The following is a 57671-nucleotide window of genomic DNA, read 5'->3' on the forward strand; positions in this document are numbered from 1 at the left end:
CATAAAAGCATCACACTCAATGACAGATAATTAATCTAGTTACGCAGCGTCTCATCAGTTTTCGGAGTGTCTTTTCAAGAGGTTTTGTCGCAGTTTCCTGCATTCCTTTCCGGTTGACGGGGGCCAGTAAAATGGCTTCTCCCGGAGTGACGTGCGGATGCAGTCGGGGCTGGGCTTGAAAAGAGCTGCAAAAAGAAAGGTCGCTATCGTGTTCGCAAAACGCACGCGGATGACATTGTCCGCAATGTTGTGCCTGTCAGTCTTCACGCCGAACCTCGGATTTGCTTCGGCTTCCACGAGTGGTCTGTTTTCCAGCTCATCAAAGAGCAGCGCCACAACGAAGACGCCGATCAAGCATCTTGTGGTGATCTATCAGGAAAACGTCTCCTTCGATCATTATTTCGCTACCTATCCCAAGGCGCTGAACCCGACAGGCGAGCCAGCTTTCAAAGCTAAATCAGGCACGCCGAGCGTCAACAATCTGCGCAACAATGACCTGTTGAGCAGCAACCCCAATACCAACTCGGCTAACGGTGCAGGTGCGGCGCTTCCGTTCCGTCTCGACCGTACGCAGGCCAGCACGGCGGATCAGAATCACGCTTACACCGCCGAGCAGATGGCTTACGACAATGGCAAGGCCGATCTGTTCCCGCTTTATACCGGTTCAGGTACGGCTGGTGGCGTTGGCGCATTCGGCACGACGGCTCAGGTTCTGGGTTACTATGACGGCAACACCGTCACGTCCTATTGGCGCTATGCCCAGCGTTTCGCGATGAGCGACAACGCTTACACCGATACATACGGTCCTTCGACGCCGGGTGCGCTGGAAGTGGTCTCCGGTCAGACCAATGGCATGAAGATCATCGCCACCACGAAAAAGCCGAGCACGAAAGAAACGTCGTCTGCTTTTGTCGAGGACGGGCAGGGCGGTTACACAATGGTCAATGACATTGACCCCGCCTACGACACCTGTTCTTCAGCGACCAATCAGGTGCTGATGACGGGCAAGAACATTGGTGATCTGCTCAACGAGAAGAACATCACCTGGGGCGGCTTCATGGGTGGCTTCGAGCTTTCGAAGACCAATGAAAACGGCTCCACGGGATGTGCTCGCGCCACCACTTCGACCATCGTGTCACAGACGGTTGTGGATTACATCCCACACCACAACTGGTTCCAGTACTACGAGAGCACGTCCAACCCGACGCATGCCCGTCCGACGTCCATGGCTTCCGTTGGCTACACGAATATCCCGGGCAGCAACCAGAAAGATCCGGCCAATCACCAGTACGATCTGGATGATTTCTATGCGTCTGTGAAAAGCGGCAACTTCCCCGCCGTCTCTTACATCAAGATGCCTGCCTATCAGGACGGTCATGCCGGTTATTCCGATCCGCTTGATGAGCAGGTTGGCGTGACGAAGCTCGTCAACTTCATCCAGAAGCAGAAGGAATGGAAAGATACCGCTATCGTCATCACCTATGATGACTCCGATGGCTGGTATGACCACGCTTTCACTACACCGACACATGCTTCCTATGCTTCTTCCGCTGATCAGCTGAATGGTGACAGCGTCTGCGGCACCGGCACGGCGCCGACAGGTGTTGAAGGCAAGCCGGTTAATGGTCGTTGTGGCCCGGGCACACGTATCCCGCTGCTGGTTCTTTCTCCTTGGGCAAAGACGAACCATGTCAGCCACACGCTGGTTACGGAAGCGTCTGTTGTCCGCTTTATCGAAGACAACTGGCTGAGCGGCAAGCGTCTTGGTGGTGGTTCCTTTGATGCGACCGCGGGCAAGCTTGACGATCTGTTCGACTTTACGCGTTCCGCTCAGACTGAAACGCTGCTACTTGATCCGGACACGGGTGATGTGCGCTATGATGGAACGGCACACAAGAATTCGTCTGGTGACGAAAGCACGAACTCTGGTTCCCAGAACAACAATGGTTCGTCATCGAACAATTCTGGCAGTGGTTCAGACAGTGGGTCTTCTTCTGGTTCCACGGCTGACAGTTCAACCGGTCTGATCGCCCAACTTCTCAATCAGATCGCTGCACAACTTGCCAGCTTCTGGTCTTCCCTGACATCACTTCTGTTTGGTAAATGAGAAAACACTTTGCTCAGGTGCAGTTCCTTCGGGGCTGCACCACTTTTCTTTCTGTTCTCCTGAGTATTGCCGGGACGGCAAAAGCGGAGAGCGCCTGTACGCCGCATGACGATGGGGTCAATCCTTGCCCCGTCGAAGTGCGGCGTTCGGTTATACAGCCCTTGTCGGCGATGGCCCAGATCGGGAAAGCCATCTTCTACGACAAGGAGCTTTCCGGTTCCGGAAAACTATCCTGTGCATCCTGTCATGACCCGCACAATCACTATGCGCCATCGGATGCTTCACCAGTTTTTCTCGGCGGTCAGAATCTGACCAGTGAAGGACGTCGTGCGGTCCCGACGCTGACATATCTTGAACGTCAGCCGCCTTTCAGCATTGGTCCGGATGATGCAGTCAATGAAGGTGAAGGGCCGACCATAACGGCGGCCACGGCAGCGGGCACGCCTCATGGCCCGAAAAGTGCCACGAATACGCAAAGCTCGGCCACCAACCTTGTTCCGCAAGGCGGTCTGTTCTGGGATGGTCGTGCCGACACATTTCAGCAGCAGGTTCATGGGCCATTGTATGATCCGGCGGAAATGGCTTCCTCACCTGAAAAAGTCATTGCCCGTCTGAAAAGTGCTCCATACGGCGAAATGCTTAAGCAACTGGCTGGGCCTGCTGGCGAAGCTTCTCCAGCATTTCTTCTTGATGAAGCCCTGTTCGCCCTGTCACGCTATCAGATTGAAGAGCCCTCTTTTCATTCGTACTCCAGCAAGTTTGACAGATGGCTGGCAGGAAAAGAGACTTTATCCTTGCGGGAAGTGCAGGGATATCGGCTGTTCAATGACCCTATGAAGGGAAACTGTGCTGCCTGTCATGTGGACACGGTGACGCGCGATCATCTGCCTCCCGTTTTTACGGATCATCAGTACGAGGCGCTTGGCGCACCGCGCAACCTTCTGCTTTCTCGCACGCATGACACATCATATTACGATCTTGGCGTGTGTGATAAACAGAAAGACGGACGCAAGACACTTGCGGATTATTGCGGGATGTTCGCGACGCCGACATTGCGCAACGTCGCAACACGTAAGGTCTTTTTCCACAACGGTGTTTTCCGTTCTCTGGAAGAAGTTCTTGATTTTTATGTGCTGCGCGATCTTCAGCCAGAAAAATTCTACAGCAAAGATGCGCATGGGCATGTCAAACTCTATGATGACATCCCGGCACAATATAAAAAGAATGTTGACGTCTCAGATGCGCCCTTCGATCGCCGGCCCGGTGATAAACCGGCTCTTTCCGAAGAAGAGAGGGGCGCTATCGTGGAATTTTTAAAAACCCTAACGGATGATGAAAAGGTAAAGCCGTAAAGTTTTACGGTGTTTCAGAGAGGTCCTGAGATACCTCCACCTGTAAAGCAGAGGTATCTCAGGATTTATTTGATCAATAGAAGATATAAGTCTGAGTTTTGCGGCTTTCCATCGAGGTCATCATGGCGGACTGCACGATAGGCGCGATGAGAGCGTGGCCCGGAGCGAGGGGATGCACGTCATCGCTTGAGGAAATGTACCAGCCTTTGTTTTTCTGAATCGTGTTTGACAGATCAGAACCAATATCAATCACCGTGACTCGGTTGTCTCCCGGGTAAGCTGCTCTATAGGCCTGCACGGCGTTATTGAAGACCGTGAGCCATGATGCGTTGTACTTCCCTGAGTAATAAAAACCGAATGGCATGATCATGAACAGCCATGCTGTCGGTGCTGCGGCGCGGTGGGCGATCATGGCCTGTGTCATTGCAGCCTGTGCATCTGACGGGTTGGCGCCGCTCAGCGCTTCGTTGGTGAGATAGTTGATGGCAATGGCAGCAGGTTCCGTGTCTGCATCCCCATAGGAGGACAGATGGGAATTACTGTCCAGTGCCGAAACATTGGCATCAATCTTGTTCCAGCGACTCTGGCTGTCAGTATAGATTCCGCCTGTGCCGTCATTGGATCCGGTTACATAATAATAGGCAGGAACATCGCCAGTGCTATCTCCGGGGATGAGATAGCCGGAGTAACCACAGGCAGAAATGCAGACTTCATAGCCTTGTAGACGCAGGCTCTGGAGAACCTGAAACGAGTAGCTGTAAACGATTTCGTTCTTATTGTTGTTGGCTTCAATGCCTTCGGTAATGCTGTCACCGATGATTTTTACCCAACCTTTGCTGCCAGCAACCGACGTGCCGGATGCAGAGGCAGCGTCCAGTGTCAGGCCGGAAACAAGCAGATTGTTGGAACCCTGATTCCAGCGTGCCTGCTGCGGCGTGTAATCGAGAATGGCAAAAAGAACATTTTCGGCGGACGGTGTAATATTGGAAAGTGTAATGTCACCCGTAGCAGCGACAGTCGAGGCAACGCCGTTCAGATACAGGGTGACATAGGCACCCGTGGTGCTGGGCCCGAGATGCAGTACGGCCGTCGGGCTGGCTGATGCCGTCCAGGTGAAGACGAAATACGCACCGACATTCCATGTCCTGCGCCAACTGGATCCCGTCCGGCCTGCATCACCATACCAGTTGCCCGGAGAGAACAGGAATGCAGGATTGTCGACGAGAATAAGACCACCTGCACTTGGGACCATCGGCGTGGCGCTCTGTTCGGCCGCCACCGTCGTGCCCATGGCATTTGTTGCACCAACCGTCACATAAGCGGGCGATCCGTTGGTCAGATTCGAAATGACGTAGGAGCCCGCAGCACTCAGAGTCGTGACAGGCGTGGTGCTTTCTCCACCAGAGCTGGTCCCCACATAGATCGGATAGCCAGTAATCGTCGCACCGCCATTGCTTGCGGGCGCAACGACTGTGACTGTGATCGTGCCGTTGCCTGCTTTCAGACTGAAAGTCGGCACTCCTGGCTTGGTGGCGGTTGTCTGTGCCGTCACCGTCACAGCAGCCGGGTTGGTCAGACCGCCATTGTTCGTGGCGCTGATCGTTCCGGAACCAGCGGTGGATGGTGTAAAGGTAACTGTCTGAGTAGCCGTCGAACCGGCTTTGAATGTCACGGTCGTGCTGCTGAATGCGCCCGTGACCGTGCTGGTCAGCGTCACGACCACATCAGCCGCAGGCGCGGCATCAGGTGTCAGTGTGTAGGTCCCAGCGGAACCAACAGTCAGCGACGCAGGGCCTGTGAGGGTATATTTCGTCGCCGTCACTGCTGCCGTCTGTGCTGTCACGGTCAACGCAGCCGGATTCGTGAGCGATCCGTTGTTTGTGGCGCTGATTGCCCCTGACCCAGCCGCAGACGCTGTGAAGGTGACTGTCTGCGCTGCTGTGGAACCTGCGGGAAGCGTCACGGTCGGACTGCTGAAAGCGCCCGTCAGCGTGCTGGTTAGCGTGACAACCACAGCAGTGGTCGGTGCGGCGTCCGGTGTCAGCGTGAAGGTGCCAGCTGTTCCGACTGTCAGAGACGACGGGCCGGTGAGTGTGTATTTCGTGGCGCCAGATGCTCCCACCACCAGACTGAGTGCCGCCGGATTGGTCAGGGAGCCGCTATTGGTGCCGGTGATCGACTTCGTGCCTGCGGTCTTGCCCGTGTAAGTGAGCGTCTTGGTTGCATTGCTGCCGGCGTCAAATTCGACTGTCGTGGGTGAGAATGTGCCGCCGCCGCTGTTGTCCGAAGGCGTAACGGTGATCTTGCGCTGGGCGATGACATCGTTGGCCGGATCAAGCAGCCGCTCTGCCCACACAGCTGCGATCTTTCCATAGGTCGCCTCGGTCGGGTGCAGGTTGTTGAACATCGCATAGCCGGACGACGTGGGCGAATTCCCGAACTCGTTGGACAGATCGAGCAGCGGAATATTCTGCGCATCACTGAAGGCTTCAAGAGCCGCGCGCCATGCGACGATACCTGTTGCGTAGTCGCTTCGATTGATCGGCTGGTATACGGCAAGGATGACTGGAGAATTCTGCGCGACCAGCGCTTCCAGCGTCGCCGACATCTGCCCCAGAAATTTCTGCGCGGATGTTGCATCGGTGATGTCGTCATTGATGCCTGTGTTGACCAGCACAAGGTCGGGCACCATGTCCACCATGGCGGTAACGGAGTTGTACTTCGACCACGCCGTATCGACAGGGCCAACGATCTGGTAGGTCGTTCCGCCCGCAATGCCTAGATTGCAGATCGTCATATAGGGCTGTGTGCTGTGTTCGCAGATCACGCCGCAGAAAAACTGCTGCCCTGATCCCGAACCCATAACGGTGACAGTGCCGATTGTCCCTTCGGTGATCGAAAAGGTCTGCGACTTGACGACGCCCGAGTTTGCAATGGCCGCTGCGGTCTGGACAGCTTGGTCATCCACCTGAACAGTGAAGGTGCCTTTGCTGCCGTAATCGACATAAACAACCGTAATTTGGTTATAAGTCTTGGTCGATCCGGTGGTGAATACGAAACCGTCGCCCGCTGCCGTCAGCGTGATGGCGTTTGCGCCAAGAGACGAAACGCCTCCAAATGCGCCTCCACCGACAAACGATACGCGGCTGTCTGCGTCAGGCTCGTTGCCTGAACCGAAGAAGTTGTCGTAGCTGACCCGGAGACCCGCCGTTTCAAGCTGCTGGGCAAGCTGCGCCGGGTAGCCATTAAGGCGACATCCGGTGACGCCGGAACTTCCTGTGCCGGTGCCGACACCAACTGTTGTGCTGTCACCCGCCGCGCAGACACGGAACTGTGTCGTCAGTGTCCCGGCTTTAAGGGCCGCAAGTTTCGTGATGTAGTTCTGAAGCTGGTTCTTGGTGTCCCAGTTATAAAAGGTGTTGGTCGTAAGCGGTGTGGGCGCGACAGTCAGCGTCGCCGTGCCGTTGACTGCAATCTGAGCGTTGTCAGCAGTGACCGTGTAGCCAGACCATGGAATGACTGCGCCGGTATCTGATGAACTGGAGGAATCCGAACCACTGAAGACTGAAATTTCCTTCACGCCAGCGGTATTGTTCTGCGTTCCATAAACACAGAGACCAACCGAGCCAGCTACATTCTGTAGCGCGGTAGTATTGATCAGCGTGTTGCTGGTGCCGGAATCGTAGGATCCCATCGCATTGCCGCTGCTATCCGTGACAGACACCACAATCTGGGACGTCGTATCCGTGACCTGATCGAGCTGGATATCAATCGTAACCAGTTCGCCGTTGGTCAGATTGGAAATGCCAGAGACCGATGAAGAGCCGATGGAATTGGTCGTGCTGCCTCCAACCATCGGAAAAATGTGGATGTACGGATTTTTGGCGACACTATCGATGGCGACGAGATAGCCATTGAATGTGCTGGCAGTGGTGGAGCGGTTGGCGCGAAGCATGAACCAGACTGTCTGGTTCTCATCTACCCGATAGGATGCCGTAATCCGCTGGGACATCCCATCTTCGGACTGCGGCCGGTAGAGAGGACCACCCGACCAGGGGGTACTTTCCTTGATGGAACTCAGATAATAACCGCTTGTGTCCGACCAGAGCGTGGTGGCGGACCAGACATTGCCGGTAATGTCGATCCAGTTGTCGATCAGGGTTTGTCCGGCACCGACAGCGCTGAGCGCGCCTGTGATTTTTGTATCTAAAACTTCTGTCCAGGTCGTCATTTATAAATAAATTCCTTGAAATCAGGCGTGACAACGCGATCGCCACACGGAATGCGTCATCAGTAACTGTCTCTTTGCTTTGTGCGGGGCTTAAAAATTATTCTGTGATGTAATAGTGGAAATATATGATGTCAGAGTGATTGTTGATTTGTAATATTTGTTCTTTTATTTGGGCACGCAGAATCTCAAATTAAAATCTTTGCTCCCTATTCTTTCCTGTCCCAATAAGTGGCGTCCATGCCTACTCTTTCGCATTCACGAGAAATGCGCAGTCCGGAGGTAAGCTCGAACATCCGGCAGAGCGCATAGGCAGGCACCGCAGCCAGCAGAACGACAACACTGATGCCGACAAGTTGCAGGAAAGGGGATATATGCGCGTGCCCAACGACGTAAGGGGCGGCAAGATCAGGAAACCCACCGGTCGCTGTGCCCCAATGGATAAAACCCCCCGCCAATGACCCTGCAATTCCCGGCCCGAAGGCCAGAGGAGCCACCTTGGGTTCATCGATGCGCATGGTCACGAGCAACCGGCTGACCATTACGGCGAGGATGGGACCGATCACTCCGAATGTCAGGCTTTCCAAGGAGCTTGCGACATCGAAGATTGTCCCGGTCATCACGGCCCCCGCAATGGGACCGAAAAAGACCCAGACAGGTTCACGCAACCGGGTGGCGAGGAACGCACCGCTTACGCCGCCACCCAGCAGCGCGCAGAATACGTTCTTGAGCACAATGCCAATACCCGTCTGCGCCATGGTGATACCGTAAACGCTTTTTCCGGGGGTGATCCATGTCGAGCCTAAAGCAATCAGGGGGATCGCCATAAAAACGAACAGCGCCCCAGATGCGATGTTGCCGTAGCTTGAAGGGTGTGGCTGTATCCCCTCCGGATCGGCCGCAAAAACACCTGCGCGCGGCCCCATGCGCCAAGCCGTTACCAGTGTCCATGTGCCTGTAAAGACGTAGAGCGCGACTGCACCTTCGAAGTCATGCAGTCCACGATTGGTCAGGGGGGAGAGGGGCCCCCATGTGAGAAAGGCGGCAAGAGGACAGAAGATCAGGCCGATAGCAAGCGCCATGACATAAAGAGGTGCGCTGCGAATGCGCTCCACAGTGCCGCTGTGAATGAGGGCAACCGTCGCCATGGCGAAGGTCACAAAAAACACCGAGAATACCTGCTGTGTATCGGCTCCGGGCACGAGCTTGGGATCCTGCGCAATGGCTGGGGTGTTCATGGGCGCGCTTCCCAGCCACCAGTCGGCGAAAGCCTGCTCAAGCGGGTGGGGGGAGCCGAAAGCCGTGTAAAACTGCCACTGCCAGATGGCGTCTCCCACGAAGAACGTCGCAAGGCCACCAATCATGCAGGTCGTGATTTTCTGCACCCAGCAGTGCAGAACATTCTCTTTACGAACAAGTCCCGCATCGACAAGCCCCAATCCGATCAGGACCAGAACGACGCTGACAGCGCTGACGACATAAATGAACGCCGACAGGACATTGGCTGTCGAAACCTGCTCAGGAAACATGCGCGATACCCCCACTCAGGGATGCTTGCCTGAATGAAGCAGCCTTACGCAAGCACGATGTCACGCGTTGCCAATAACGCTTTCGACGCGCTGCTTCACGGTCTTGAGCAACTCTGTATCGCCCTGCTCCCCTAGAGCGCTTAGAGAACGATCCATGGCCTGAAGAATGTCAGGGGTGGTTTCAGGATCGGCCATGACGCGACGCCACCAGACAAGCGCATCCGCAACCTGCCCGGATTCCGCCAGAGCAGTCGCAAAATTATGCTGTCCCCGATAATCTCCATTTTCAGCTGAACGTTGATACCATTTTAGCGCCGCTTCCCGGTCCTGTTCGACTTCCCACCCCTCTTCAAGAAAGCGGGCATACAGATTCATCGATTTGGCGTGGCCTTTGTTGGCTGCTTCCCGGAAAAGCAGGAACGCCCGGGGGCGATCAACGGGCACACCAAGTCCGCGCAGCAGCAGGATGGCAAGATTGTAGCGTCCCCACTCATCACCAAATGAAGCGGCCTTTTCATAATACTCAGCCGCTTTTGTAAGGTTCTTTTCTACCCCATGCCCGAAATGATGACAGCGTCCCAGCATGTTGTAGGCAGGACCGAAGCCGGAGCGGGCGGCAATGTGAAACCAGCCGAGGGCCGCAGCCGGATCGCTCCGCATAAACGTGCTGCTCAGGAGCGCCTGTCCCCACTGGGTCTGCGCCAACGGATCACCCTTGAGCGCTTTGAGGCGTATGGCTTCGATGTGATCCGGAAGAGGCTGCGCTGTAGAAGCACGTTTGCGATGGGGAAGGCGGACGATCATGCTGCATCTCTAGTTGAGAAGGAGTCGCAGTATCATTTCGTTCGGGTGTGACGCAAGGAACAAGGACGCATAACCTCCATCCCCGTTCTGCGTTGCTATGACATAAGCCGACGTTTCCAGATAAAAACGATCTGCCCTCCTCAGCCGTCTGCGTGTATGAGACAGCCATGTCGTCGTCTTCGCATGTTATCGAGCATCCTTGGGTGGACCCGTGGCGCGTTGTCTCCGCATATCGTCATGCGCCGTGGATGGCGTTCCTCGACAGCGGGGGCGCACCCACGGGAGAGCGGGCGCGATGGTCCTTTCTCTGTGTAAATCCCACCGAAACATTGATGGTGCAGGGCGGCCGTATACTGCGGAATGGCCAACCCGCTGCAGGTGATGCATGGACTCATCTGCGTGACATGCAGCGGCACTTGCGACAGATGCCGCAAAGCACTCTGCCATTTACGGGTGGTCTCGTGGGGTTGGCCTCCTATGAAGCGGGGATGGCGCTGGAGGGAGTGGCCTCACGACACAATGCATGCACACCCATCCTTGCGGCGGCGTCCTACGATAATGTCCTGATTTTCGACCGTCTGGAAAAGAGAGTTTTTCAGACAGGAGATTTTCCGTTTTCTATCGATGAAATGCCTGTCCTGCCTTCGGCTCCTCCAATTGCCTTCCAACCGGACATGGATCGGAACGCGTGGATTGCGGCTGTTCGGGATATTGTCCGCTTCATCGGCGCTGGCGATATTTTTCAGGCCAACCTGACGGTTCGTTGGCACGGTGACGTGCCACCTTGTTTTGACGAATTCGCCGCATATGGAGCCATACGTCAGCAGTCGCCTGCGCCATTCGGAGCTTATCTCCGCTGCGGGGATGGTGCGGATTTTTCGTTGCTCAGTGCATCGGTGGAGCGGTTTCTGTCGCTTTCCGTCGAAGGGCAAGTCGAGACACGCCCCATCAAAGGAACAGCGCCTTTAGGGCAAAGTGACGAACAAAGAAGAAAGTTTTCCGATTTTCTTCAGGCGGACATAAAAGAGAATGCAGAAAATCTGATGATCACCGACCTGATGCGCAATGATATCGGACGTGTGTGCGATATCGGCTCGGTGTCGGTGCCGCAACTTTGCGCGGTGGAGCAGTTTACTCACGTGCACCATCTGGTGTCCTGCGTGCAGGGCCAACTGAAACAGGGGCTGGATGCCATCGACCTGCTGCGCGCGACGTTGCCGCCGGGGTCTGTGACAGGTGCCCCCAAACGAAGAGCAATGGAAATCATCGATCAGGTCGAACGATCCGCGCGGGGTGCCTATTGCGGCAGCATATTCCGTATAGGGCGGGATGGCGCAATGGATAGTTCCGTCGTGATCCGTAGCGTGGAACGGAATGGTTCCTTTCTGTCGATAGGAGCGGGGGGTGGCATTACATGGCCCTCCGATCCCCAGCGTGAACATGACGAGATACAGCTCAAGGTTGCGCCGCTTCTGGGAGTGTTCGGTCAATGACGGATAGCGTGTGGCTTGATGGCAGGATTGTCCCGGCAAAGGACGCTGTAATCGCGCCCACTGATCGCGGTTTTCTTCTGGGCGACGGGTTGTTCGAGACAATGCGGCTGACGGAGGGATGTGTGCCGCATCTTGAACGTCATCTTTCCCGTTTGGAAACGGGATGCGCGACGTTGCATCTACCGCCCCCGGACAGAACGCTGCTTCAGAAAGCTGTTGCCGATCTCGTTGTCGCGACAGGGCTAAAAAGTGGCTCCATGCGTCTGACCGTGACAAGAGGATGCGGTCCTCGTGGGTTGCTGCCGCCTGTTGATGTGAAACCAACCGTTCTGCTGACTTGTGCCGCGTCCTCTCCTCCTTCCGTGCAGCCGGTCAGACTGGCAACCAGCCGTTACGTGCGCGACGGATCGTCACCGCTTTCGCAAGTAAAATCGCTGAATTACCTGCCGATGGTCATGGCGCGGATGGAGGCAGTCGCTGCCGGTTATGACGATGCACTGTTGCCAGGTGTGGGGCGCGTCGTGGCGGAGGCCAGCGCTGCGAACATCCTGCTGCTGCTGGACGGCGAAGTCGTCACGCCGCCTGTGACGGATGGCGCTCTGCCCGGCACTTCCCGCGCACGGCTGCTGGAGGCAGGAGTGTGCAGGGAACAGTCCGTGCCGCTCAATGTGTGGTCGCGGGTTTCTGCGGCGTGGCTGGTCTCGGCGTTATCATTGCAGCCTGTGGCCTCGGTCGATTCATGCGCGTTGCGGGAAGAGCCAGCATGGGAACAGAAGTTGCGGGCATTTCTGTTCTAAGGAACGTGATACTCCCCGGAAGTTCAACAGAACTGCGCCGGAAACAGCCCCCAGCATGACTTGCTTCGCTCTGCAGAGCATGGTTTCGTGACAGTCCCTCCCGTCGTCAGGAGAAAGGGTTCATCGATGGTCACCATCCTGCCTTTCGATCTGTCATCAAAGTCGCTTCGTCCCACACCAATACGGGACAAGATATGGGCGGTGGTCGCTCTTGTGGGGCCGAAACGGCGTGTCGCCAGTATTCATTCATCCCGTCCCGCCGCAGTATCGGACTGTCTCTGGCGACGTGAGCAGGTGAAGGCTTATGCCCGCTTTCTGGCCGACGCGCTGGAACCGGCGCCAGTCTATCACATTGCACTGATCCATCGTGGCGAACTGCCGAAAGGCTGGTCCCCCATGCCGGCGCTCGGAGTCCTTCAGGGGCGTTTCATTTAATCGAAAGAGTTGCCCCGTTACACTCGTCGGCGGGCAGGGAGTTTGCTAAAGCCTTCTGCAAGCACGATTTACAGCAACACGGAAAGTTCCTTCAGGCATGGTCGATCAGAACACGATGGAATCGGTGACAGGTGCAGCAAACGCAACAGGCGGCGCGGACAGCGTTTCCGGTGGCAAACCGCAGGCGTCCGCTGTCCCGACAGTGCTGATGGGTGCCCAGTATGTGCGTAGCGTCACGTTTAACGCGCTGGATTCCGCGCTGATTCACACCCGGCCTCCCGTTCGCCCCAACACGGCCATGACACTGGACGTGCTGGCCCGGCAGGTGGCCGAGAACCGTCCGGAATTCGAAGTCGATGTCGTCCTGAACTGCGTCGGGCGCGCCGATGCGCCGGTTGAGGGAGGCGAGGGCGCCGTTCTTTTCGAAACGCAGATCACCTATTCCGGCATGTTTTCGCTGCGCAATGCGACGGCAGAAACTCTCGAGCCGCTTCTTCTCGTCGAAGCGCCAAAGATGCTGTTCCCGGCCGCGCGAAACTATCTGGCGGATATTACCCGCGAGGCAGGCTTCCTGCCGGTCATCATCCAGCATGTCGATTTTCTGGCGCTGTGGCACTCGCGCCGTCAACAGACGCAGAACAATACCGCCGGTTAAGTTCTGTCGGTTCGCTCAGCGCCCCGAATTGGCGGCGTTGAGTTGATCTGCGATGCTAGTTGGGCGACTGTATCAGGGACGCCTCGGTTGGCGTCGCGACAGCGGGTGAGTTCTTCTCGAAACCAGCCGCCGGTTTTTGCGAGGTCAGGTGTCGTCGGTCTGTGTATCCCATTCCGTAGCTGAGCCCATCTGGGCAGAATTTGATGCCGAATGGTACCGGCATTGCTATCACGACGCACTGGGCGCTCTGGCGGATGGGTCAGTCGAAGAACTGGAGGCGCATTACGCCACGACCGGCAAGAGCCTGCGTTTTTCGCCAAATCGTTATTTTGACGAAGACTGGTATCTCGCCACTCATCCGGATGTTGCTGCTGCTGTTGCCGCAGGCACGTTTGCATCCGGTTTCGACCATTACCTGTCCGACGGTTACGTCAACCGTTCCCCTCACTGGCTGTTTTCCGAGGAAGGCTATCTCGCCCGTTATCCCGATCTGACGCGGGCGGCGTTTGATCGGCTCCACGTGAAAAATGGCTACGATCATTACCTGCGTTACGGGGACAAGGCATTCCGTTCAGGGCATCTGTTTTTCGATCCGCACCTTTATTACAGCAAAGCGGTCATCTCGAATGCCGATGCGTCTTCAGCGACGGCGATTCCGGAAAGAGGCCCGTTCGCCAGTTTTCTTGCGGATGACACGCAGGGAACCGATCTGCGTGTCAGCTGGTATTTTGATCCCGTCTGGTATCTTTCGACCTATCCGGAAGTCACCACGGCTATCGAAAAAGGTGAAGTTCGTAGCGCCCTGCACCACTTTCTGACCAATCCCTCTCCGAGCGCCTATAATCCGTTGGAATGGTTCTCCGAGGATTACTATCTCGGCCTCTATCCCGATATTGCGCATGCCATCACGGGTGGAAAGTTGCGCTCCGCCTACGATCATTTTGTGCGTTACGGCGCTTTCGAACGCAGGAAGCCCCATCCTGACGTCGATCTCAATACTTATTTCTTCTCGGGCACGGTGCGCGCTGATATCGAACGGGGAGTGGTGCGGGACGTGTTCGTCCACTGGCTGTCCCGCCGTCATCTCCGCCCGCTCGATGCGGGTCTGGCGCGGCCCGCGATCCGCACTTTCGAGGAACTGGCCGTTCGAAAGGCTGAAAACCTTCTCCCACTGCTGGTGCGTCAGCCGCTGGATTTCACGGTGGGCGCAGAAAAGCCGCAGGTCAGTGTCGTGCTGTTCGTCCGCAATCGACTGCCTCTGACCCTTTCCACGCTTTCGGCTCTGCGTATGGCGTCCGCTGGCGCACTTGATGTCACCGTGGTTGACGGCGGCTCGCGCGACGACACGACCCGTATCGGTCACTTCGTCAAGGGAATCCGTGTCCTGCGCATGGACCGGCTGACGACGCGTGCGCAGGCCATGCAGGCGGCTTTGCAGCATGTTCAGACTTCCACCGTCCTGTGGTTGGGGCAGGGCATGCGTCTGGCGCACGGAGCCTTGCAGGCAGCCCTGACCGCAATGGACACCCAACCATTGTCGGGTGAAAGAAAACCAGTAGGCATTGTCGTCGGTCGCGTGTTGCGGGCCGACGGCCGTATCGGTGAGGCAGGCGCGCTTCTCGGGGGGGATGGCTCACTCTCGTCCTATCTGAATGATGCCGATGCAAAGGCGCCGGAAGCCTGTTTCAGTCGGCTTGTGCGTTGCGCCACGCAGCCAGCAGTCCTTATCCGCCGCACGCTTCTTGAGCAGGCAGGTGGTTTCGATGCTGCGTTCGAAACGGAGGCTGCCCAGTTGGCCTCTCTCTGTCTGAGTGCGGCCGAACATGGGTATGGCACGCTGTATGAGTCGGCGATGATCGTTGCGCAGGATGTCTGGAACCCTGACGGAAGCGATTATGACGCGACTGATCGGAAGCTGCTTCGGCGTCGTCATGCCGCTGTCGTCGGGAAAGCCTGGCCTCCCGCGCCCGTTCTGGCGACGCGGGGAAGGAGTGTGGCGGCCACCGCGTCGAAGCGGATACTGTTCATAGAGGACCAGATACCGGCCCGTCGTCTGGGGTCTGGTTTCGTACGCTCCAACGACATCGTGAGGACAATGGTGGCGCTAGGACATCAGGTCACGGTCTACCCGATCTACGCTTCCACGGCGCCAATGCCTTCGATTTACGCGGATTTTCCTCCCGAAGTCGAAGTGCTGCATGATCGCGGTTTCGATACGTTGGCCACATTCCTTCAGGAGCGTAACGGCGCTTATGACTGCGTATGGGTCGGTCGTACGCATAATATCGGTCGTATGATGCCAGTGCTCATGGCCAACGCGGCGGCTCTGCCGCTGGATGCTATCGTGCTGGATACGGAAGCCGTCACTGCGCCGCGCACGGTTCTCAAGGCCAGCCTGTTCAACGAACCCCTCACGCAAACGCTGGATGAAGCACTGGATGTGGAACTGGCGGATGCGTGGCTGTGTCGGATGATCGTGGCTGTCAACGCGCTTGATGTGCGCATTCTGCGGGAAGCAGGCTACGAAAATGTTGCCGAACTTGGTCACATGTGCCCGGTGCGCCCGACCTCCGCTGGCTGGGGCGAGCGGCGGAATATGCTGTTTCTGGGTGCGATCCATGAGCCGAATGCGCCCAATCATGACAGTCTGGTCTGGTTCGTGGACAAGGTACTGCCTCTGCTCAAAGGGCGTCTGCCGGAAGATGTGCGCTTTACCGTTGCCGGCTTCCGTGGCGCATCCGTCGATCTGAGTGCTCTGGGGCAGGATCCCCGCGTCGAACTGGTGGGGGCGGTGGAGAACCCGTCAGAACTGTATGCGTCGCATCGGATTTTCATTGCGCCGACGCGGTTTGCCGGAGGCATCCCCTTCAAGGTTCATGAAGCCGCCTCTTATGGGTTGCCTGTCGTGGCATCCGATCTGCTGTGCCGTCAGCTTGGCTGGCGCAACGGACTGGAGATCATGTCCGGGGGCGATAACGATCCCGAACGGTTCGCGGCCCAGATCGTGGCACTCTATACCGACGAGGAATTGTGGCGCACGGTCAGGGAAGGCGCCTTGCGGATTCTTGAGACTGAAAACAGCGCCAAGGCCTATTCCGTGCGTTTGAACAGCATTTTGCGGACTGTTCTCTCACCACCTCGGTAAATTCTTGTCCATCTGGTCAGATTTTTCCGGTTTTTCCGGTAATCGGATGGCGGATAGTCTTGCGGTTTTATAAAGTTTCTTTTTAGTAACGTTCTGGGTCAGGAAGCCGCAGCGCTTCCCATCGGAGCAAGGTGAGACGGGAAATGGCTGACTTGAAAAATGAATTTGATTGTCTCAGCACGCTGAGAAAGGGAAGCTACTGGATGCCCTTCACCGCGAACCGTCGGGTGAAGGAACAGGGCATGGCGCGCGTTCTTGAGAGCGCGAAAGGCCCCTATTACACGATGGCCGATGGCACGAAGGTGTTCGACACCCTGTCCGGTCTGTGGTGCACGCCGCTTGGACACGCCGAGCCACGTATCGCGGAGGCGCTGAAAAAGCAGGCGGAAACACTGGATTTCGCCCCGGGCTTCCAGATGGCCAATCCTCTCACGGTTCGTCTCTCCGAGCGTATCGCCAATATGGCGCCTCCCGGTCTTGAGCATGTGTTCTTTGCCAATTCCGGTTCCGAGGCTGATGACACTGCGCTGAAGATCGCCATTGGCTACCACCGCCTGCGTGGAGAGGGGGCGCGTTTTCGTCTGATCGGTCGTGAGCGCGGTTATCACGGCGTCGGTCTGGGTGGCATGTCCGTTGGCGGCATCGTGCCGAACCGCAAGATGTTCGCCACCATCATGGTGCCCGGCGTCGATCATCTGCGTCATCCCTACGATCACTCCAAAGTGGCGTTCTCGAAAGGCCAGCCGGAGTGGGGTGCGGAAATGGCGGACGATCTGGAGCGTCTGGTCGCGCTGCATGACGCGTCCACCATCGCGGCGGTCATGGTCGAGCCCGTGCAGGGATCAACGGGTGTTCTGGTTCCGCCGGTCGGCTATCTCCAACGTCTGCGCGAGATCTGCACGAAGCACGGCATTCTGCTGATCTTTGATGAAGTCATTACCGGCTTCGGTCGTATGGGCGAAAACTTCGCGTCGCAGCGTTTCGGCGTGAAGCCGGACATGATCACCTTCGCCAAGGCTGTCACCAATGGCATCGTGCCGATGGGCGGTGTGATCGTCACTGACGAAATCTACAACACATTCATGACGGGACCGGAAGCCGCCATCGAGTTCGCTCATGGTTATACCTATTCCGGTCATCCGCTGGCGGCAGCTGTGGCGCATACGGTTCTCGATATCATGGAAGAAGAGAACATGAGCGCCCGTGTGCGTTTGCTGGAGCCGGTGCTGGAAGAGGCCATTCACTCCCTGCGCGATCTTCCGCTTGTGCATGATATCCGCAACATTGGTCTGACTGCGGCAATCGACATCAAGCCCAAGGAAGGCGCACCGGGTGCCCGTGGGTTGGCTGTGTTCGAAAAGGGCCTGAAGAACGGGCTGCTACTGCGTGTCGGCGGCGATACGGTCTCTTTTGGTCCTCCTTTCATTGCTACGCCAGAACAGCTTCGCGAGATGGTTGCCGGTGTGCGCAAGCTCATCGAGGAACTGGACTGACGCCCTTTCGTTTGAAATATCAGTAGGAGAACATCATGCCTCTATTACATTTTCACGTTTACGAAGGTCGCAGCGAAGGCGAGATCAAGAAGCTGCTCGACACCGCGCATGAAGCCATGCTCGAAGCCTTTCAGGTGCCGCGTGGAGATCGCTACCAGATCGTGACCGAGCACAAGCCCTCTCACATGATTCTTGAAGATACGGGGCTGGATATTCCCCGGACCAAGAACATGATTCTTCTTCAGGTTTTCAGTCGCCCCCGTGGCGATGGAAATCTGGCGTTGTTCTATCGTCTGCTGACAGATCGTCTGGAAGCCGAATGTGGGATCAAGTCTTCGGATGTGATGATTTCCGTCGTTGAAAATCAGGACGCTCACTGGTCATTCGGCTTTGGCAGGGCGCAATTCCTTACCGGCGAACTGCCGCTCAGAAAGTAATTCTGCTTTCCGGAATGAGGGCGTTGTATGGTGGGCTGGAGTTTTCCAGTCCGCCATTAATTTATATCATTTTATGTCTGTTTAATCGATTGAATGATCGTATAATATCGAATTTCCAATATGTTGTGCGTTTTTCTCTGAAGTGTTCTCTCTGAATTTATGTCGAAACATGTCTGGATGCCCGCAGGAAGGTCGAGTTTTTGGTGTTTCTGAATGGGTGATGGAGACTTCTTATTTTTCAGTTCATGAAAACTGCTTATCTATAAAAGAATGATTTAAATTCTCCTTGCGTGGAATGCGGATTTTTCCACGCGTTTTTTCGTTTTGTCTTTTTTCGCCCCCTTCAATATGTTTTGTACCCATATCGTTACGGCTTTGCAGGTAATTTCTCCTGAAAGGTCCATTGGGCGCGCCTGACGATTTCTGAATGTGACTTCAGGATCTTTGCGATGGGCTTCCAGCATATACTTGGTGGCGAGCGTTATCGGTTTGACGATCTGAAAGCTTTGCTTGCAGCGTCGTCTTCCGCGCGGTCGGGGGATGAACTGGCAGGGCTGGCCGCGCGTTCGGACGCGGAAAGAATGGCCGCCCGTTATGCACTGGCTGATGTGCCGCTTTCCACATTCCTGAGTGTCGATCTTGTTCCTTACGAACAGGATGAAGTCACCCGTCTTATTGTCGATACGCACGACAAAGACGCATTTGCCCCGATCTCCCATCTGACTGTTGGCGGCTTTCGTGACTGGCTGTTGTCACACGAGGCGGATTCCCGCGCATTGACTGCCATTGCGCCGGGAGTAACCCCGGAAATGGCGGCTGCGGTCAGCAAGCTGATGCGCAATCAGGATCTGATGAGCGTTGCGCGCAAGATCCGGGTGGTCACAAAGTTCCGTAATACGATCGGGCTTGAGGGACGCCTTTCTTCACGGTTGCAGCCGAACCACCCGACGGACGATTTGCGGGGTATTGCTGCTTCCACGCTGGATGGTCTGCTGTATGGCATGGGGGATGCCGTAATCGGCATCAACCCGGCAACGGATAGTGTGTCTAATGGTCTGGCATTGCTCGACATGCTCGATCATGCCCGTCAGCATTATGACATCCCGACCCAGACTTGTGTGCTGACGCATGTGACGAACACCATCGAGATCATCAACCGTGGCGGCGCGGTGGACCTCGTATTTCAGTCCATCGCGGGTACACAGAAGGCGAACGAAGGTTTCGGCGTCAGTCTCTCCACTCTCAGGGAAGCGCATGACGCCGCACAGGCGCTGAAACGCGGCACCGTTGGCGACAATGTAATGTATTTCGAGACGGGGCAGGGGGCTGCCCTGTCAGCGGATGCTCATCATGGGATCGACCAGCAGACCGTCGAAACGCGGGCCTATGCTGTCGCACGCGCCTTCAGGCCGTTGCTCGTGAACACGGTCGTCGGGTTCATCGGGCCGGAATATCTTTATGACGGCAAGCAGATCATTCGCGCCGGTCTAGAAGACCATTTCTGCGCCAAGCTGCTCGGTGTGCCGATGGGGTGTGACGTCTGTTACACCAACCATGCCGAGGCCGATCAGGATGACATGGACAATCTGATGGTCCTGCTTGCCGCGGCAGGCATTCCTTTCATGATTGCTGTGCCCGGCGCCGATGACATCATGCTCAATTACCAGAGCCTGTCTTTTCATGACATCCTGACAGTCCGCAACCTGTTGAATCTCAAGCCAGCCCCCGAATTCGAAGCATGGCTGGAGAAGATGGGGCTGTATGATGCGGCGGCTGAGAGGATGCGGCCATTATCGCCAGCGCAGACGCTGCTCGGTCAGATGATTTCCTGACATGACGACAGACAAGCTCCCTCCCACCTCTGACAACAGGCCTCGCCTCGATCCATGGCATGAGCTGCGATCCCTCACGCGCGCGCGGATCGGGCTGGAAAGGAGTGGGAATGCCCAGCGGACAACAGATGTTCTCGCGTTTCAGGCATCTCATGCGCAGGCGCGGGACGCCGTGCATGCCCCGCTCGATGTGGGTGCCATGCAGACGCAACTGGGGGACGATCCGTGCCTGGTGGTGAAGAGCCGCGCTCCTGACCGGCCCATCTATTTGCGCCGCCCTGATCTGGGGCGGCGTCTTGACCCGCAAAGCCTCGCTTCCCTGAAGCGGGGAGAGTGGGATGCCGTGTTCGTGGCGGCGGATGGGCTTTCTTCCGTCGCCGCAGTGGAAGGCGCGGTGCCGCTCTATAAAGCTATGAAAGAGCGTCTGGCTGACTGGAACATCGCTCCGTTGGTCATTGTGCGGCAGGGACGCGTGGCCATAGGTGATGAAATTGCCGAAGCACTGGGCGCGCGCATGGTCGTGATGATGATCGGCGAACGTCCGGGCCTGTCGGTCGCCAACAGCATGGGGGCCTATCTGACATATGCGCCTTATGTCGGGTGCCCGGATTCGGCGCGTAACTGTCTGTCCAACATTCATCCACACGGCATGCAGATCGCCGTCGCCGCGGACAAACTGGCATGGCTCATGCGTGAGGCGAGGCAGAGAAAGCTGACCGGGGTGGGTCTGAAAGACGACGCCCCTTCAGGCGATCTGCTCGCGCATCAATCAGAAACTCAGGAGAGGGAGACAGGGGCATGACAACGGGTGCCGTGACGCTCAATAAAACGCTCAGTGCCTTCCACCTGTGGGGGATCGGTGTGGGGTTGGTGATTTCCGGCGAATATTTCGGCTGGAGCTATGGGTGGGGAACCGCCGGCACGCTGGGTTTCCTGATCGCCACCATTTTCGTGGCGTTGATGTACACGTCCTTTATCTTCAGTTTTACCGAACTGACGACGGCTATTCCGCATGCCGGTGGGCCATTCACCTACAGCTTGAAAGCGCTGGGGCCGGTTGGTGGGCTGATTGCCGGGCTGGCGACGTTGGTGGAATTCATCTTCGCGCCCCCCGCCATTGCTCTGGCCATTGGCGCCTATCTCAATGTCCAGTTTCCGGCCTTACCTCCGAAAATGGCGGCGGTAGGCGCCTATATCGTTTTCATGGCTCTCAATATCGTCGGTGTCCATATTGCCGCATCATTCGAACTCTTTGTGACCATCGCAGCGATTATAGAGCTTCTGGTGTTCATGGGTGTTGTGGCGCCAGCCTTTTCATGGGGCAATTTCTTTCATGATGGCTGGGGTGTCGCGCCGCATTTCGGCTTTGAAGCGCTCGGTGGCATTTTTGCCGCCATTCCTTTTGCCATCTGGTTCTTTCTCGCCATCGAAGGTGTGGCGATGGCCGCTGAGGAAGCGAAAGATCCCAAGCGTGCCATTCCCATTGCTTACATCGCCAGTGTGCTCACGCTTGTGAGTCTTGCTTTCGGTGTCATGATTTTTGCAGGCGGTGTCGGCGACTGGCATGTGCTGGCCAACCTGAACGATCCGCTGCCGGAAGCCATGAAGCGCGTTGTCGGCACCCATAGCGGCTGGCTGCACATGCTGGTCTGGCTTGGCCTTTTTGGTCTGGTCGCTTCACTGCATGGCATCATTCTTGGGTATTCGCGGCAGATTTTCGCGCTTGCACGAGCCGGTTTTCTGCCTGCGGCTCTGGGGCGCATCCATCCACGCTTCAAGACACCATACGCCGCGACGATCGCGGGCGGTCTTGTGGGTATGGCCGCCATCTTCTCGGATGATGTCGTTTCCATAGCGGGGCAGTCGCTGACATCCACCCTTGTGACCATGTCGGTTTTTGGGGCGCTGACCATGTATATCTTCAGCATGATCAGTCTGTTCGTGCTGCGGCGGAAGGAGCCGGAACTGCCTCGTTCCTATCGTGCGCCCTTCTATCCCGTTCTGCCAGCCATTGCGCTGAGTTGCGCAATAGTCGCACTGATCGCGGTAATTTTCTACAACCAGACAATATTCTTGATTTATGTTGGGTTCGTATCGATCTTGTCTTTGTTCTTTATGATGACAGCAACAAAGAAAAAACAAGAACAGGCTGTGTGAACTGCCGAAACATTCAGAGCGGGAGATTTTGGCATGTATGCATCATATTGCAGAAATTTTTTGTTGCTTTCGTCAATGTGGATGACTGCCACTGCTCTGTGGTCTCATAAAGCGCATGCCCAGACTGCCACGGATACGTCTGTTCCCGCTGTGGCACGTCCCACCGATGTCACTGCAGATACAGACAAACTGATTGATGACGATGTCGCCGAGACGCAGGAAAGTTTGAAGCTGGTTCAGGGGAACATCTTCAAACCCAAGGCAGGTCAGTCGATGTCCTATTGGGATGGTCTGGTGGGCCACCTGACCGTTGAAGCCGGTATCGCAGGCAACCCATGGACACGCTCAGGCCGAAACTTCGGTCAGTTCTATGTTGATCGCGCCAACACCGTAACGCTCAACCAGATCATGGGGTCTCTATCCCACCCGGTGACCGATATTGGCGACGGCTATGGTTTCGGCTTCAATTTCGAAGTCATGTATGGTTCGGACGCCCGGTTTGATCCCACGATCGGTATGGGTAGCGGCTCGTTACACGGCCTTTATCAATGGGCGCCGACACAGGCTCATCTCGATTTCCATATGCCCTGGCTGCTCAAACGCGGAATCGATGTGCAGATCGGGCAGATGTATGGGTTGCTGGGATCTGAAGGTACGCCAGCGTTGGCGCGGCCCTTCTACACTTTCAACTATGCTTCCGATTACATCGTTCCGTTCGAAGTGGTCGGCATCTACACGACCCTGCATCTCAATAAATACGTCGACTGGGTCATGGGTATTGACGCCGGTAATTCGACTACTTTCGGCCAGGCGGGCAACAATAGTCGTCCGAAAGGCACTTTCGGCTTTTCATTCAACAATCTTCTGGACGGGAATCTCAGCTTCCACCTGATGGGTCACTTCGGGCCGCAGGGGAATAATGGGCCGACGCGTTATTACAATGGCTGGGCCAGTGCCGGTGTTGGAAAGATCGCCAACGAGAGGATGCAGTATAACGGCGATATTCTTGTCACCTACAAGCTGAACAAGAAAATGTCCGTCACTGTCGATGGAACGTATCTGCACGACGATCTTTATCGCGCGGACGCATATGGCGTGACGGCATATTATTCCTACGACATCACGCCGGACCTGACCTTCAACGCCCGCGGCGAGATCCTGCGCGATAATACCGGTCTCTTCATTCTGGAATATTCCAGCTTCAACTCCTTCACGCAGGCCATCAGCAACAAGCCCTATCCCTATTACGGGGCGCAGCCGACCACGTATGGTGAACTGACCGTGGGCGTCTCTTACCGTCCAAGCTTCATCAACAAACATGTTCATTTCGGGCAGTTCACTATCCGGCCGGAAATACGGCTCGACAAATCGCTGAACGGCACCCGGCCTTTCAATCAGGCCGGAACAGTTGAGAACCCGGTCGTGACGAACGGGACGAACAACATGCTTTGGTTCAACTGCGACGCGATCTGGGCTTTCTGAAGAGTTTGTGTCGCGCTCTCGTCAGGCGCGCTGGAACATGATCTTATGCGCCTCGCAACCACCATGTGGAACGGGGCCTCATGAAGACAGCAGCGTTCGCCGTCAGTGCTCGACCGACCCGAGGGCGACTTTACCCTGAAGAGGAATCACCCACGCGGTCGCCGTGGCAGCGTGACAGAGACCGGGTGGTTCACTCCTCTGGCTTCCGGCGCCTGCAATACAAGACGCAGGTCTTCATCAATCATGAAGGCGATTTCTTCCGCACGCGCCTGACCCATTCGCTGGAAGTGGCGCAGATCGCCCGGTCGATGGCGCGCTTTTTCGGCGTGGATGAAGACATCACCGAGGCGATCGCCCTTGCCCACGATCTTGGGCATACACCGTTCGGGCACGCAGGCGAGGACGCACTGTCGCTTGCCATGGAGACATGGGGCGGGTTCGATCATAATACGCAGGCGCTTCGACAGGTCGCCGCCCTAGAGCAGCGCTATTTTCAGTTCGACGGGCTGAACCTGACGTGGGAAACGCTGGAAGGGCTGGTCAAGCACAACGGTCCGGTTTGCGAACCGTCCGCTTGGCTGAGTGATTATGATGCAGCCTACCCACTCGAACTGGACAGTTACGCCTCTGTCGAAGCGCAGTTGGCGGCGCTGGCAGACGATATCGCCTATCACGGTCACGATCTGGATGACGGCATAAAGTCCGGCCTTCTCTCTCTGGATGATCTGGTCGATGTGCCTGTCGTCGGCGACGCCCTGCGAGACGCGCGTGCTCTCACAGCGACGTTGCCCGAAGGGACAAGCCGACCGAGCGCTCTTGATCAGCGCATCCGCCATGAAATGGTGCGTCGTATCATTCATGCTCTTGTTTCGGACGTGCTGAAACAGACCGGCAGGAATCTCGCTGCGCTGGATCCGGCTTCCGCTGATGACGTGCGACGGGCGAAAGGGCCTGTCGTCGGCTTCAGCCCGGCCATGGCGGAGGCCAATGCCGGGATTCGTCGGTTCCTCTTCGCCAATCTCTATCGTCACTGGCGTGTGAAGCGGATGACGCACAAGGCGAAGCATGTGCTGGCGGAACTGTTCGACACGCTTGCGTCATCGCCCGCACTACTGCCCGATGGCTGGCGGGAACAGGCTGCCGCGGCATGTGATGAAGCGGGAAAAAGACGCGTTGTGGCGGACTATCTTGCTTCCATGACGGATCGTTTTGCGATGGAGGAACATCGGCGGTTAACGGATCTGTCCGTCCCGGGTTAAGCTGTGTCGATGCAGCCGATGTCTTTTCCTTCTTCCGATCATTGCGACGGAACGTTTTTCTTCAATCCTCCGCTGCCGGATGATTGGACGCCTGCGCCACGCCCACCGGCCTGGCCCGATGATCCACCATCAGAGCTTAGTGCGGAAAAACGGCGGCGTGGTGTACGGCCGTCGTCATTCCTGCGCTGGATTGTGGAATCCATTACGGAAAAGCAGCCGCATATTGTCGATCCTCCGGCGGCCGGTCATCCAACGGACAGGCCGGAGGCGAATCGCGTCGGGGTGACATTTATCGGTCACTGCACCTTTCTGTTGCGTCTTCAGCAGCCGGATGGACGGGTGCTCACGATCCTGACCGATCCGATTTTTTCCGAGCGATGTTCGCCTGTCTCTTTCTTCGGACCAAAGCGTTTCCGGCCACCGGCATGGCGTCTGGAAGATCTGCCGCCCATCGATATCGTGCTCATCTCGCACAGCCATTACGATCATCTCGACCTGCCATCGCTCCGGGCTATTGCGCGGCGCGATAATCCGGTTGTGGTGACGCCGTTCGGAAACTGTGAGGTCATCAGGAAATCCGGATTGCATCGGATTGCCGAACGTGACTGGTGGGAGAGCGTGCGGATCGGGGATCTGGAAATCACCTGCACGCCTGCGCGGCATTTTTCCCAGCGCACGTTGAAGGATGCAGGCCGGCGGTTGTGGGGTGGATTTTTCCTGCGTTTCCCCAATGCGCCCGCGTTTCCATCCGTCTTTTTCGCCGGGGATACGGCGCACAGCCCACACTGGAAGCAGATTCATGATCGTCTCGGGGCACCCGATGTTGCGCTCCTGCCCATCGGAGCCTATGCGCCACGTTCCTTTCTGCGAAAGGTCCATGTCGATCCTGTGGAAGCCGTAGCGGCATTTCAGCAGCTTGACGCGAAGCAGGCCATTGCCATGCATTTCGGCACATTCCCGTTGTCGAAGGAGCCGCTGGGCGAACCGGAACGCTGCCTCAGGGAAACGCTGGACTGGGCCGGGCTGCCCGCTGACGTGTTCGTCCCTCTCGCTTTCGGGGAAACACGAAGTGTTGGCGGGGTAAATCCTTCGCACGCGCAGGCGGATCGCGTAGAAGGGGGAGAACCGGCGTCTGCATCCCCACCGCTGGAAGTGAAGAAGAAAGGAAAGGCCGCATGACGGAGCAGAATGACAGGACATTCGATCAGGCTGAAATCGAATCTCTGTTCCTTGATGCCGCCCGCGACGGTCAGACCGATCTCGTGAGCGAGTTTATCGCTGCTGGCCTGAGCCCGAATATCCAGAACGAGAAGGGTTACACCCCGTTGATTCTCGCTGCCTATAATGGACATCTGGAAACGGTGCGGGTGCTGCTGGAAGCCGGGGCGGATGTTGGTCTCCGTGATGCCAAAGGCGCGACGGCTCTGGCCGGGGTCGCCTTCAAGGGACTGCGCCCCATCGCGGAACTTCTGCTGGCGCATGGCGCGCAGGTGAATGCTCCAAACGATGTGGGCCGCACCCCGCTGATGTTCGCGGTCATGTTTGGTCGTGCCGACATGGCGCGTTTTCTGCTCGAAGCTGGCGCCGATCCCGACTGCAAAGACGGCGAGGGTGTGAGCGCGCGCGATATGGCCGTGTCCCAAGGGCAGCCTGATATCCTTACCCTTTTCGGAATTTCTCAATGAGTCGTTTCTGGAGCCCGTTGGTTCAGTCTCTTACGCCTTATGTGCCGGGTGAGCAGCCCAAACTCAGTAACCTGATCAAGCTGAATACCAACGAAAGCCCCTACGGTCCTTCGCCTAAAGCGCTCGAAGCGATCCGGCAGGCCGCAGATGACACGCTGAGACTCTACCCCGATCCTGTTTCTCTGGGGCTGCGTCAGGCTATTGCCAAACGCTCAGGTCTGACGCCTGACCATGTGTTTGTCGGCAATGGCTCGGATGAGGTGCTTGCCCATGCGTTTCAGGCCTTTTTCAATCATGGTGAGCCGCTGCTGTTTCCGGATGTGACCTACAGTTTTTATCCGGTCTATTGCGGTCTGTATGGGCTACCGTTCGAAACCGTGCCGCTGGACGAGGGGCTGCGGGTACGTGTTGAGGATTTCAATCGTCCCAATAGCGGAATCGTTCTGGCCAATCCGAATGCGCCAACAGGCATTGCGCTCGGACTTGGGGACATCGAAACTCTCCTGAGTGCACATCCGGATCGGGTGGTGCTGATCGATGAGGCTTATGTGGATTTCGGTGCGGAATCCGCTGTCTCGCTTGTCAGCCGTTATCCTAATCTTCTGGTGGTTCAGACATTTTCCAAATCACGGGGAATGGCTGGCTTGCGCGTCGGGTTCGCCATTGGCGATCCGGCCCTGATCGAAGGGCTGGTGAGGGTCAAGGACAGCTTCAATTCCTATCCGCTCGACCGTCTGGCTCAGGCTGGCGCTCAGGCGGCGTATGAAGACGAAGAATGGCTGACCACGTGCGTGAACAAGGTGGTTGCAACGCGTGACATGCTTTCCAGCGCTCTAGGCGCGCTTGGATTTGATGTCTTGCCTTCCTGCGCCAATTTTGTTTACGCTCGGCATATCGATCGTGATGCCGCCAGTCTGGCGGCTGCATTAAGAGAAAGGGCGATTATCGTGCGCCATCTGAAAGGCCCGCGAACATCATCCTGGTTAAGGATCACGGTTGGTACCGACGCGCAATGCACGTCACTGCTGGACGCCCTGAAGGATATCCTGCGCCGAAACGACTGAAGGGTCGGATTCGTCTGCGGATATAAAGCGTCCAGTTCCTCTGGAAGCAGAGCAGATTCCTGCACAGCATTCTGACCCGTCGGCAGGATCGGTCAGATGTGAATGATGTGCAGAAACTCCTGTTTCTTCATTCATTGTTAGGATTTGTCCTCCATAAAAATGGAGAACAGTCTTTTGTCCTGCCTGATTGGGTTTTGAAACATGCGTGCTTTTCACGGCCAGCTTTCGGATAATCAGCCGATCCGCCGTACTCTTGCCGAGAAGCAGAAGCAGCTTCGTGACCTCAAGGAAACACTCGCAAGCATGAAGTCGCACACGGCTCCTGCGCTGCGGGACAGTGTGCGCAAGCGCATTGCCCAGCTTGAGGCGGAACTAGCAGCTGCTCCCGCCCTGAAATCCTCACCGGAAAATCGTGCGCAGCGTCAGACGACGCGTGCCGCAACAGACGGAGAACGGCGTCCGCGGAGCCGTATCCGCGCTCATGTCATGGGCTGAGAATATGTCGTTCGGCTACTGAAGCGGGAAAGCTTCCCCGCTTCAGTTCAAAGTTCCAAGGGCCTCTGTTGTCTGTCTGCGTTTTGTGCAGCGAACAACAGAGGCCTTTTGTTTTTAAATGCCCATTGCGTGTCGGACGAACGCTTTGCGAAGGCGTGGCATCCGGTTGACGGTGGCGATACCAACATCGCGCGCCAGACGAAGAACGGGATTGTCATTGCTGAACAGGCGGTCGAGCGCATCGGTCGCCGCGAACATCAGCATGTTTGTGGGGCGGCACTGGCGCTGATAACGGGTGAGAAGCGCCGGTGAACCGGGATCTTCGCCCTTCCGGTGCGCTTCGATCAGCAGTGCGGAGAGAACGATCACGTCCCGGAAACCGAGATTGAGTCCCTGTCCGGCGATGGGGTGAATGCCGTGCGCCGCGTCCCCTGTGAGAGCAAGACGTGTTGCGGTGTAATGCTGGGCATACTGTGCTGACAACGGGTAGACCCAGCGCCGCCCCACTGGCGTTACCTCACCCAGACGATCACCGATGCGCCGCTGGAGTTCGCGTTTGAAGGCATGGTCGGGAAGGGCAGCGAGGCGTTGCGCCGTAGCATCCTTCTCGCTCCACACAACGGCGGAAAGATTGGGATGTTCAGCGGTGCCCGTCATGGGCAACTGGGCGAACGGCCCACCGGGCAGAAAGTGCTCCAGAGCGCCGTTATCGTGCGGGAATTCGTGGGTAATGGCGCAGACAATGCCGCTCTGCCCGTAAGGCAGCTTTGTGATGGGAATACCTGCCTGCGAACGGGTGCGACTGGCGCGCCCGTCGGCGGCGATCAGCAGACGCGCGTGAACAACGCGACCATCCTTGGCGCGGACTGTCACGCCATCTTCCGAGCGGGCGATCGTCACATCAGCCGGGGCCAGAACTGTAATGTTTGAAGCATTATGCAGGGTCGCATTCAGCGCCACGCGAAGCGCCCGGGCTTCGGCCATCCAGCCGAATGGCTGACTGGCATCCTCACGGGTGAATTCCAGCGACATGGGTGAGGGTGGTTCGCCCGGCCTGCCATCGGTTACGAGGATATCCTCAATGGGGCAGGCGATCTGCGGCAGATGCTCCCAGACACCAGCTTCTTCCAGCAGATTTTTGGAGCCAGCGGCAATGGCATAGGCCCGCCCATCGAACTCGGGATTTTCCATCTGCGGGAGCGCCGCGCGATCCACAATCGCGACAGGGATGCCTTCGCGTGCGAGTCGACACGCCAGGGTTGCCCCAACGGGACCTGCGCCAATGATGCACACCGAGACATCCGTAACGGTTTGATTGGCCTGCGGTTCGTTGCTGTCGGACATTGGGGGCGCCCTCCTCGATATTGAGCGGTTCCAGCCTGCGCCCCTGAATTGCTAGGGACGGCAGGCGGGGAACTCATGACACGCTTTATGCGTTCGGACCATCCCATACCGCGTGACACAGGCCGAACAATATGCTTCCTTGGCAAAGCCATTTCGGCATCGTTGTGAATTTATTGGTGATTAAAGAGGAACTGGGATGAAGCTCGTCACGGCTATTATCAAGCCCTTTAAGCTCGACGACGTTCGTGACGCGCTTTCGCCGTTAGGAATACAGGGATTGACCGTGTCCGAGGTTAAAGGGTTCGGTCGCCAGAAGGGGCAGACCGAGATTTACCGCGGGGCAGAGTATCACGTCAGCTTTCTGCCGAAGATAAAGATTGAAATCGCCACTTCTGATGCTCTGGTCGATCAGGTGGTGGAAGCCATTCTTCAGTCTGCCCATACGGGCAAGATCGGCGATGGCAAGATTTTTGTCAGCGACCTCGGTCGTGTCGTTCGTATCCGCACGCGCGAAAGTGGAGACGAGGCTCTCTGATAGCGCCTTGTCTACTGTCTCTTTTATGCCCGGCTCCTCGTAGCCGGGATTTTTTTACCCGGCTGACCTCACGCCACCCCTTCACATTCAGTGCGCAGCATCCCATTATCCTCTCATGACTCAGAATTTTTCCGTCTCAGAGGCCGCTGCAAAGCGCATAGGCGAGATCATCGCTGGTAAAGGCGATATTAGCCCTGTCCCGGCGTTGCGCGTTGCCGTGTCGTCAGGCGGTTGCAACGGTTTCCAGTACGAGTTCCGGCTGGATGCTGATATTGCGCCGGACGATCTGGTAATTGCAAAGGACGGCGTTCGTGTGGTCGTTGATCCCGCCAGTCTTGATCTGATGCAGGGCGGCGAACTGGATTACATTGACAAGCTGATGGGCGCGCATTTCACGGTGAAAAACCCGAATGCGGCTTCAGGCTGCGGGTGTGGCACCAGCTTTTCTCTCGCCTGACCGCAGCAACGCACTTTTAATTCCCCTATCGAGATCGACTGACGCCCATGAAAATCGCGACCTGGAATGTCAATTCCATACGCCAGCGTCAGGATCTGGTGCTCGACTGGCTGAAGCAGCATGAGCCGGACCTCCTTCTATTGCAGGAGATCAAATGCGAGGCGCATCAATTTCCGATGCAGGCATTTGAAGCGGCTGGTTACATCCCCAACGTCGTGGGGCAGAAATCCTATAACGGCGTGGCGACGCTTTCCCGAAAACCTGTGGAAGTACTGGTGCGTCGGCTACCCGGTCTGAACGATGCTGAGCCTCCTGCCCGTTATATAGAGGTGCAGAGCGACTCCCTCGTCGTCGGCAATCTTTATCTGCCAAATGGCAACTCGGGTGGCTCTGCCGGGTTTGAAAACAAGCTCGAATTTTTTGAGGCGCTGACGCGTCACGCAGAGAGGCTTCTGCGGGACGGGAAAGATTTCGTTCTTGCGGGCGATTACAATGTCTGCCCGACAGATCGTGATTTTGCCCCGGGCGCGCTGCCGCCAACCGATGCGCTGGTTCGGCCTGAAAGTCGCGCGGCCTTCCGTCGCCTTCTCTGGCTCGGTCTGACTGATGCGGTCAGGGCACTTCATCCTGACGAGACGATTTATACATTCTGGGACTATCAGGCCGGTGCGTTCAACCGTGATCTCGGTCTGCGCATTGACCATCTGCTACTTTCACCGCGGGTTGCCGAACGTCTGCTCACTGTAGAGCCCGACAAGGGCGAGCGTGCAAAACCGCAGCCTTCCGATCATGTGCCTGTGATGATGGTATTGGAGTGATCGCGTCACGTAGGGACGCTCACCTAATGGTTTCGGAAAAGTAATTGAGCTATCAGAATCGCCTTTTTTAAGAGTGCGCTGCTCATAATGGAGACCACCATGTCGATTGCCAGTCTTGCTGACCCCTCCTTGTTCCGTGAGCAGGCCTATATTGCCGGCAAATGGATCGATTCCTCCTCAGGCAAGACCATCGAGGTCACCAATCCCGCAACGGGCGAGGTGATCGGCACGATTCCGTCCTGTACAGCCAGCGAGACGCAGCGGGCCATCGAAGCGGCTGATCGCGCGCAGGCAAAGTGGAAAACAGTCTCGCCTGAGGAACGGGCCGAGATTCTGATGGCGTGGTATGACCTGATCCTTGCGAATGCAGATGATCTCGCCCGCATCATGACTGTCGAGCAGGGCAAGACACTGGCAGAATCCAAGGGGGAAGTGACGTATGGCGCGTCCTTCATCAAATGGTTTGCTGAGGAAGCGCGTCGCATCAACGGCGCAGTCATCACGCCGGATCAGAAGGACCGTCGCGTTCTCACCGTGAAGCAGCCGGTCGGCACCACCGCAGCGATCACGCCGTGGAACTTCCCCAACGCCATGATCACTCGCAAGTGCGGCCCGGCTTTTGCCGCCGGGTGCAGCATGGTGCTCAAGCCATCCGAACTGACGCCTTACTCGGCCCTTGCTCTCGCCGTTCTGGCCGAACGTGCCGGTCTGCCGGAGGGGTTGTTCTCCCTTGTGACGGGCGATGCCAAGGAAATCGGTCCCGAGCTGACATCCAGCCCAATCGTGAGGAAACTGTCCTTTACCGGCTCGACGCATGTCGGGGCGCTGCTCATGCAGCAGTCCGCTGAGACCATCAAGCGCCTCAGCCTTGAACTGGGGGGGAATGCGCCCTTCATCGTTTTCGATGATGCCGATCTGGAAACGGCCGTCGCGGGCGCGGTGGCCAGCAAGTTCCGTAATTCGGGGCAGACCTGTGTGTGTGCCAACCGCGTCTTCGTGCAGGAAGGAATCCACGATCGCTTCGTCGCCCGCATGAAGGAGGAGGTCGCCAAGTTCAAGGTGGGCAACGGACTCGATGAAGGCGTCACGATGGGGCCGCTCATCAACGAAAACGCTGTGAAGAAAGTTCGTGAACACGTGGAGGATGCTCTGTCCAAAGGCGCCAGTTATGTCAGCGCGCCGCTGGAAACGAACGGCAATTTCGTTACACCGATTGTGCTGGAAGGTGTGACCACCGAGATGCGCGTGTTCAGTGAAGAGACGTTTGGTCCGCTGATGCCGATTTTCAAGTTCAGCGATGAGGCCGAGGCCATCCGCAAGGCCAATGACACGCCGTTCGGCCTCGCCAGCTACTTCTTCACGTCCGACATCGCGCGTGCATGGCGCGTGGGTGAGGCGCTGGAATACGGTATGGTAGGCATTAACACCGGCCTTGTGTCCATGGAGTGCGCGCCGTTTGGCGGCGTGAAGCAGTCCGGTCTTGGGCGTGAAGGCGGTGCTGAAGGCATCGAAGAATTCCTTGAGACCAAGGCGATGCACATGGCGGCCCTGAAGTTCTGAGGGGCGGCCCCGTCGCTGCTTTCTCTCCGTGTCTCTGATTCCATTTGACTCCTACGGCCCCGGCGCGTAGGAGCATAGTCCACATATAAGTCACGCCACCCCGCGAGTATTCGCGCAGTGGCGCGTATTCTTTTGGGGAAACGGTTCTTGTTCGAATCTCTGTCCGACAAGTTTTCCGGCGTTATTGGCGATCTCGGCAAGCGCGGCACGCTGACCGAGGCCGACGTTGCGGAGGCCATGCGCGAGGTTCGGCTGGCGATGCTGGAGGCCGACGTCGCGCTTCCGGTCGTCAAGGACTTCGTCAATAAGGTTAAAGAGCGCTCGGTCGGCGCGGAGGTGCTGGAAAGCATCTCTCCCGGTCAGGCTGTCGCCAAGATCGTCAATGATGCGCTGATCGACGCCCTTGGTGGTGCTGGCGCTGTTCCCCTGAACCTGAATGCAGCTCCGCCTGTGCCGATCCTGATGGTCGGTCTGCAGGGCTCGGGCAAAACCACCACATCCGGCAAGATCGCCCTGCGTCTCGCGACCCGTGAGCGCAAGAAGGTGCTGCTGGCCTCGCTCGATACGCAGCGTCCAGCCGCGCAGCTCCAGCTCCAGCAGTTGGCCGAGCGTGCGAAAGTCGCGTCGCTGCCGATCATCGCTGGCCAGACACCGGTCGAGATCGCCAATCGTGCGATGGATACGGCGCGCCGCGAAGGCTATGACGTCGTCATTCTCGATACGGCGGGCCGTCTGTCGATCGACGAAGCGCTGATGGATGAAGTCCGTCAGATCCGCGACGTCACACACCCGGCTGAAACGCTGCTCGTTGTCGATGCGATGACGGGTCAGGACGCCGTCAACACGGCCAAGCTGTTTAACGAGGCCGTTGGCGTTTCCGGCGTTGTCATGACCCGTATGGATGGTGACGCCCGTGGCGGCGCTGCGCTGTCCATGCGTGCGATCACCGGCGCGCCGATCAAGCTGACCGGTTCGGGCGAAAAGCTGGACGCGCTGGAAGAGTTTCATCCGGAGCGTGTTGCTGGCCGTATTCTCGGCCTTGGTGACATCGCCGGACTGGTCGAGAAAGCTGCTGATACGCTCGATCAGGAAGAGGGAGAGCGGCTGGCCAAGAAGATGATGGCCGGCAAGTTCGATCTCGACGACTATGTGTCGCAGATCAAGCAGATCCAGAAGATGGGCTCGATCTCGGGCATCCTCGGGATGCTGCCGGGCATGGGCAAGATGAAGGACATGGTGGACGAGAAGAAACTCGACACCACGATCTTCAAGAAGCATCAGGCCATCATTTCCTCCATGACCAAGGCGGAGCGCAAGACGCCCGACATCATCAAGGCGTCGCGCAAGAAGCGTATCGCCGCCGGGTCTGGAACCACAGTTCAGGAAGTCAACAAGCTGCTCAAGCAGTTCGATGACATGTCCACCATGATGAAGCGGGTCAACAAGCTCGGGCTGAAAGGCCTGATGCGGCAGGCCTCCGCGCTCATGTCCGGGGGCGGCATGCCGGGAGGCCCCGGCGGCTTCCCCGGTGGTCCCGGTGGCCGGCCTCCCTTCGGCTGACCTGTCCCCTTTTTATCTTTTTCTGGCTTTACCGGAGTAGTTGAATGAGCCTCAAAATCCGCCTTGCACGCGCTGGTGCGAAGAAGCGTCCTTACTATCACATCGTGATCGCAGACAGCCGTTCACCGCGCGATGGCCGCTTCATCGAGAAGGTTGGCGCGTACAACCCGATGCTGCCGTCCGACCACGCTGATCGCGTGAAGCTGACGAACGAGCGCATCACGCACTGGCTGTCGCAGGGCGCTCAGCCGACGGACCGTGTCGCCCGTTTCCTTGGTAACGCCGGCCTGATCGCGAAGCCGACCTGGAACGAGCAGCCGAAGCAGTCCGCGCCGAAGAAGAAGGCGCAGGAGCGTGCGAAAGCCGCTGCTGCCGCTGCTGAAGCCGCGGCCTGAGGCTGAGAGACCGGAAGACGCTTTCTCGCCATGACCGACGAACGCATCCAGATTGGAGTCATAGGGAGGCCGCACGGTGTGCGCGGGCTTGTGCATGTGCACAGCTACGCCACCGATGAGGACTCTCTGGTCTCCTATGGTGTGCTGACGGACGATCGTGGTGATCGCTGGACGCTGAACTGGCGTTCGGGCGGTGTGGCGGAACTGCGCGACGCGCAGGGAAAACCGCTTGCCGACCGGACTGCAGCGCAGGCGCTGGTCAACCGCAAGCTCTATGTCAGCCGCGACGTGCTGCCCGAGCCGGATGAGGACGAGTTCTATCACAGTGACCTGCTCGGTCTGGACGCTGTGGAAGACGGAGCTTCGATCGGCAAGGTCGTCACGGTGCATGATTATGGCGCGGGCACGAGTCTCGAACTCGACACCGGCCTGATCCTGCCGTTCTCCAAGGCCTGTGTGCCCGAAATCGATTTTCCCAACCGTCGCATGATCGTCGTGCGCCCGGTGGAGGTGATCGGTGAGGAAGAGCACGCGCCGAAAGAGAAGGTCGCAAAGGGCGCTTCGGCATGAGCTGGACAGCGACGATCCTCACCCTGTTCCCCGAGATGTTCCCCGGACCGCTTGGCCAGTCTCTGGCCGGTCGGGCGCTGGAGAACGGAACGTGGAATTGCGATGTGCGCGACCTGCGGGCCTTCGGGCTCGGACGTCACCACGCCGTGGACGACACGCCCTTTGGTGGTGGTGCGGGCATGGTGATGCGCGCGGATGTGGTGGACACGGCGCTGGACTCCGTCTCGCGGCAGGATGGTGCTCCGTGCGTCTATCTGACTCCGCGTGGTCGTCCGCTGGCGCAGGCCGATATCCGTCGTTACGTGGCAGGGCCGGGTGTGACCCTGCTCTGCGGACGTTACGAAGGTGTGGACGAGCGCGTTCTGGAAGCACGCTCCATTGAGCAGATCTCGATCGGGGATTACGTGCTTTCGGGGGGAGAGACGGCGGCGCTGGTGCTGCTGGATGCCTGCGTGCGACTGCTGCCCGGCGTCATGGGCTCTGCGGAAAGCGGTGTCGAGGAAAGCTTTTCCGACGGTCTTCTTGAATATCCTCACTATACCCGCCCCGCCGAATGGCAGGGTCGCACGGTGCCGGACGTCCTTCTGTCCGGAAACCACGCGGCGATTGCCCGTTGGCGGCGCGAACAATCCGAGCGGGTCACGCGCGAGCGTCGGCCCGACCTGTGGGCAGCCCATCTGTCGCACAGTAGTTCCAGACCATCCGTTCAGGAAGGACAGTCCCTATGAACATCATCCAGCAGTACGAGGCCGACGAAATCGCTCGCCTCACCGCCATCCGTGAAGTGCCTGTTTTCCAGGCTGGCGACACCGTCCGCGTGTCCGTCCGCGTCAAGGAAGGCGAGCGCGAGCGCGTTCAGGCTTACGAAGGCGTTGTCATCGCCCGTTCCAACAAGGGCCTGAACAGCAACTTCACGGTTCGCAAGATTTCCAACGGTGAAGGTGTGGAGCGTGTGTTCCCGCTCTATGCGCCGACCCTTGCCGAGATCAAGGTCGTCCGTCGCGGTAAGGTGCGTCGCGCGAAGCTGTATTACCTGCGTGGCCGTAGCGGTAAGTCCGCTCGTATCGCTGAGCGTCCCCGTGACACGGCTCCGGCTGCCAAGGCAAAAGCCAGCGCTTGACGCATTGGCGTTAGCAAAAGCCGGTGTCCCGCAAGGGCACCGGCTTTTTTGTTGGATGGGGCGTCCGAAAGTATCAGTCTGCTCGGCAGACAGGCTGATGCCTTCGCCCGTCATTTATGCTAAATTCTTCGCAGATGCTTGCGGGTTCAAGTGATGCCCGCCACATCGTCATGACATATACCAGCTTTTGATCAGCTCTGTTGCATCGTCGAACTTGACGGTGCGCTCAGCCGGAAGGCAAAGGTCTGGTTCATTTCGGGATATTCAGGATTGGCCATGTCACCGCGTACTCTGTTCGACAAGATCTGGGACAACCACGTTGTCGATACCCTCGAGGACGGGACCGCCATCCTATATATCGACCGTCACCTTGTGCATGAAGTGACCAGTCCTCAGGCATTCGAAGGGCTGCGTCTGGCCGGGCGCAAGCTGCGTCACCCGGAAAACACGATCGCCGTCGTGGACCACAATGTGCCGACCTCCGACCGCACCCAGCCGATCGAGGAACCGGAAAGCCGCAATCAGATCGAGACGCTGGAGCGCAACGTCAAGGAATTCGGCGTTCCGTATTTCCCGCTGCTGTCGGCCAATCAGGGCATCGTGCATGTGGTCGGCCCCGAGCAGGGCATCTCGCTGCCGGGCATGACGATCGTCTGCGGTGACTCCCACACCTCCACGCATGGCGCGATGGGCGCTCTGGCGTTCGGTATCGGCACGTCCGAGGTCGAGCATGTGATGGCGACACAGACCATTCTGCAGAAGCCCGCCAAGAACATGAAGATCGCCGTCGAGGGTGAGCTTGCTCCCGGCGTGACGGCGAAGGACGTCGTGCTGGCGATCATCGGCAAGATCGGCACGGCTGGCGGCACGGGTCATGTCATCGAGTTTTGCGGTTCCGCCATTCGCGGACTGGACATGGCGGGCCGCATGACGGTCTGCAACATGGCCATCGAAGCCGGTGCCCGCGCCGGTCTGATCGCACCGGATGAGACGACGTTCGAGTATGTGAAGGGCCGTCGTTTCGCCCCGAAGGGTGAAGGCTACGATCAGGCCGTCGCCTACTGGAAGACGCTCGCTTCCGATGAGGGCGCGGTCTACGACACGGAAATCACGCTGCGGGCGGAAGAGATCGAGCCGTGCCTGACATGGGGCACCAGCCCGGAAACGGTGCTGCCGATCAACGGCACGGTGCCTGACCCAGCCAACGAAACCGATGAGGCGAAGCGGGCTCAGCTTGTCCGCATGCTGGACTACATGGACCTGAAGGCCGGTCAGAAGATCGCCGGAACGCCTGTCGATGTGGTATTCATCGGCTCCTGCACCAACAGCCGTATCGAGGATCTCCGGGCTGCGGCCTCCATCGCTGCGGGCCGCAAGGTGGCCGATGGCGTGCGTGCGATGATCGTGCCGGGCTCCGGTCTGGTGAAAGCGCAGGCCGAAGAAGAAGGTCTGGACCGCGTGTTCCTCGATGCCGGCTTCGAATGGCGTGAGGCTGGCTGCTCCATGTGCCTCGGCATGAACCCGGACAAGCTGACGCCGGGACAACGTTGCGCCTCGACCTCGAACCGCAACTTTGAGGGCCGTCAGGGTCCGGGTGGCCGCACGCATCTGCTGTCTCCCGCGATGGCGGCAGCGGCGGCGGTGACCGGCGTGTTGACCGACGCCCGCGAACTTACGAACTGATTTCGGCAGGGAAGGACGAAGACCGATGGAGAAATTCACCACTCTGACGGCCATCGCGGCACCTCTGCCCGAGGCCAATATCGACACGGACAAGATCATTCCGGCCCGCTTCCTCAAGACGACGAAGCGCACCGGTCTTGGCGTGCATGCGTTCGACGGCATGCGTTACCGCCCGGACGGATCTGAGAATCCCGATTTCGTGCTGAACAAGGAGCCTTACCGCAAGGCGGAGATTCTTGTGACGCACGAGAATTTCGGCTGCGGTTCCTCGCGTGAACATGCTCCTTGGGCGCTGCTCGATTTCGGCATCCGCTGCGTGATCGCGCCGTCCTTTGCCGACATCTTCTTCAACAACAGCTTCAAGAACGGCATCCTGCCGATCCGTCTGCCGCGTGAAGTCTGTGATGAGCTGATGAGCGACGCCTCCCAGGGTTCAAACAGCCGGATCACGGTCGATCTGGCGCGTCAGGTCGTCATCCGTCCGGACGGGCAGGAAATCAGCTTCGAGATCGATCCGCTGCGCAAGCATCTGCTGCTTGAAGGGCTGGATGATATTGGTCAGACGCTGAAGCGCGAAAACGCCATCGAGGCGTTCGAGGCAAAGCGGAAGCAGGACGAGCCCTGGTTCCCGAAGATCGCCGTCTGACTGAATAAAAGACGTTCCCCGCATGAAAGCGGGGAACGGTCCTGACGGGTGATTTAGCCCAGTTCAATATCGACTTCGCGGATTTCCGCCCGATGCTTCTCTGGCGGGTGACCAACATGGAACGGCACGCCGGGAGCAAGCTCCACGTCGGACAGATCGGAGACTGCGATGCAGCTCCATTCGCCCTGTGGCGGCACGCGCTTTTCGTGCGCATCTTCACCACGATACATCAGAACCTTTTCCACGTTGTCGCCCTTGCCGAGCGCATGGGGTGAACCGCTCTGGGCCTTGCCGCTCAGGGTGAAGTTGACCGCGCTCTTCTTTTCAATGGCTTCGCGCAGGGTTTTGTAGGCTGACATGTCTGACACTCCTTATGCCGGAGCGGACGCATTCTCCGCCCACGGCTTTTCGGAACCGGAAAGCAGGATTCTGCTTCCCATCTTCACCGAAAATGCCCACGCAGCATCCTGCCCCGGTAGAAATATGTCAAAACATGTCAGGGTTACCGGAGACGAAACCCCTGCTTTTCCAGCACGTCCCGCAGTTGTTCTCGACCATGCAACGCCTTTGGTGAGGCAAGCCGGGGTAATGTCGCGTCCGCCCAGCGTTTTTCGGGCAGTCCTTCGGCTTTCTGAAATGCCGCATAGACATCGTTGTAACGGGCGATGCCTTCCTGTTCCGCGCTTGCATCATATTGCTCACGATGCAGCACGACCGACGGTGCAAGACGCGGCTTGATGTGGGCCGGTTTGTCGGGGTCAGGGAAGCCCACGCTCAGGCCGAAGGCCACGGCTGCCAGGGGCGGTAGATTCAGCTCTTTTGCCACAGCCTCGCTATTGTTACGCATGGCGCCGAGATAGACGATGCCAAGCCCAGCGGCTTCGAAGGAAGCGACGGCGTTCTGCGCGGCAATGCCCACATCCACTGCGCCAACCATGAAGGTATCGAGATATTCGAGGTTTTCCGTTGGCTGGCCTTCCATCTCGCCCAGACGCTTCAGGCGCCCGAAATCGATCAGCCAGACTAGCAGCAGAGGTGCCTGGCGGATATGGGCCTGATTGCCAGCAAGCGTCGCCAGCCGGTCCTTGCGGGCCTGATCCTCAATCGCCACCACGCTCCAGATCTGCATATTGCAGGAAGATGAAGCGGACTGTGCGGCGGCGATGGCCGCTTCCAGCGCGCCTTCCGGTAAAGGCGTGTCGAGATAGGCGCGCACGGTCCGATGGGCCATCAAGCTTTCCGTGATCGGGTCCGGCGTCACGGACGGAACAGGCACGTCGCGCCCATAGCGTTCCTCCCAGAGCGCCTTGAAGCGATTATTCATGGATTGCTGTTCTCTTTGGTCGGAGCGGCATGATCACGCCGGAACAGTGCCCATTCCTCCATGGAAGTGCCATCCGGCAGGTGGCAGATGCCATGCGTGCCGTCCGGTCCCTGTTTCATTTCCAGTCGACCGCCGATCTTCTGGCAATAGACCGAGGCGGGATTGGCCATCCCGATGCGTTGCTGGGGAGGCGGAGTGTCCGCGCAGCCGCTCAGAGCGCCAATGAGGAGGGCAGAGGCCGTTATTTTTGTAGCCGATCGATCATTCATTCCATGTTTCCTGCTTTCCATGAGGTACGAACATAAGACGGAAAGTCGGTGTGGCGGAACAGTTTCTGAGAGCGGGATGGATCAGAAAAGAGACGCCCCAGAAGATCATGCGAGGCAGCGCAATAAAAATGTCACGGCGCTAAACCGCAATCCATGGTTGCCCCACCGGTGACCGTTCAGTAATGGTCGCCTCGCGTTACGCAGCGGAGCGTCATGGTTCATGAATGAAATAGCGCCGACGACCGGAAGTGCTTCCGGTGGTCCGTCCGAAGAAACCACGAAAGTGGATGCGACGCTGGGAGCGGCTTCCCGTTTCGACGGGGATGCCATATTCCGCGGCCTGGTCACTGGGGCAGGCATCGGTGTGCTGTTGCTGCTGGGCGGGATCATTCTCGTCATGGTGGGTGGCGGCGTTAAGGCTTTCCAGACATTCGGTCTGAACTTCCTGACATCCTCCGTCTGGAATCCGGTGACGCAGCATTTCGGTGCGCTTGCACCTGTCTTTGGCACGATCGTCACCAGTCTCATCGGTCTGGTCGTCGCCGTTCCACTGGCTTTTGGTGCGGCCTTCTGGCTGACGCAGATGGCCCCGGCCCGCGTCGCTTTCACAGTCGGTATGGCCGTGCAGCTTCTGGCGGCAGTGCCCTCCATCATCTTCGGCATGTGGGGCTTTTTCGTGATCGTGCCACTGATGGCGCAGTATGTGCAGCCCACCCTGCGCCACTGGTTCGGTCATGTGCCCGGCATTTCCATGTTCGTTCAGGGCGCGCCGTTCGGCACGGGTCTGATGACCGGTGGGCTCATTCTGGCCGTGATGGTCATGCCTTTCGTCACCGCCGTGATGTGCGACGTATTCAGTTCCATTCCTGCCGTCCTGAAGGAAAGTGGCTTCGGTCTGGGTGCGACACGCTGGGAAGTCATGCGGAATGTCATCCTGCCGTGGTCGCGCAATGCCGTGGTCGGCAGTGTCGTGCTGGGCATGGGGCGTGCCATGGGCGAGACGATGGCCGTCACATTCGTGATTGGCAATGCGAACAAGATCGGCTGGTCGCTCTTCGCGCCGGGCAACACGATAGCCTCACTGATCGCGCTTGAGTTTCCCGAGAGTCCGGCTGGCAGTGTCAAACTGTCCTCGCTGATGGCGCTTGGAGCCATTCTGATGGCGCTCTCTTTCCTCGCGCTCGCCGTATCACGTGTGCTGCTCGGTATGTCCAACCGGAAAGAGGGGCGCTGATCATGGAAAACCGGAGCGTATCCTCTGCAACCGGCCCATCGACCGATGGGTGGAAGGTCAACGGTTCACTGGCCATGCGGCGTCAGTTCATGGACCGTCTGGCAACGACGCTCAGTCTGGCTGCCACATCACTGGCGTTGCTGGCGTTGGGATCGATTCTCTTTACGCTGATCGTGCGCGGCGCTGGCGGTCTTTCGTTGATGACATTCACGCATTCGACGGCGTCACCCGGATCGGATGGTGGTCTGGCGAACGCGATTGTCGGCAGCATCATTCAGACCACCGTTTCCATTCTCATTGGTGCGCCGCTCGGCATGCTGTGCGGCATTTACCTCGCCGATTACGGGCGTGGCTGGATGGCCAGCACCACCCGTTTCGTGTCGGATATGCTTCTGTCCGCGCCGTCAATCCTGATCGGCCTGTTCATCTACCAGATTGTCGTGGCGCCAAGTGGCCATTTCTCAGGGCTGGCTGGTGCTCTTGCGCTTGCCATTCTTGCGCTGCCAATCGTGGTGCGGACGACGGAAGACATGTTGCGTCTGGTGCCCGTTTCCCTACGTGAGGCCGGGATCGGTCTTGGCGCCTCGAAGTGGCGCGTGATTCTTTTCATCTGCCTGCGGGCGGCCCGGACGGGCGTGATGACCGGCGTGTTGCTGGCAGTTGCCCGTGTGGCGGGCGAGACGGCGCCGCTGCTGTTCACCTCGCTCGGCAATCTTGAATGGTCCGTCAGTCTCAATCGTCCGATGGCAAGCCTTCCAGTGACGATTTACCAGTATGCAGGATCGGCATTCGACGACTGGGTGCAGCTTGCATGGACGGGGGCGTTGCTTGTGACGCTGGGCGTTCTTTTCATCAATATCCTTGTCCGGGTCGGTTTTGGCCGAAAGGGAGCTTAAGCGAATGATTGGCGCAACAACGAACGGACAGGCCGTCGAGGAAAAGCCAGCGATCGCAGTCAAGTCGCTGGACTTCTACTACGGTGAGAACAAGGCGCTGCGGAACATCACCATGAACTTCGCGCGCCGGAAAGTGACGGGAATGATTGGTCCGTCCGGCTGCGGCAAGTCCACGCTTCTGCGCATTCTCAACCGTATGTATGATCTTTATCCAGGTCAGCGCGCGTCGGGTGAGGTCATTTTCGACGGTCGCAACATCATCGGCCCCGGCATCGACGTGAACCGTCTGCGCGCCCGCGTGGGCATGGTGTTCCAGAAGCCGACCCCTTTTCCAATGTCGATCTATGACAACATCGCTTTCGGCGTGAAACTGCACGAGAAGCTGTCGCGTTCCGAGATGGATGGCCGTGTTGAGGACGTGCTGCGTCGTGTTGCATTATGGACGGAAGTGAAAGACCGCCTGAAGGCTTCCGCCACGGCGCTTTCCGGTGGTCAGCAGCAGCGTCTTTGCATTGCCCGCACGATCGCAACGCGTCCGGAAGTGGTGCTTCTCGATGAGCCGACCAGCGCGCTCGACCCCGTTTCGACAGCCCGCATCGAAGAGCTGCTCGACGAACTGAAAAAAGAATTTACCATCGCCATCGTGACGCACAACATGCAGCAGGCGGCGAGATGCGCGGATCAGGTGGCGTTTTTCTACCTCGGGGAACTGGTGGAAATGGACAGCACCGACCGCATGTTCACCGCGCCGAAAGAAACGCGGACGCAGGATTACATCACCGGCCGCTTCGGCTGAGAAGGACAGGGCGATGACCGAATCAACGCATACCGTCAAAAGTTACGAGCAGGAACTCGATCATCTTCGCAGCCTGATGACGCAGATGGGTGGGCTGGTTGAACGCCAGACGGCCCAGGCGGTGAAGGCTGTTGTCGATGGTGACGAGGAAGCTGCCGTCGAGGCACCGGAACTTGATCCGGAAGTCGATGAACTGGAACGGGAAGCCGAGGCGCTGGCCATTCGGATACTTGCCCTGCGTTCCCCCATGGCGATCGACCTGCGCACCATTGTCGCGGGCCTGAAGATCACGGGAGATCTGGAGCGGATCGGTGATTATGCGTCTTCGATTTCCCGTCGCGCCCTGCGATTGGACCTCGACAGCAGCGTCATGCCGCTCGCAGGTCTGAAAAACATGGGCCGTCTGGTTCAGGACAATCTGCGTCGCGCCATTGATGCGCTGACCACCCGCGATCGTGACGGGGCTGTGGCGGTCTGGCAGTCGGATACGGCGGTGGACGAGCTTTATACGGCCATGTTCCGTGAGCTTGTGACCTATATGATGGAAGACCCGCGCAACATCAGCACCTGCATCCATCTGCTGTTCGTGGCCAAGAATCTTGAGCGGATCGGGGATCACACAACCAATATCGCCGAACGTGTCTATTATGCCGTAACGGGCGAAATGTTGCCGGCTGTGCGTCCGCGTGGCGGTCGTGCATCGGCGTCCGCCTGAGAGTCTCCATGTCAGAAACGCAAGGTGGAAACGGGCTTCGCCTGTTGGTGGTGGAGGATGATCCCTCTTTGCAGGTGATGCTCCGCTACAATCTCGAAAAGCAGGGCTATCGCGTCGAAGTGGCGGATGATGGGGAGACGGCCCTGACGGCTATCAGCGGCTTCCGTCCCTCGCTCGTGCTGCTCGACTGGATGCTGCCCGGCAACCTTAGCGGCATTGATGTATGCCGCCGCCTGCGCAGTATGCCGGGAGGACATGAGTTGCCCGTCATCATGCTGACGGCCCGCTCGGAGGAAACCGACGCCATTCGTGGCCTTGAAACCGGCGCGGATGATTATCTGACCAAGCCGGTGAGTATGGCGACGCTGGAAGCCCGTATCCGCGCATTGCTGCGCCGTGCGCAGGGACCGTCGGAACTGCTGCATTTCGAGGACATCGTGCTTGATCTGGTCAAGCATCGGGTCGATCGGGGTGGACGTTCCGTGCAGCTTGGTCCGACAGAGTTCCGGTTACTGGAATTTTTCATGCGTCGGCCGGGTCGGGTTTTCTCACGTGAGGAAATCCTGCGCTCGATCTGGGGCGAGAACATTCATGTGGAAATCCGCACCGTTGATGTGCATATCCGGCGCCTGCGCAAGGAAATCAACGGTCCGGGTGAGCTGGATCTGATCCGCACGGTCAGATCCGCAGGGTACGCGCTGGATAACGAAGGCGAATAACGCCTTTATTTTCTCCTGAAGGAAACAGCATGACCGGAACCGAGTTTGCGGCATGTCTGGTGTTCGTGTGGCTGTCAGGCGGTCTGATCGGGTGGTTCGCGCGCGGGTGGCGCCTCAGCCGCGTCCTTCCGGGGAGCGCCCGCGCGCGCCGTGAGGAAATCGGCACCTCTTCCGTTTCGCTCGAGGAAATGCTTGATCTGCTGCCGGATGCTGCGGTGCTGCTGGATGGGCACGGTGCAAAGCGCTTCGCCAATATCGAAGCTCATGAAGCGTTTGGTGATGCGCTTGGCACCATTATGCGGCATCCGGACGTGTTTGCTGCGATGCGCCAACTGAACGGCGTTACGCTGCGCTCCACTGCGGAAATTGTGTTGGAAGTCCCTGTCCGCCGCGTTGTGAAGGTTGATCTGCGTATCCTGCCCGAAGTGCTGGCAATCGGGCCCATGCGTGCGCTTGCCATACTCACGGACTGTTCGGAGCGTGACGCCGTCGAACGGATGCGTTCCGATTTCGTGGCTTATGCCAGCCATGAACTGCGCACACCTTTGACAGCACTGATCGGATTTATCGAAACGCTTCGAGGCTCTGCCGCAGATGACCCCGCTGCCCAGCAGCAGTTTCTGGGCATCATGGCCATGCAGGCGAATCGCATGCAGAGGCTGATCGAGCAGCTTCTGGAGCTGTCACGCGCCGAGATGCTGGAGCATCGCAAGCCCCGTGGGACGGTGGATGCGCTGCATATCGTGAACCTTGTGCGCGACGAGATGGGTGGCCTGTGCGAGTCGCGGAATGTCGAACTCAAGACGTCCGCCGAATCCGTTGCTGTGCAGGGGGATGGCGAGCAGATCATCCGGGTTCTGGTCAATTTGGTGGAAAATGCCGTGAAGTATGCGGGCGCAGATGGACGGGCGGTGCAGATTTCTGTCAGCGCTACACCGCAACTGCTGCGTGGACGTCCCGGCGTGGCCTTCATTGTGGAGGATAACGGTGTGGGGATTGCCGAGGAGCATCTCCCGCGCCTTACCGAGCGGTTCTATCGGGTGGAAGGCCGTCGCATGGGCGCGTCTTCCGGTTATGGTCTCGGGCTTGCCATCGTGCGCCATATCATGGACCGTCATGACGGTTGTTTCGAAATCACCAGCACGGTCGGCAAGGGCACGCAATGCATGTTCTGGCTGCCGATACTGCGTGATTCCCGTCTCGCTGCCGCCTGATCCCGCCTGTGGCGTTGTCATGAAGACATCATTTTTCCTGTGGCGCGTTGTGGGGTAGGAGCAGGCGTTGAACGCCCCGCCACAAGGACAGGGCGTTGCGCTGTTTTCAATGGAGTTGAGAATGCTCGACAAAAACCGTTTTCTCGCCGCGCTTCTACTGACGGCTGCCCCCGTCCTGGCGCATCAGGCCCACGCGGCGGACATCACGGGCGCTGGGTCGAGCTTCGCAGCGCCGATCTATCAGGCTTGGGGTGACGGTGCGAAGTCAGCAGTTGGTATTGCCCTCAACTATCAGAGCGTTGGTTCCAGTGCCGGTCAGAATCTTGTCACGGCCCGCACTGTCGATTTCGGTGCGTCCGATGCTCCGATGGCTGACGACAAGCTGGCATCCGCAAGCCTTTACCAGTTCCCGACGGTCATCGGTGGTATCGTGCCGATCGTGAACATTCCTGGTGTGGCGTCCAACCAGCTCAAGCTGAGCGGTGAAGTGCTGGCTGATATCTATCTCGGCAACATCACCAGCTGGAACGATCCCAAGATCAAGGCTCTGAACCCCGGTTTGTCCCTACCTGACACGGCTGTGGCACCAGTGCATCGTGCAGACGGTTCCGGCACGACCTTTGTATTCACTTCCTATCTGAGCAAGGTCTCCGCTTCCTGGAAAGATCAGGTTGGCGCAGCGACGTCCGTTCAGTGGACGGGTGGCGCAGGTGCCCGCGGCAATGATGGTGTCGGTGCTTCCGTACGCGCCACGGAAGGTGGCATTGGTTACGTTGAATACGCCTATGCGCGCCGTAACAGCATTCCGACGGTCATGCTGCAGGACAAGGACGGCGAATTCGTTGCGCCTGATTTCACCAGCTTCTCTGCGGCCGCTTCTTCAGCGGACTGGGAGCACGCTTCGCACTTTGCGGTCGATCTGCTGAACGGCGCAGGCAAGAATGTCTGGCCGATCGTCTCCGCGACGTTCGTGCTCGTGCCGACCAATCCGAAAGAGCCGGCTCGTGGCCAGAGCGTCTACAAGTTCTTTGACTATTCGTTCCGCACAGGCGATGCGACGGCCAAGAAGCTTGATTATGTTCCGCTTCCGGAGAGCGTGAAGCAGAAAATCGAGATGGGTTATCCGGGTAAAAATTAAGCCATTCAGACAGTTTTCTGATTTGGTTGAAAAGCCTGCTCCTTGGAGCAGGCTTTTTTTGTTGGAGTTTGGTTCGGTTCCCGATCTTGCTGGTGGTTTTTCTAAAGAAATTGTCATCTGAAATGGATGTCACAAATAGGAAATCAGAATAAATAAAAATGGACTTTTCTGGAAGGAATGCAGGATGATCGAAACATGACGATCAGATGCTGAGCATGGTTAAGGAGCATAAGCGTATGCGATGCGTGATTCTGTTCCGCACCCACACCTGGGATGATTTTGTACTTCGCCAATATGAAAAAGTCCGGGACAGCAGTCCATTTGAAGTTGTCATTCTGGCAAATAATACAGACGGTATGTGTCCCCCGATAGAAGGCCTGCCATTTGTTACTTTTGAATTTGCAGATTTTGAAAAAATGGGATTGGCTTCAGGCATCAAGGGGGATAGTACATGGTATAATGCCGATTATCCCTTGTATTATTACGCAAAGAAATTTCCTGATTATGATTATTATATCATATGGGAATACGATGTTGTGGTGCGCCAGAATATAGAAGCTTTGATGGAACGGGTTGTGTCTCAAGGACACGACGTGGTTGCGCAACGCGTTGACGATCCTTTTCATGACTGTGATTATATTTATAGCATTGATGGTGTTTATTCACCGAATTTGGTCGAAAAAACCTATTTTCCATTGGCTGTTTTCTCCAAAAAAGCAATTGATGAGCTTTTTGCTCGACGATTACATCTCTCCAGGAGATTGCTTTCAGGAGAGATAAAATTCTGGCCCCACGCAGAGCTTTTTATGGGCACGGAGCTTAGGGCAAGTCAGCTTTCTGTGGCCCAGTTTTCCTCTTACGGTGCCGCAAAATTCCTATCTCATTATCCCCCAATATTTGAGGAAGATTTATTAGGAATATGGCAAGAGCAGTTTGTACATCCTGTTCTTGATGCAAAACGCTATGTAGAAAGCGTCATCCGTTATGAAGGGCGTCCTGAACGGTATCTTAATCCGACCAGTTCGTTCCATAAAACCCTTCGACGCTTTCCGTTTTCTCTTTACAAGCAGTCTCTCTTTCGGGCTTTTCAGAAGAGATTTATAAAAGTGTCTGGGATATGCAGGAAAAAAATTATGTCAATTTTTGAGCGCAAGGGGGGCTTGTGAAGCAGTCTTAGTATTTTGAGGTGAATAATAAAATGAATAATATTTTGAAGCCCGATCTCTATGATGTTTTGTGTAACTCCACTTCTGGTGATGTTCTTTTCTCTCATGCGGAAGAACTGTTTCCAATTCTCCGCAGTATAACAGGGGAGGGAATCAGGGAAACCCTGAGATATGCAGAAGAGAAAACAAGAAATTTTAAATTGACTGACATTCCATCAGGAACGAAAGTTTTGGATTGGATAGTGCCGGATGAATGGAATCTCAAATCGGCAAAAATAAAAAATACTAATGGGGATGTCTTGGTAGATGTTGCAAATTCATCTCTTCATATAATGCAATATAGCACTGCCTATCGTGGGGAGGTTTCTCATGATGTTCTCATGCAGCATATTTTTACACTCCCTGATCAGCCTGATCTTATCCCGTATAAAACGAGTTACTATAATAAGAACTGGGGGTTTTGCATTTCTGAAAATCATCGAAATAATCTTATTGATCCAGAATATCGTGTAGAAATAGATGCCTCATTGGAGCCAGGAAATCTTACTTACGGAGAAGTGCTTATTCCGGGTGACACAGAAGAAGAGATTTTCTTCTCAATTCATTGTTGTCATCCCTCTCTTGCCAATGACAATCTTTCATCTTTTTCGATAGTGCTCGAATTGATTCGAGCACTGCAAATGATCCCGCGTCTTCGTTTTTCTTATCGCTTTGTTTTCGTGCCAGGTACAATCGGTGCCATAGCGTGGCTTTCCAACAATTTTGAAAGTTGCCATAAAATCCGAAATGGTTTGGTTCTGAGCTGTCTGGGTGACAGTGGAGACATTACATATAAAAAATCACGTAATGAAAAATGTTCCACCAATCATTATCTGCAATGGCTGATTGATCAGGAAGGGAAAGGACGGGTTCTGGCATTTGAACCTTATGGTTACGATGAAAGACAGTACTGCTCGCCCGGCTTCAATCTACCCGTGGGATGCCTCATGCGTTCTCCCAATGGCACATTTCCTGAATATCACACATCAGCTGATAATCTGGATTTTATAAAGCCTGAGTATTTGCTGGAATCATTTAAATTTATTGCAAAATTTATTTCTCTTGTTGAAAATGATGTTTTTCCTGTCAGTAAATTTCCTTACGGAGAGCCGCAGTTGGGGCGCAGAGGGTTATACCCTTCCTCCTCAGGTGATGTGTCCAATGCACAAGATGTTCCAAGCCAAATGAGCATTCTGTGGGTGTTGAATCTTGCGGATGGCGAGCATTCTCTTCTGGATATGATGATAAAATCGGGAAAATCTTTTGCTTCCATACTTTCGACAGTTGATCTGTTGAGTAAAGGGGATGTCATCCATTTAAGTCAGGTAAGATGTGGCCTTTCGGCGCAAATATAGAGTGTTTGTAAAAAAGCGGTAAGCCTCCTATCCGCTAAACAAGTGCAGTTTCTTTGCTAATAAGATGATTGGTCGGCACTGCCGTCGTGAATTTCAGCTCTTCCATTGAGATTGAAGAGCTGACCTGCGTAAACTCCAACTGTTCTATCATGGTTTTATAGACCTTGTCATAGGTCGCAATATCCGGAACCATGGCCTTGAGGATATAATCTACGGTGCCGGTAAGGCGATATGCCTCTACAATCTCCGGAATACTTTCCAGTAACTTCCTGAATTTTGTAAGCCATGCAGTTTCATGGCGTGGCGCGATAACCGAGATGAAAATTGTCATCGGCACGCCCATTTTCTTGGGGTCGACGAGTGTGACGCGCTCCCGGATGATCCCGGCGTTTTCCATCCGGCGGATACGCCGCCAGCAGGGCGTCTGGGATAAGCCAACCTCTTCGGCCAGGACGGCAACAGGACGATCGCGTTCCTGCAACAGGTCGAGGATCTTGCGATCGATCTTGTCAAAGCCACCTGTCATTTTGTTCGCTTCCCTGTGGTTTCCAGAAGATTTTTTGGAGTAATGGAATATTCTTCCGCCAGTGCCGCTGATACGGTAAAGCTTATAGTGTATATAATTCAAATCAAGACACAATTCTGAAAAATTATTCCATAATTTGTCGATATTTGAGAATTATTTTCTAAAATATAGTCATATTGTAGATTGTTTCTTGATAGGAATGGTGTCTCGCGCTTATTGTCGCCTCATAGATTGCCCCCTTGATGGAACGGTTCGAGATGCGTTTCCCGGATGAACAATGGAGAGAAGGACGCGCTGCACCATGATTGCGTCCGCCGTTCCTTCCCTATGGGAGGCCGTCACGCCTCCCGGCGCAGCCAGACCTGCGTTGTGCGAGGATATTGCGGTCGATACGGTTATTGTCGGCGGTGGCCTGAGTGGATTGTCCGCTGCGCTGACATTGGCGGGAAAAGGGCAAAAGACGGCTCTGATGGAGGCCCATCAGGTCGGCTGGGGCGCATCGGGGCGCAACAACGGGCAGATCATCCCCACGATGACGGCTGCCGAGCCCGATACGTTGCGGGAAGCCTTCGGTTCTGTGGGTGAGCAGTTTGCACGCCTCGTGGGCGGAAGCGCCGCTGCCCTGTTCGATCTTGTCAGAAAGGAGAACATAGACGCAGAGGCCGAGCAGACCGGCTGGTTCCAGCCAGCGCACTCTCCCGGTCGTATGCGTCTTTCCGCAGCGAGAGTGGAAGGCTGGCAGCGCTTTGGCTTTCCTGCGCGACTGGTCGAACGTGAGGAGGCGTGCGCAATGCTCGGCTCCGATCTCTGGTATGGTGGGATGTTCAACCCGACAGGTGGGCATATCAATCCACTGGCCTTTGCGCGCGGTCTGGCTTCGGCGGCGGAGAAAGCCGGGGCAACAATTTATGAAAATAGCCCAGCGGTCAGTTGGAAGCGCGAAGGATCTTTCTGGCATGTAAAGACTGAAAAAGGCTCAGTGAAGGCAAAGAATTTTCTACTCCTGACAAATGCCTATACCGGAAAAGTGGTGCCCTCTTTTGCATCCAACTTTGCGAACACCATTGTGCCCATTCTGTGCTGGCAGGTGGCCACGGCCCCCCTTTCGGAAGAGCAGCGAAAGGAAATACTCCCGGGGCGACAGGCAGTTTCAGATACGCATGGCGATCTGAGGTTCTTCCGTTACGATGCGCGTAATCGCCTGATTACGGGAGGAGCGGTTCTAGGAAGCTGGAATGCCGCCCGGCGTGTTGCGCGCAAGGCAGGAGCCATGCTGGCGGAGGCATACCCTTCTCTTGCCCCCCCCGCGATCACTCATGTCTGGAGCGGGTATCTCGGCATGACACCGGATCGTCTGCCGCGCGTCCATAATTTTGGGCCGGGCGCGTGGACGTGGATCGGGTGCAACGGGCGCGGGGTTGCGCTGAGTGTCGCGCTTGGCCGCGAAATTGCCCGGGCTGTTTCGGGTGAGCCCATAGCCTCACTCGCGTTGCCTCTGTCAAATCCGATACCGTTACCATTTCACAGTCTGACCTGCCGCATCGCGCCTTTTTATCTTACGTGGCTGCAACGTCAGGATCGTCAGGAGATAGCATGATGAGCAGCATGCCGGAAGATGAGGTCTCCATCCTTTCGCGCCGTGGGATCGAAGCGCAGATGTTGCGTAACGTGCATGACGTCATCACGGCTCGTTCCGGAAAGGCGGAGGCGGATGCGGTCATCAATGAAGCCGTAAGTGACGCGGCGATCGCTCAGGGACGCCAACTGGCCGAGGCGGTCGGTCACACGCCAACTCTGAAAGATCTTCAATCGGTGCTGGCGCTCTGGACGCGCGAGGACGCTCTTTCGATGGAGATCATCGAGAGTACGCCAGAGCGTCTTTCTTTCAATGTCACCCGCTGCCGTTACGCCGAAATGTATCGGCAGATGGGGCTGGGGCATCTGGGCCACATCTTCTCCTGCAACCGTGATGGCGATTTCTGCATCGGCTTCAACCCGGACATGGTGTTCGAGCGGACGCAGACCATCATGGATGGCGCTCCATACTGCGATTTTCGCTATCGCATGGCCTCTGGAAAACGTGAGGATGAGACCGTGTCCAAAACGGAAAATAAATCATGAGTCTGATGGATTTCGATCCTGTTGTTGTGGAAAATCTTGATAAGCTCACTGAATTTCGTCGAGATTTACATGCATATCCGGAACTGTTGTACGATCTGCCCCGCACCTCTTCCCGTGTAGCCGAAGCTCTGCGGCGCATCGGCTGTGATGAGGTCGTGGAAGGAGTGGGGGGAACCGGCATCGTCGCGACCATTCGGGGTGCCACGAACTCTTCCGGGCGCTCCATCGGTCTGCGCGCGGATATGGACGCGCTGCCAGTTCTGGAAACAGGTGATTCCGCTTGGAAGTCTCGGATTGCGGGACGCATGCATGCCTGCGGTCACGACGGGCATACGACGATGCTTCTGGGGGCAGCGGAAGCGCTGGCCAAACAGCGGAACTTCGACGGGACTGTAGTGCTGATCTTCCAGCCTGCGGAAGAGGGGGGCGCTGGTGCCCGCGCGATGATTGAGGATGGTTTGTTCGATCGCTGGCCTGTGGACGAGGTTTACGCCATCCATAACCGTCCGGGCCTTGCTGTGGGGCATTTCACCATCGCACCGGGACCGATCATGGGATCGGTGGACGCCATCGACATCGTGCTGCGGGGTGTCGGCGCTCATGCGGCGGCACCGCAGGACGGCGTTGATCCGGTGCCAGCGACAGCGGCCTTGATTCAGGCCGTGCAGACCATCGCTGCCCGCAATATCGATCCGATCGATTCCGCCGTTGTGTCCATCACCACCATTCATGGGGGCGATGCGTTCAACGTCATCCCCGAAAGCATCCGGCTGACTGGCACCGTGCGCACCTTGCGCGAGACGGTGCGTAATCGGATCGAAAAACGACTGCATGAACTGGTGGAGGGAATTTCAGAAGCTTTCGGAATTTCAGGTGAGCTGAAATACACGCGGAGCTATCCCGTGACCGTGAATCATCCGCAGGAAACGGAATATGCCGCACAGGCTGCGGAAACCGTCGCGGGTCCGGCATCTGTCACGCGGGATATGCCCCCCAGTCTGGCCGGGGAGGATTTCGCCTTCATGCTGGCCGTCAAACCCGGTGCACTCATCAATATCGGCAACGGTCCCAGTGCTGGCCTTCATCACCCGGCATACGACTTCGCTGATGAAGCGCTCGGTTGGGGCAGCACCTTCTGGTGCAATCTGGTGCGTCAGCGGCTCCCGCTTTCCGCCAGTTCGGGGGAGGCTGTGCAGCCATGAGCGAAACTGAAACATTGTGGGACGATCCGGTCGAAAGTCTGGCGCTCAGGCTCACACCGGACTGCGTGGAGCGGGAATGGGCACACAACGCCATCGCCACATTGAAAGGCGACGGACATCGCTCCGCCGACACGCATCTTCTCAAGCCGCTTTTTCCCGGTCTCAAAGGGATTTCCGTTTATCTCAAGGATGAGAGCACCCATCCTACCGGAAGCCTGAAACATCGTCTTGCGCGCTCGCTTTTTCTTTATGGAATCTGCAACGGCTGGATCAGGCAGGGGACCACACTCGTGGAAGCCTCTTCAGGCTCAACGGCAGCCAGCGAGGCCTATTTCGCAAGATTGCTGAACCTACCGTTCATCGCTGTCATGCCGCGTTCGACCAGTCGCCAGAAGATCGACATGATTCACAGTTTCGGTGGACAGTGCCATTTCGTCGATCGTGCGGCGGATGTCTATCTGGTTGCAGCGCGCATTACTGAGGAAACCGGAGGCTACTATCTCGATCAGTTCACGAATGCCGAACGTGCGACGGACTGGCGGGGAAACAACAATATAGCGGAAAGTATTTTCCGTCAGATGAGCGAGGAGGAGTTTCCCGTTCCGGAATGGATCGTGATGAGCGCCGGGACGGGGGGCACATCAGCGACGTTGGGGCGTTATATCCGCTATCAGAGCCTAGCGACGCGTCTCTGCGTTCCGGATGTTGAGAACTCGGCTTTTTACAAGGCGTGGTGCCATCAGGATCCGACGGTCACGGCATCGGGGTCGCGGATCGAAGGGATCGGGCGTCCCCGGGTGGAGCCGTCTTTTCTGCCTCATGTGATCGACCACATGATTCACATCCCGGATGCGGCTTCCATTGCCGCCTCGCATGTCCTGTCGGAACGATTGGGCCGGCAGGTGGGCGGCTCGACGGGCACAAATTTCTTCGGGCTATGTTGGATGGCGGACAAAATGATGCGGGCCGGACGGCGCGGTTCGATCGTGACGCTGATCTGTGACAGCGGCCTGCGTTATGCGGACACGCTCTACAATCCGGAATGGCTTGCTGCCAATGAGATCGACGTAGCGCCCTTCCGTCGCATGCTCAACCGGTTTCTCGATCATGGTATCTTCTCAAACTCTTGATGGGGTGAGGTGTCTGGAAATGCTCCACAGGCGGATGACAGAGACACCCTTGAATGTTATTAATTCGAAATGAAACTCTTTGCATTTTACTTGGGCGGCTCAGCGCCGGGTTCGAACATTGAACTGCACGATGTCCAGTTCGCTGCCGCAGAAAAGCCGGAAGATGCGTGGCCGGATCTTATCAAAAGCTGGTTCGGGACAAGAAAGTCCCTCCATGTTGATGCCTATGGCGAGGTGAAATGGGCGGATGGCTTTTCCGTGACGTTGTCCAGAGAGAAGCCTGAGTCAGCCAACAGGCTGTATTTCATCAATATGGGCGGTTATCTGGAAGGGGCTTTGCGCGAAGAGCACGAGTCCACCTTTCTGGTCGCAGAGACGGCGGAACAGGCAAAAGAGAAAGCTCTGAAGAGCAGCATGCTCGCAGGTCTTTACTATCGTCACAAAGACAATCTGATGGAAGTGGACGACTGTATTCTGCTGGAACGCATCGGTGAAATGTATGTCCATCTGACGCCTCAGCCAGACGGCACGCCATTTGCTGCCGAATGGCAGGGATATCAACCGATCTAAGACGGCTCAGGCGCTTCCGCAACGCAGCTTCATCGGTTCGGTGCGTGTGATTGAGCGTCCCCTGTGATAGGTGAACGAAAGGAGAATGTAAGGGGGCGCACGTGACTCGTCGATCCGGAAGTGCCGATCTGCCGCTGCACGGCGGTCGGGTGCCGATGTGGCTTGCCGAACGGATGAGTCGGCTTGGGGCTGTGATCACGCAGGCCATCGTGCACCATTACGGTCGTGACGAATTTCTCCGTCGCCTGGCTCACCCCTTCTGGTTCCAGTCCTTCGGCGCTGTCATGGGAATGGACTGGCATTCCTCCGGTATTACCACCAGCGTGATGGGAGCACTCAAGCGCGGCCTCGAACCCCTGTCGGGCGAACTGGGGCTGCATGTCTGCGGGGGACGAGGTCGCCACTCCCGCAAAACGCCGGATGAACTGCACGGCATTGCCGACATGACGGGGCTTGATGGGGATGCGCTTGCCCGCGCCAGCCGTTTGGTGGCGAAGGTGGATAGCGCCGCCGTGCAGGACAGTTTTGATCTGTATCTGCACAGCTTTGTGCTGGCTGACGACGGCCAGTGGGTTGTGATCCAGCAGGGGATGAACGGTGAGAGCCGCTATGCCCGCCGTTATCACTGGCAGTCGGAGGGGCTGGAGAGTTTCCTGTCAGATCCGCACAGCGCCATCGATGGTAAGCCCCGTGGAAACATCATCAATCTTGCTGACAGGCGCGCAGAAAAAAGCCGGGGAGCGCAACTGGATCTGCTGCGCGATCTCGGGCCGGACAAGGTCGCGCGTGAAGTCGCGTTACTGCGTGGCCATGAGGACCAGCAGCAGACGCTGCCGCATCTTGTCATGCCCGAACATCATGATGTGCGCTCGGGTGATGTGATGATCCGTCGCCTCCACGGAGCGCTCGCGGCAGCAGCCGATCGTGGACCGGAGGACTTTCAGGACTTGCTGCTCGTGCCCGGGGTAGGAGCGAGAACGGTCGAGGCGCTGGCGATGGTGGCGGAGGTGGTGCATGGGACGCCCTGCCGCTTTGCCGATCCCGCCCGTTTTTCCATGGCGCATGGGGGCAAGGACCGCCATCCGTTCCCCGTGCCGACAGAGGTGTATGACCGGACGATCGCCATGCTCAAGACGGCAGTGGAAGACGCTCGGCTTGGAAATGAGGAGCGGCTGGACGCCATTCAGAGGCTGGACAAACAGGCGCGGCAACTCGAGCGCTGGGTGAGCGGTCCTTCGCTGGAGAACCACATGGCGGCGGAACGGGCCGCCTCCCATGGTTATGGCGGTCGGAGTGTGTTCGGTTGGGAGCCGCCCGCCAAAGCGCCTGTTGTGAAGACAGTCCCTCGTCCGGCGAAGACGGTCGGCAAGCGTCGTCCGCCCCGTTTCGCCCTGACGCCGTGACTATGGCCCGGCGAAAGGCGGCAGAGCCGGAGTGTCTTCGGGGCGCTCCAGCCGGATGACCAGCAGCTGATTGATCCGGAAGCCTTCCACGTCCACCACTTCGAAGCGGAAACCACCTGCGTCTGTGCGATCCGCCTTGCGGGCCATGCGGCGGAGGCGGTGCATGACAAATCCGGCGATGGTGTCGAACGAACTGCTGTCCGGCAGCCCTGTCATGCCCAGTTCGCGAATGACATCACCAATGGGAGCCGCGCCGTCGATCAGCCACGAATTTTCGTCGCGGCGCACAATGAGCTGTTCTTCAAATGGCGTCGCCAGTCCGTCCATCAGCGCGCCCATGATGTCCTTGAAGGTGATGAGCCCTACCACCATGCCGTATTCGCTGATGACGAGCGCGAAGCCAGCGCCATGCGCATCGAACTGGGCGAGCGTATCCCACAAATTCAGTGTCTCCGGCACGGAGAGCACATCGCGCCGTAGACGCCCGAGGGTCAGTTTGCGGGCGTCCTCCTCGGAGGCCACGAAGATATCCTCGATGCGCACGGAGCCGATCACATGATCAAGGCCGCCATTGCATAGAGGATAACGGGAATAGGGATCGTGACGGACCTTGGAGCGCACGGTGTCAGGCGTTTCCTGCACGTCGAGATAAACGATTTCGTCGCGCGGGGTCATCGCTGAGCTGACGGAACGGTCCTGCAGGGCAAGCACGTTCTG

53 protein-coding genes (1 of these 53 running past the window's edge) are annotated in these 57671 nt (G+C 57.3%); 44 read left to right on the forward strand and 9 right to left on the reverse strand.

Annotated elements, in window-relative coordinates:
- Positions 1 to 229: 229 nt before the first annotated feature.
- Together ABF824_RS02140 and ABF824_RS02145 are read left to right on the forward strand one after the other, a co-directional pair.
- Positions 230 to 2107 (forward strand): phospholipase C, encoded by a 1878-nt coding sequence (locus tag ABF824_RS02140; protein WP_415486234.1) that lies wholly within the window; start codon positions 230 to 232, stop codon positions 2105 to 2107.
- On the forward strand, positions 2104 to 3459 hold the full coding sequence (locus ABF824_RS02145; RefSeq protein WP_415486182.1) for a cytochrome-c peroxidase: 1356 nt from the start codon (positions 2104 to 2106) through the stop codon (positions 3457 to 3459). Before ABF824_RS02140 ends, ABF824_RS02145 begins: the two co-directional genes overlap by 4 nt.
- A gap of 73 nt (positions 3460 to 3532) precedes the next feature.
- Here ABF824_RS02145 and ABF824_RS02150 read toward each other — a convergent pair whose 3' ends face one another.
- The 3 genes from ABF824_RS02150 to ABF824_RS02160 form a co-directional block, all read right to left on the reverse strand.
- Complete coding sequence (locus tag ABF824_RS02150) at positions 3533 to 7690, reverse strand: GDSL-type esterase/lipase family protein (protein WP_415486183.1); 4158 nt, start codon at positions 7688 to 7690, stop codon at positions 3533 to 3535.
- A gap of 206 nt (positions 7691 to 7896) precedes the next feature.
- Positions 7897 to 9216 (reverse strand): ammonium transporter, encoded by a 1320-nt coding sequence (locus ABF824_RS02155; RefSeq protein ID WP_415486184.1) that lies wholly within the window; start codon positions 9214 to 9216, stop codon positions 7897 to 7899.
- Between the two features lie 60 nt (positions 9217 to 9276).
- A complete protein-coding gene (locus tag ABF824_RS02160; protein WP_415486185.1) occupies positions 9277 to 10020 on the reverse strand; it encodes a tetratricopeptide repeat protein in 744 nt (247 codons plus the stop codon).
- Between the two features lie 167 nt (positions 10021 to 10187).
- On the opposite strand from ABF824_RS02160, the gene ABF824_RS02165 reads away from it, so the two are divergent.
- The 16 genes from ABF824_RS02165 (at position 10188) to ABF824_RS02240 (ending at position 28449) form a co-directional block, all read left to right on the forward strand.
- On the forward strand, positions 10188 to 11513 hold the full coding sequence (locus ABF824_RS02165; protein WP_415486186.1) for an anthranilate synthase component I family protein: 1326 nt from the start codon (positions 10188 to 10190) through the stop codon (positions 11511 to 11513).
- Positions 11510 to 12310 carry an aminotransferase class IV gene (locus tag ABF824_RS02170; protein ID WP_415486187.1) on the forward strand — a complete coding sequence of 267 codons (801 nt, stop codon included), beginning with the start codon at positions 11510 to 11512 and terminating at the stop codon, positions 12308 to 12310. Before ABF824_RS02165 ends, ABF824_RS02170 begins: the two co-directional genes overlap by 4 nt.
- A gap of 126 nt (positions 12311 to 12436) precedes the next feature.
- The gene (locus tag ABF824_RS02175; protein WP_415486189.1) at positions 12437 to 12745 is read left to right on the forward strand and encodes a hypothetical protein; all 309 of its coding nucleotides are present in this window, start codon (positions 12437 to 12439) and stop codon (positions 12743 to 12745) included.
- Positions 12746 to 12842: 97 nt separating this feature from the next.
- Positions 12843 to 13400: a protein-export chaperone SecB gene (locus ABF824_RS02180; protein WP_415486190.1), complete on the forward strand. Its 558-nt coding sequence runs from the start codon at positions 12843 to 12845 to the stop codon at positions 13398 to 13400.
- Between the two features lie 148 nt (positions 13401 to 13548).
- Positions 13549 to 16545, forward strand: a complete 2997-nt coding sequence (locus tag ABF824_RS02185; RefSeq protein ID WP_415486191.1) for a glycosyltransferase — start codon at positions 13549 to 13551, stop codon at positions 16543 to 16545.
- Positions 16546 to 16688: 143 nt separating this feature from the next.
- The gene (locus ABF824_RS02190) at positions 16689 to 18038 is read left to right on the forward strand and encodes an aspartate aminotransferase family protein (RefSeq protein WP_415486192.1); all 1350 of its coding nucleotides are present in this window, start codon (positions 16689 to 16691) and stop codon (positions 18036 to 18038) included.
- A 35-nt stretch (positions 18039 to 18073) separates the two neighbouring features.
- Positions 18074 to 18475 carry a tautomerase family protein gene (locus ABF824_RS02195; protein WP_415486193.1) on the forward strand — a complete coding sequence of 134 codons (402 nt, stop codon included), beginning with the start codon at positions 18074 to 18076 and terminating at the stop codon, positions 18473 to 18475.
- Between the two features lie 449 nt (positions 18476 to 18924).
- Complete coding sequence (locus tag ABF824_RS02200) at positions 18925 to 20307, forward strand: ethanolamine ammonia-lyase subunit EutB (protein WP_415486194.1); 1383 nt, start codon at positions 18925 to 18927, stop codon at positions 20305 to 20307.
- Position 20308: 1 nt separating this feature from the next.
- Complete coding sequence (gene eutC, locus ABF824_RS02205) at positions 20309 to 21109, forward strand: ethanolamine ammonia-lyase subunit EutC (RefSeq protein ID WP_415486195.1); 801 nt, start codon at positions 20309 to 20311, stop codon at positions 21107 to 21109.
- On the forward strand, positions 21106 to 22464 hold the full coding sequence (gene eat, locus ABF824_RS02210; protein WP_415486196.1) for an ethanolamine permease: 1359 nt from the start codon (positions 21106 to 21108) through the stop codon (positions 22462 to 22464). The genes eutC and eat overlap by 4 nt, the downstream gene beginning before the upstream one ends.
- An 81-nt stretch (positions 22465 to 22545) precedes the next feature.
- Entirely contained in the window at positions 22546 to 23946 is a 1401-nt protein-coding gene (locus ABF824_RS02215; protein ID WP_415486197.1) for an outer membrane beta-barrel protein, read from the forward strand.
- Positions 23947 to 24026: 80 nt separating this feature from the next.
- On the forward strand, positions 24027 to 25205 hold the full coding sequence (locus ABF824_RS02220; RefSeq protein WP_415486198.1) for a deoxyguanosinetriphosphate triphosphohydrolase: 1179 nt from the start codon (positions 24027 to 24029) through the stop codon (positions 25203 to 25205).
- Positions 25206 to 25223: 18 nt separating this feature from the next.
- Positions 25224 to 26384 (forward strand): MBL fold metallo-hydrolase, encoded by a 1161-nt coding sequence (locus tag ABF824_RS02225; RefSeq protein ID WP_415486199.1) that lies wholly within the window; start codon positions 25224 to 25226, stop codon positions 26382 to 26384.
- Positions 26381 to 26890, forward strand: coding sequence for an ankyrin repeat domain-containing protein (locus tag ABF824_RS02230; protein ID WP_415486200.1), 510 nt, complete (start codon positions 26381 to 26383; stop codon positions 26888 to 26890). Before ABF824_RS02225 ends, ABF824_RS02230 begins: the two co-directional genes overlap by 4 nt.
- Positions 26887 to 27954 carry a histidinol-phosphate transaminase gene (gene hisC, locus ABF824_RS02235; protein WP_415486201.1) on the forward strand — a complete coding sequence of 356 codons (1068 nt, stop codon included), beginning with the start codon at positions 26887 to 26889 and terminating at the stop codon, positions 27952 to 27954. The genes ABF824_RS02230 and hisC overlap by 4 nt, the downstream gene beginning before the upstream one ends.
- Before the next feature lie 201 nt (positions 27955 to 28155).
- The gene (locus tag ABF824_RS02240; RefSeq protein ID WP_415486202.1) at positions 28156 to 28449 is read left to right on the forward strand and encodes a hypothetical protein; all 294 of its coding nucleotides are present in this window, start codon (positions 28156 to 28158) and stop codon (positions 28447 to 28449) included.
- A gap of 114 nt (positions 28450 to 28563) precedes the next feature.
- Here ABF824_RS02240 and ABF824_RS02245 read toward each other — a convergent pair whose 3' ends face one another.
- Entirely contained in the window at positions 28564 to 29793 is a 1230-nt protein-coding gene (locus tag ABF824_RS02245) for a UbiH/UbiF/VisC/COQ6 family ubiquinone biosynthesis hydroxylase (protein ID WP_415486203.1), read from the reverse strand.
- 196 nt (positions 29794 to 29989) lie between these two features.
- On the opposite strand from ABF824_RS02245, the gene ABF824_RS02250 reads away from it, so the two are divergent.
- The 11 genes from ABF824_RS02250 (at position 29990) to leuD (ending at position 39137) form a co-directional block, all read left to right on the forward strand.
- Positions 29990 to 30328, forward strand: a complete 339-nt coding sequence (locus ABF824_RS02250) for a P-II family nitrogen regulator (RefSeq protein ID WP_415486204.1) — start codon at positions 29990 to 29992, stop codon at positions 30326 to 30328.
- Between the two features lie 115 nt (positions 30329 to 30443).
- Positions 30444 to 30785, forward strand: a complete 342-nt coding sequence (gene erpA, locus ABF824_RS02255; RefSeq protein ID WP_415486205.1) for an iron-sulfur cluster insertion protein ErpA — start codon at positions 30444 to 30446, stop codon at positions 30783 to 30785.
- A gap of 47 nt (positions 30786 to 30832) precedes the next feature.
- Positions 30833 to 31603 carry an exodeoxyribonuclease III gene (locus ABF824_RS02260; protein ID WP_415486206.1) on the forward strand — a complete coding sequence of 257 codons (771 nt, stop codon included), beginning with the start codon at positions 30833 to 30835 and terminating at the stop codon, positions 31601 to 31603.
- 99 nt (positions 31604 to 31702) lie between these two features.
- Entirely contained in the window at positions 31703 to 33163 is a 1461-nt protein-coding gene (locus ABF824_RS02265) for an NAD-dependent succinate-semialdehyde dehydrogenase (protein ID WP_415486207.1), read from the forward strand.
- Positions 33164 to 33310: 147 nt separating this feature from the next.
- On the forward strand, positions 33311 to 34723 hold the full coding sequence (gene ffh, locus ABF824_RS02270) for a signal recognition particle protein (RefSeq protein WP_010667938.1): 1413 nt from the start codon (positions 33311 to 33313) through the stop codon (positions 34721 to 34723).
- Between the two features lie 44 nt (positions 34724 to 34767).
- Positions 34768 to 35118 carry a 30S ribosomal protein S16 gene (gene rpsP, locus ABF824_RS02275; RefSeq protein WP_010667939.1) on the forward strand — a complete coding sequence of 117 codons (351 nt, stop codon included), beginning with the start codon at positions 34768 to 34770 and terminating at the stop codon, positions 35116 to 35118.
- 30 nt (positions 35119 to 35148) lie between these two features.
- Positions 35149 to 35688: a ribosome maturation factor RimM gene (gene rimM, locus ABF824_RS02280; protein ID WP_415486208.1), complete on the forward strand. Its 540-nt coding sequence runs from the start codon at positions 35149 to 35151 to the stop codon at positions 35686 to 35688.
- On the forward strand, positions 35685 to 36416 hold the full coding sequence (gene trmD / locus ABF824_RS02285) for a tRNA (guanosine(37)-N1)-methyltransferase TrmD (protein WP_415486209.1): 732 nt from the start codon (positions 35685 to 35687) through the stop codon (positions 36414 to 36416). Before rimM ends, trmD begins: the two co-directional genes overlap by 4 nt.
- Positions 36413 to 36808 (forward strand): 50S ribosomal protein L19, encoded by a 396-nt coding sequence (rplS, locus tag ABF824_RS02290; protein ID WP_415486210.1) that lies wholly within the window; start codon positions 36413 to 36415, stop codon positions 36806 to 36808. The genes trmD and rplS overlap by 4 nt, the downstream gene beginning before the upstream one ends.
- 276 nt (positions 36809 to 37084) lie before the next feature.
- Positions 37085 to 38491 (forward strand): 3-isopropylmalate dehydratase large subunit, encoded by a 1407-nt coding sequence (gene leuC, locus ABF824_RS02295; RefSeq protein WP_415486211.1) that lies wholly within the window; start codon positions 37085 to 37087, stop codon positions 38489 to 38491.
- 25 nt (positions 38492 to 38516) lie between these two features.
- A complete protein-coding gene (leuD, locus tag ABF824_RS02300; protein WP_099348824.1) occupies positions 38517 to 39137 on the forward strand; it encodes a 3-isopropylmalate dehydratase small subunit in 621 nt (206 codons plus the stop codon).
- 53 nt (positions 39138 to 39190) lie between these two features.
- Here the strand turns inward: leuD and ABF824_RS02305 are convergent, their stop codons facing one another.
- From ABF824_RS02305 to ABF824_RS02315, 3 genes are all read right to left on the reverse strand, one after another.
- Positions 39191 to 39496, reverse strand: coding sequence for a hypothetical protein (locus tag ABF824_RS02305; protein ID WP_010666143.1), 306 nt, complete (start codon positions 39494 to 39496; stop codon positions 39191 to 39193).
- Between the two features lie 143 nt (positions 39497 to 39639).
- Positions 39640 to 40461, reverse strand: a complete 822-nt coding sequence (locus ABF824_RS02310; protein ID WP_415486212.1) for a nitroreductase family protein — start codon at positions 40459 to 40461, stop codon at positions 39640 to 39642.
- Positions 40458 to 40730 (reverse strand): DUF333 domain-containing protein, encoded by a 273-nt coding sequence (locus ABF824_RS02315; RefSeq protein ID WP_415486213.1) that lies wholly within the window; start codon positions 40728 to 40730, stop codon positions 40458 to 40460. The genes ABF824_RS02310 and ABF824_RS02315 overlap by 4 nt, the downstream gene beginning before the upstream one ends.
- Before the next feature lie 220 nt (positions 40731 to 40950).
- Here ABF824_RS02315 and pstC point away from each other — a divergent pair, with 220 nt between their 5' ends.
- From pstC to ABF824_RS02360, 9 genes are all read left to right on the forward strand, one after another.
- Complete coding sequence (gene pstC / locus ABF824_RS02320; protein ID WP_415486214.1) at positions 40951 to 41964, forward strand: phosphate ABC transporter permease subunit PstC; 1014 nt, start codon at positions 40951 to 40953, stop codon at positions 41962 to 41964.
- Between the two features lie 2 nt (positions 41965 to 41966).
- A complete protein-coding gene (gene pstA, locus ABF824_RS02325; protein WP_415486215.1) occupies positions 41967 to 42860 on the forward strand; it encodes a phosphate ABC transporter permease PstA in 894 nt (297 codons plus the stop codon).
- Positions 42861 to 42864: 4 nt separating this feature from the next.
- Complete coding sequence (gene pstB / locus ABF824_RS02330; RefSeq protein WP_415486216.1) at positions 42865 to 43656, forward strand: phosphate ABC transporter ATP-binding protein PstB; 792 nt, start codon at positions 42865 to 42867, stop codon at positions 43654 to 43656.
- Between the two features lie 13 nt (positions 43657 to 43669).
- Positions 43670 to 44371: a phosphate signaling complex protein PhoU gene (phoU, locus tag ABF824_RS02335; RefSeq protein WP_415486218.1), complete on the forward strand. Its 702-nt coding sequence runs from the start codon at positions 43670 to 43672 to the stop codon at positions 44369 to 44371.
- A gap of 8 nt (positions 44372 to 44379) precedes the next feature.
- On the forward strand, positions 44380 to 45090 hold the full coding sequence (gene phoB, locus ABF824_RS02340; RefSeq protein WP_415486219.1) for a phosphate regulon transcriptional regulator PhoB: 711 nt from the start codon (positions 44380 to 44382) through the stop codon (positions 45088 to 45090).
- A gap of 29 nt (positions 45091 to 45119) precedes the next feature.
- Complete coding sequence (locus ABF824_RS02345) at positions 45120 to 46304, forward strand: ATP-binding protein (RefSeq protein ID WP_415486220.1); 1185 nt, start codon at positions 45120 to 45122, stop codon at positions 46302 to 46304.
- A gap of 121 nt (positions 46305 to 46425) precedes the next feature.
- Positions 46426 to 47442: a phosphate ABC transporter substrate-binding protein PstS gene (gene pstS, locus ABF824_RS02350; protein WP_415486221.1), complete on the forward strand. Its 1017-nt coding sequence runs from the start codon at positions 46426 to 46428 to the stop codon at positions 47440 to 47442.
- 206 nt (positions 47443 to 47648) lie between these two features.
- Positions 47649 to 48608: a hypothetical protein gene (locus ABF824_RS02355; RefSeq protein ID WP_415486222.1), complete on the forward strand. Its 960-nt coding sequence runs from the start codon at positions 47649 to 47651 to the stop codon at positions 48606 to 48608.
- A 32-nt stretch (positions 48609 to 48640) separates the two neighbouring features.
- Positions 48641 to 50002, forward strand: a complete 1362-nt coding sequence (locus ABF824_RS02360; RefSeq protein WP_415486223.1) for a DUF4910 domain-containing protein — start codon at positions 48641 to 48643, stop codon at positions 50000 to 50002.
- A 34-nt stretch (positions 50003 to 50036) separates the two neighbouring features.
- Here the strand turns inward: ABF824_RS02360 and ABF824_RS02365 are convergent, their stop codons facing one another.
- On the reverse strand, positions 50037 to 50528 hold the full coding sequence (locus ABF824_RS02365) for an Lrp/AsnC family transcriptional regulator (RefSeq protein ID WP_415486224.1): 492 nt from the start codon (positions 50526 to 50528) through the stop codon (positions 50037 to 50039).
- Positions 50529 to 50829: 301 nt separating this feature from the next.
- On the opposite strand from ABF824_RS02365, the gene ABF824_RS02370 reads away from it, so the two are divergent.
- From ABF824_RS02370 to ABF824_RS02395, 6 genes are all read left to right on the forward strand, one after another.
- Entirely contained in the window at positions 50830 to 52125 is a 1296-nt protein-coding gene (locus ABF824_RS02370; RefSeq protein WP_415486226.1) for an NAD(P)/FAD-dependent oxidoreductase, read from the forward strand.
- Complete coding sequence (locus ABF824_RS02375; RefSeq protein WP_415486227.1) at positions 52122 to 52649, forward strand: L-2-amino-thiazoline-4-carboxylic acid hydrolase; 528 nt, start codon at positions 52122 to 52124, stop codon at positions 52647 to 52649. Before ABF824_RS02370 ends, ABF824_RS02375 begins: the two co-directional genes overlap by 4 nt.
- Positions 52646 to 53851: a M20 aminoacylase family protein gene (locus ABF824_RS02380; RefSeq protein ID WP_415486228.1), complete on the forward strand. Its 1206-nt coding sequence runs from the start codon at positions 52646 to 52648 to the stop codon at positions 53849 to 53851. Before ABF824_RS02375 ends, ABF824_RS02380 begins: the two co-directional genes overlap by 4 nt.
- The gene (locus ABF824_RS02385; RefSeq protein ID WP_415486229.1) at positions 53848 to 54981 is read left to right on the forward strand and encodes a PLP-dependent cysteine synthase family protein; all 1134 of its coding nucleotides are present in this window, start codon (positions 53848 to 53850) and stop codon (positions 54979 to 54981) included. Before ABF824_RS02380 ends, ABF824_RS02385 begins: the two co-directional genes overlap by 4 nt.
- A 69-nt stretch (positions 54982 to 55050) precedes the next feature.
- Entirely contained in the window at positions 55051 to 55551 is a 501-nt protein-coding gene (locus ABF824_RS02390) for a DUF1543 domain-containing protein (protein ID WP_415486230.1), read from the forward strand.
- Between the two features lie 101 nt (positions 55552 to 55652).
- Positions 55653 to 56954, forward strand: coding sequence for a DUF763 domain-containing protein (locus ABF824_RS02395; protein ID WP_415486231.1), 1302 nt, complete (start codon positions 55653 to 55655; stop codon positions 56952 to 56954).
- On the opposite strand, the gene ABF824_RS02400 is transcribed toward ABF824_RS02395, so the two are convergent.
- On the reverse strand, positions 56955 to 57671 hold the 3' portion of the coding sequence (locus ABF824_RS02400; protein WP_415486232.1) for a hemolysin family protein. 618 nt of this gene lie beyond the right edge of the window; only the last 717 of its 1335 coding nucleotides appear in the window; its start codon lies off the right edge, out of view; it ends in the stop codon at positions 56955 to 56957.

The sequence above is a fragment of the Acetobacter sp. genome (assembly GCF_047721705.1).
In the GTDB taxonomy this organism is placed as follows: domain Bacteria; phylum Pseudomonadota; class Alphaproteobacteria; order Acetobacterales; family Acetobacteraceae; genus Acetobacter.

Coding starts and splice junctions, on each gene's coding strand:
- ABF824_RS02225 (WP_415486199.1), top strand. CDS start 25,224: ATGTCTTTTCCTTCTTCCGATCATTGCGACGGAACGTTTTTCTTCAAT.
- ABF824_RS02250 (WP_415486204.1), top strand. CDS start 29,990: ATGAAGCTCGTCACGGCTATTATCAAGCCCTTTAAGCTCGACGACGTT.
- hisC (WP_415486201.1), top strand. CDS start 26,887: ATGAGTCGTTTCTGGAGCCCGTTGGTTCAGTCTCTTACGCCTTATGTG.
- ABF824_RS02150 (WP_415486183.1), bottom strand. CDS start 7,690: ATGACGACCTGGACAGAAGTTTTAGATACAAAAATCACAGGCGCGCTC.
- ABF824_RS02375 (WP_415486227.1), top strand. CDS start 52,122: ATGATGAGCAGCATGCCGGAAGATGAGGTCTCCATCCTTTCGCGCCGT.
- ABF824_RS02175 (WP_415486189.1), top strand. CDS start 12,437: ATGGTCACCATCCTGCCTTTCGATCTGTCATCAAAGTCGCTTCGTCCC.
- ABF824_RS02180 (WP_415486190.1), top strand. CDS start 12,843: ATGGTCGATCAGAACACGATGGAATCGGTGACAGGTGCAGCAAACGCA.
- trmD (WP_415486209.1), top strand. CDS start 35,685: ATGAGCTGGACAGCGACGATCCTCACCCTGTTCCCCGAGATGTTCCCC.
- pstB (WP_415486216.1), top strand. CDS start 42,865: ATGATTGGCGCAACAACGAACGGACAGGCCGTCGAGGAAAAGCCAGCG.
- ABF824_RS02195 (WP_415486193.1), top strand. CDS start 18,074: ATGCCTCTATTACATTTTCACGTTTACGAAGGTCGCAGCGAAGGCGAG.
- eutC (WP_415486195.1), top strand. CDS start 20,309: ATGACGACAGACAAGCTCCCTCCCACCTCTGACAACAGGCCTCGCCTC.
- ABF824_RS02215 (WP_415486197.1), top strand. CDS start 22,546: ATGACTGCCACTGCTCTGTGGTCTCATAAAGCGCATGCCCAGACTGCC.
- erpA (WP_415486205.1), top strand. CDS start 30,444: ATGACTCAGAATTTTTCCGTCTCAGAGGCCGCTGCAAAGCGCATAGGC.
- ABF824_RS02220 (WP_415486198.1), top strand. CDS start 24,027: ATGAAGACAGCAGCGTTCGCCGTCAGTGCTCGACCGACCCGAGGGCGA.
- ABF824_RS02370 (WP_415486226.1), top strand. CDS start 50,830: ATGATTGCGTCCGCCGTTCCTTCCCTATGGGAGGCCGTCACGCCTCCC.
- ABF824_RS02230 (WP_415486200.1), top strand. CDS start 26,381: ATGACGGAGCAGAATGACAGGACATTCGATCAGGCTGAAATCGAATCT.
- ABF824_RS02245 (WP_415486203.1), bottom strand. CDS start 29,793: ATGTCCGACAGCAACGAACCGCAGGCCAATCAAACCGTTACGGATGTC.
- pstA (WP_415486215.1), top strand. CDS start 41,967: ATGGAAAACCGGAGCGTATCCTCTGCAACCGGCCCATCGACCGATGGG.
- ABF824_RS02310 (WP_415486212.1), bottom strand. CDS start 40,461: ATGAATAATCGCTTCAAGGCGCTCTGGGAGGAACGCTATGGGCGCGAC.
- eat (WP_415486196.1), top strand. CDS start 21,106: ATGACAACGGGTGCCGTGACGCTCAATAAAACGCTCAGTGCCTTCCAC.
- rimM (WP_415486208.1), top strand. CDS start 35,149: ATGACCGACGAACGCATCCAGATTGGAGTCATAGGGAGGCCGCACGGT.
- leuC (WP_415486211.1), top strand. CDS start 37,085: ATGTCACCGCGTACTCTGTTCGACAAGATCTGGGACAACCACGTTGTC.
- ABF824_RS02200 (WP_415486194.1), top strand. CDS start 18,925: ATGGGCTTCCAGCATATACTTGGTGGCGAGCGTTATCGGTTTGACGAT.
- ABF824_RS02360 (WP_415486223.1), top strand. CDS start 48,641: ATGAATAATATTTTGAAGCCCGATCTCTATGATGTTTTGTGTAACTCC.
- rplS (WP_415486210.1), top strand. CDS start 36,413: ATGAACATCATCCAGCAGTACGAGGCCGACGAAATCGCTCGCCTCACC.
- leuD (WP_099348824.1), top strand. CDS start 38,517: ATGGAGAAATTCACCACTCTGACGGCCATCGCGGCACCTCTGCCCGAG.
- ABF824_RS02145 (WP_415486182.1), top strand. CDS start 2,104: ATGAGAAAACACTTTGCTCAGGTGCAGTTCCTTCGGGGCTGCACCACT.
- ABF824_RS02160 (WP_415486185.1), bottom strand. CDS start 10,020: ATGATCGTCCGCCTTCCCCATCGCAAACGTGCTTCTACAGCGCAGCCT.
- ABF824_RS02190 (WP_415486192.1), top strand. CDS start 16,689: ATGGCTGACTTGAAAAATGAATTTGATTGTCTCAGCACGCTGAGAAAG.
- pstC (WP_415486214.1), top strand. CDS start 40,951: ATGAATGAAATAGCGCCGACGACCGGAAGTGCTTCCGGTGGTCCGTCC.
- phoU (WP_415486218.1), top strand. CDS start 43,670: ATGACCGAATCAACGCATACCGTCAAAAGTTACGAGCAGGAACTCGAT.
- ABF824_RS02315 (WP_415486213.1), bottom strand. CDS start 40,730: ATGAATGATCGATCGGCTACAAAAATAACGGCCTCTGCCCTCCTCATT.
- ABF824_RS02260 (WP_415486206.1), top strand. CDS start 30,833: ATGAAAATCGCGACCTGGAATGTCAATTCCATACGCCAGCGTCAGGAT.
- phoB (WP_415486219.1), top strand. CDS start 44,380: ATGTCAGAAACGCAAGGTGGAAACGGGCTTCGCCTGTTGGTGGTGGAG.
- ABF824_RS02140 (WP_415486234.1), top strand. CDS start 230: ATGACATTGTCCGCAATGTTGTGCCTGTCAGTCTTCACGCCGAACCTC.
- ABF824_RS02365 (WP_415486224.1), bottom strand. CDS start 50,528: ATGACAGGTGGCTTTGACAAGATCGATCGCAAGATCCTCGACCTGTTG.
- ABF824_RS02355 (WP_415486222.1), top strand. CDS start 47,649: ATGCTGAGCATGGTTAAGGAGCATAAGCGTATGCGATGCGTGATTCTG.
- ABF824_RS02385 (WP_415486229.1), top strand. CDS start 53,848: ATGAGCGAAACTGAAACATTGTGGGACGATCCGGTCGAAAGTCTGGCG.
- ABF824_RS02240 (WP_415486202.1), top strand. CDS start 28,156: ATGCGTGCTTTTCACGGCCAGCTTTCGGATAATCAGCCGATCCGCCGT.
- pstS (WP_415486221.1), top strand. CDS start 46,426: ATGCTCGACAAAAACCGTTTTCTCGCCGCGCTTCTACTGACGGCTGCC.
- ABF824_RS02345 (WP_415486220.1), top strand. CDS start 45,120: ATGACCGGAACCGAGTTTGCGGCATGTCTGGTGTTCGTGTGGCTGTCA.
- ABF824_RS02390 (WP_415486230.1), top strand. CDS start 55,051: ATGAAACTCTTTGCATTTTACTTGGGCGGCTCAGCGCCGGGTTCGAAC.
- ABF824_RS02305 (WP_010666143.1), bottom strand. CDS start 39,496: ATGTCAGCCTACAAAACCCTGCGCGAAGCCATTGAAAAGAAGAGCGCG.
- ABF824_RS02165 (WP_415486186.1), top strand. CDS start 10,188: ATGTCGTCGTCTTCGCATGTTATCGAGCATCCTTGGGTGGACCCGTGG.
- ABF824_RS02265 (WP_415486207.1), top strand. CDS start 31,703: ATGTCGATTGCCAGTCTTGCTGACCCCTCCTTGTTCCGTGAGCAGGCC.
- ABF824_RS02155 (WP_415486184.1), bottom strand. CDS start 9,216: ATGTTTCCTGAGCAGGTTTCGACAGCCAATGTCCTGTCGGCGTTCATT.
- ABF824_RS02170 (WP_415486187.1), top strand. CDS start 11,510: ATGACGGATAGCGTGTGGCTTGATGGCAGGATTGTCCCGGCAAAGGAC.
- rpsP (WP_010667939.1), top strand. CDS start 34,768: ATGAGCCTCAAAATCCGCCTTGCACGCGCTGGTGCGAAGAAGCGTCCT.
- ABF824_RS02380 (WP_415486228.1), top strand. CDS start 52,646: ATGAGTCTGATGGATTTCGATCCTGTTGTTGTGGAAAATCTTGATAAG.